This is a genomic window from Brevundimonas sp. Root1423, from assembly GCF_001426805.1.
The window spans coordinates 59,334-115,157 of record NZ_LMFL01000013.1; the positions used below are offsets into that span (position 1 = coordinate 59,334).

Sequence of the window (55,824 nt, forward strand, 5' to 3'; positions counted from 1 at the left end):
CTGACCTGGGAGGTCTATCGCGACACCCTGATCGAACAGGCCGAACAGGGCGTCGACTATTTCCCTGACCTGGGAGGTCTATCGCGACACCCTGATCGAACAGGCCGAACAGGGCGTCGACTATTTCACCATCCACGCCGGCGTCCGCCTGCCCTTCGTGCCSMTGACSGCCARACGCGTCACCGGCATCGTCTCACGCGGCGGCTCCATCATGGCGAAATGGTGCCTGTCGCATCACCGCGAGAGCTTCCTCTACGAGCATTTCGAGGACATCTGCGACATCATGCGGGCCTATGACGTCTCGTTCAGCCTCGGCGACGGCCTGCGCCCCGGCTCCATCGCCGACGCCAATGACGAGGCCCAGTTCGCCGAGCTGCGCACCCTCGGCGAACTGACCAAGATCGCCTGGGCCAGGGGCTGCCAGGTCATGATCGAGGGCCCCGGCCATGTGCCGATGCACAAGATCAAGGCCAATATGGATGAGCAGCTGAAGCACTGCCACGAGGCGCCCTTCTACACGCTCGGGCCCCTGACCACCGACATCGCCCCCGGCTACGACCACATCACCAGCGCCAGGCCCAAGGAGCACCTCGGCCTGCCCGACCGTCAGGACGTCAAGGACGGCGTCATCACCTACAAGATCGCCGCCCACGCCGCCGACCTGGCCAAGGGCCACCCGGCCGCGAGGCTGCACGACGACGCCCTCAGCCGCGCCCGGTTCGAGTTCCGCTGGGAAGACCAGTTCAACCTCGGCCTCGACCCCGAGACGGCCCGCAAATACCACGACGCCACCCTCCCGAAAGAGGCCCACAAGACCGCCCATTTCTGCAGCATGTGCGGCCCGAAATTCTGCTCGATGAAGATCAGCCAGGACATCCGGCGGGATGCGGCGGCGCAGAACGACGCGGGCGGCTCGCTGGCCGAGGCGGAGGCCGGGATGGCGGAGATGAGCGCGAAATTCAGGGCCGGCGGCGGGGTGGTGGAGGTGAAGGTGTGAGGCCCGCCTTACTCTGTGGTTTTGTGATCCAAAAGGGTGCCGGCAACGTGGTCCTCATTTCTGGCCGCAGCCAAATGTCTTCCCAACCTTCAGTTATTCGGTTGAGATGAAGCAGACCGCCGCCCCTTGGACGTTGGGCTTTGAAGGTTGCGGACCGAGGAGCGGTAATGAACGGCGATAAGCTAAACCAGATCGCGAAAACCCTTAAAGGCAAGGGTGAGGCTCCGGTCGTTTCCACCCGCCAATTTCTCTGGTGGTTCGGTGCTCAGCGTCGAGGATATGTCGTCGTTTGGAAGATTCGGAAGGCGTTGAAAGATGCGGGATTGGTTACGGTCCCGGATTTTGAGTCAGCCTATATAGATGCGCTCATCTCCTTCGAACTACACGATTACAATAAGAAGAAGCCCATCGATGCCGCCGCCACCGAGCTTCCGCCAGCCGAGCCTTCGGGGGCGGTTTCAGCAGAGAACGAACTGGTCCGCCAAGACCCGACCTATCGCGTCAGCAAGCTCGCTGCGGCTAACCAAGGGGTTATAAGCGTCAAGCCAGACTCGACTATTGAGCAAGTCGTGACCGTTATGCTCGAACGTGATTTCTCCCAAATCCCGGTTATGACTAGCGAACGCGAAGTTAAGGGTATAATTTCGTGGGGCTCGATAGGTGCCAAAATTGCTTTATCTACCAAAGCGCCGTTTGCTCGCGACTACATGGAGAAGGCCTACGAGGTTCGGCACTCTGATTCCATGTTTGATGTTATACAGACTATAGTTGCTCGAGACTGCGTGCTTGTCCGCTCTGAAGAGAACCGTATTTCTGGCATCATCACAGCTAGTGATTTAAGCGTTCAGTTTCGGCAACTATCGGAACCATTTCTACTGCTTAGTGAGATCGAGAATCTCCTACGTATAATGATCGATCGCCGTTTTGACGTTGAAGAGCTCCGCGGATGTGTCGATGAAGAGGACGCAGAGCGACAAGTGATCGGTGTCGCGGATCTAACCTTCGGAGAATATATTCGCCTCTTAGAGAACCCAGAGCGGTGGGCGAAATTTGGAATTGCAATCGACAGAACGATATTCTGCAAGGGCCTTGATGACGTCCGCCGGATAAGAAACGACGTTATGCATTTCGACCCTGACGGGGTGCCACCGTCTGATTTGGAGCGCCTTCGCGACTACACAAGATTTCTTAGCCGGCTCCAGCTTCTAGTCGGGTAAGTACGCCTCAACCTCGACCACATCATAGCCTTCGCCTATGAGCCAGACGGTGGGCGGCACCAACTAGGTGCCGCCCACCCGCTCCTTATTCCCTATCGGGGAATAAGAATCGGCCACGCCCTAAGACCGAAGTCCTTGGCGTAGAGCACGTCCCCAGTCGACCGGCACTTCCGCGAAGCGCGGAAGATGTACCGGTAACCGGGGGGCGCCGGAGGGAGCTTGCGCGCCATCCTGTGCCCTCCCGGGGCGCTGTGAACCTTGAATTTACCGCCGTCGTGGCATAAGAAGAACTTGCGACAGACCTTCTTTGGTGCATCCAAGGCTTCCTTACCGGCGAGCCCCGTTGTGCCCGATAAGGAAATGGATCAGCCCGGGTGTCCGCCCGGGCTTTTCTAATTCTACGGCATGGCCATGGCCCTCACGATGGCGGCGATCTTCTCGGCCTCGGCGGTCGTAAGGTCGAACGGCATGCCGTGGATGCGGACAACCACATCGGGACGGATGGGGATCGGGAATACGTTCGTCGGAGAGACGTGGGTCGTGTCGAAACGCGGCACCGGGTCCTGAACCTTGGTCTGAACATGCGCCTTCGGCGGAGAAGGCTTCTTGCCTCCCTCTGATTTCGGCTTCTTGCTGGAACCACCAGGCTTGAAGGCGGCCGGATTGTCCAGATAGGCCACAAAGTCATTAATCGAGGCATTCACCCGGCTCCGATAAACGGTCAGGCTATCCGGCGTGTAGTTCTTGCCCTCAAGGTTCACGAACCGCGTCATGACCTGGTCGAGGTTCAGGGCGGTCACGTCCCCGGTCTCTTCCGGATCAAGGACACCAAGCATCTTCGACACCGCAGCGCGGCGCCCCCCGACCGTGTTCCGGGGCATCAGGCCTTTAGAGCCGAGGTATTCCAAGAAACTCAGCAGGGCGGAAAGAGAGCGATCAGACATGGGAATTCTCCGTCATGCTCACATTATGCATGAACGAGATCGTCTTGTCAATCCAATAAACATAAACAGGCTTCGCCGTATGGGGCGGAATCACCACTCCCCCGCCATCCCCCTCAACGCCTCCTCGAACACCCCCGCCGGCTGCCCGCCCGAGATCAGTCCCTTCCCCTCCACCACCACGGCGGGCACCCCGTTGATCCCGCGCGAGACCCACAGCGCCTCCGCCGCCCGCACCTCACCGGTCCCTTGTCATCCCGGAAGCCGCGCAGCGGCTATCCGGGACGGCACAGCATCCACCCCCCGCCCGCCCGGAAGGCGCACCGCGCCTGTCCGGGCGACAGGTCAGGGCCGCGCCGCATGGCTCCCGGCTCAGCCCTGACGGGCTGTCCGGGAGGGCGGACGGGGAAACCCCCGTCGTCCCGGCTCTGCGCCGCTGCGCGGCTGGGCCGGGATGACAAGGCAGGCGCTGGCCCGCCCCCGTCCAAATCTGACGTACCCCGGGTCTATCCTCCCTCCTGATCACAAGGGAGGACCCCATGCCCGACGGCGCCCCCGCCACATCCACCAACGGCCATCGCAGCGCGCCCGATGAGGTCTGGGCCCAGGTGCGCCAGGACTATCTGGCCGGGATTTCCGCCCCCGAATGCTGCCGGCGTCACGGAGTCGGGCTGACCGCGTTGCGCAAGCGGGCGGCCGGCGAGGGCTGGCGGCGGGCCGACCAGCCGTGGACGCCGCCGGTCCGGCTGGACCCGTGGGACGAGGGCGTGCTGCTGGAGGACCGGGTCGCCGGCGACCTCGACAAGGTCGAACTGCACGAACTCGAATGGATCGCCGACCGGCGGATGATGCGGGCCGTCCTGCGCGGCGACGCCGTCGAGGCCCTGCGCTGGCGCCGGGTACGCGCCGTGATCGAGTCCGACGCCCGGGAGCTGGCGCGGCGGATCCACGCCGACGAGGTCCTGCGCTGCGCCTTCGAGGAGAGCGGCCCCCCGCGCGAGGCGCACGATGTGAACGATGTGAACGGTGTGAACGATGTTTCCGGACCCGGCGCGTGAGCGCCGACTCAGCCCCCGGCGGCCATCTGTCTGAGGGCCTCCTCGAACACCCCCGCCGGCTGCCCGCCCGAGATCAGCCACTTCCCCTCCACCACCACGGCGGGCACGCCGGTGATCCCGCGCGAGACCCACAGCGCCTCCGCCGCCCGCACCTCGGCCGCATAGAGGTCGTCGGCCAGCACCTCGACCGCCTTGTCCCGGTCCAGCCCCGCCGCCGCCGCCGCTTCGGCGAGCACCACCGCGTCCGTCATCGTCCGGCCCTCGGTGAAATGGGCCGTGAACAGCGCCGCCTTCAGCGCCCTCTGTTCCGCCATCCCCACCGTCCCCGCCCAGTGCAGCAGCCGGTGGGCGTCGAAGGTGTTCCAGATGCGCCCAGCCGGCCCCATCCGCATCTCGAACCCCGGCCAGGCTTCCGCCGCCCGCTGGGTGATCATGGCCCGGTTGGCCGCCGACTGTTCGGGGGTCGAGCCGTATTTGCGGCCGATGTGGTCGACGATGTTCTCGCCCTCGGGCGGCATCTGCGGGTTCAGCTCGAACGGCTGGAAATGCACCTCCGCCTCGATCCCCTCGGCCTTCAGCGTCGCCAGCGCCGTCTCCAGCCCGCCCAGCCCCACCACGCACCAGGGGCAGACGATGTCGGAGACGAAGTCGATGTGGAGGGTCTTGGGCATGGGGCGGTCTCCGTGTCCGCCGCATATGGCCCTTCCCCCATTTCGGGGGAAGGTGGCAGGCGAAGCCTGACGGATGGGGGCTGTCGGCGGCGAACGCTGCTCGCTGACGGCGAACCGGACAGAACCGGACAGAGCCCCCATCCGAGCCGCTGCGCGGCCCACCTTCCCCCGAAATGGGGGAAGGACGACGACCTCCAATCCGCAAATCCGGCCTCATGACCGACCCTGTCCCGCCTTGCTCAAATACCGCTGATCGCCTACCCATTGAGGACCATCCCGGGGAGGATCCCATGTTCAAACGCGTCCTGGCTATCGCAACGCTCGCCCTGGCGCTCGCGGGCTGTGTGCCGGCCGGCGGCATTCCCGGCGCCGGCTTCCTCGGCACCTTCGGCCAGCCGGCGGGCGATCACCCCTCGCAGGTCGACGCCGTCATCACCCGGGTCGAGGCCGGCGCCGGCGCGGCCCAGGCCGCCGGCTGCAGCGCCGCCCCGACCGGCGTCTGCGGCGGCTGCACCGCCGTCTGCCCCGCCGGACAACCGGCCCGGTGCGCCACCGGCGTGACCCGCTACGCCGCCCCGGGGTCCGGCCGCGCCTCGACCTGCGTCCGGGAGGCCGTCTGCGCCTGCGGCTAGGCCACGTCGGCTCCACCCTCGCCGAACTCCGCGCCGCCTGCCCCGCGCCGCCTGCCCCCGGAGGCCTGTCCGCCCGCGCTTCGTGAACGCACGCCCGCCGCCGTTCGCGAACGGCCGCCTGCAAATCCCGCAATCCTGAGGACGGGGGCCCCGGCCCCGCCCCAGGGTCGGTCCATCGAAACGGCCCGGTCGTCGGGCCCCGTTCAAGGACCGCCCCATGCTCTTCCTCGCCGCCGCCCTGCTGCTCCTGACCACCCAGGCCGCCCCCGCCGACTCCAGCGTCGTCGTCACCTTCGAGACCGGGGCCCGCACCGGCTCGGTCATGGTCGCCCTCTATGACTCCGAGGCCGCGTACAACGGCGGCCCCGCCGTCGCCCGCCTGGCCGTCCCCGCCGACGGCCCCGTCGTCGCCCGCTTCGACCACCTGCCCGCCGGCGACTACGCCGTGAAGGCGTTCCACGACGTCAACGGCGACGGCCGGATGAACGCCAACCCCTTCGGCATCCCGATCGAGCCCTACGCCTTCTCCAACAACGCCGTGGGCAATATGGGCCCCGCCCGCTGGGCCGCCGCCCGCTTCCCCGTCTCGGGCCAAACCGCCCAGACGATCAGCATCCGCTAGGGGCCCCCTGATGCAAGCCTCCCGCCGGAACTTCCTCATGGGCGCCGCCGCCCTCTCCGCCGCCGTGGTGACGCCGGAAACGGTCCGCGCCATGGCCGCCATGCAGGCCTCGGCCGACTGGGCCCTGGCCACCGCCGACCTCGAGGCCGACGTCGCGCCGCGGGTCCTGCGCCTCGTCCACGGCCGCGCCCCGGCGGGCCTGACGGGGACGCTGTTCCGCAACGGCCCGGGCAAGTTCCGCCGCCCCGGCGGCTCGGCCACCCACTGGTTCGACGGCGACGGCCTGATGCGGGCCTTCCGCATCAACGACGGCCAGGTGACCCTCGACGCCCGCTTCGCCGACACCCCCAAGCGGCGCTGGGAGAGCGAGATCGGGGCCGTGGTCTCGCCCGGCTTCGGCACCGCCGGCGACGCCCGCGCCCGGGTCGGCTCCAACGACGACGTCAACGCCGCCAACACCGCCGTCATGCTGGCCGGCGACGAGGTCTGGGCCCTATGGGAAGGCGGCTCGCCCCTGGCCATGTCCGCCGCTGACCTGTCGACCCGGCGCTTCGTCAGCCTGCGCGACGACCTCAAGGGCATGCCCTTCCAGGCCCACCCGCGCTACGACCCCGACGGCACGATCTGGAACATCGGCCTGAACGGCGACAAGGCCATCGTCTGGCGCCTCAACGCCGACCGCAGCCTTAACACGGCCCAGCTGATCGACCTGCCGCGCGCCAGCTTCATGCATGACTTCACCGCCACGGCCCGCCACCTGATCCTGGTGCTCCAGCCCTGGGTCTTCGACCACCGCGGCATGCCCTACGCCAGCCAGTTCGCCTGGAAGCCCGAGCTGGGCACCCAGATCCTCGTCGTCGACAAGGCCGACCTGTCGCGCCGCCGCCTCTTCGACCTGCCCGCCTTCAGCTATTTCCATCTCGGCGACGCCTGGGAGGATAGGTCCGGCACGATCCGCTTCGACGTCGCCGCCGGCAAGGACGTCGCCTTCGCCATCGACGGCGCCCGCGTCCTGGTCGAGCAGCGCGGCTCGGTCCCCGGCGAGCATGCGGTGCTCAAGCTGGTCACCCTCCACGCCGACGGCCGCGCCGAACTGGCTTCCTCGGGCGTCACCGCCGAGTTCCCGAAGAACGACCCGCGCCGCGCCGGCCTGCCCCGCCGCCTGACCGTCCACGTCGCCGGCGAGCGCCCCGACCGCCCCCTGCCCACCGGTCTGGCGACCTGGAACTGGGACAGCGGCGTATCCGACTACTTCAACTTCGGGGTCACCCAGATCGTCGAGGAGGCCGTCTTCGTCCCCCGCGGCCCGGACGAAACCGACGCCTGGCTGATCGCCCCGTCGATCAATCTGCGCGAGGGGGTCACCGAGCTGCACGCCTTCGACGCCGCCTGCGTCGCCGACGGCCCGGTCGCCACCTGGCGCGCCGACGTCGCCCTGCCGGCCGGCTTCCATGGCGTCTGGGCGGGGTAGGAAATGGCCTCAGGCAGCGCGAGGCGCGGCAGGCCAGGGAAGGAGCTCAGTACCAGCCGGCCTCGCGCAGGGCCCTGGCGTAGCGGCGGCTCACCGGCGCCTCGAGCCCGCCCTCGAGCGTCAGGGTGGCCCGGCCGTCGCGCCGGCTCACCCCGCGCACCGCGTCCTTCGCCACCCACCAGCTGCGGTGCGTCTGGGCGCCCTCCAGCCCCTCCAGCTCGGCCAGGGCGTCGGACAGCCGCATCAGGATCAGGTCCGAACCGCGGTCGGTATGGAGGCGCAGATAATGGTCCTCGGACTGGACCGCCCGGATGACCGCGCCCCTCAGCCTGAACGGCACCCGGTCGAGGAACCGCGCCGGCTTCGCCCCCGCCGCCGCCGCATGCGTCTGGACCGGCGTCCGCCCCAGAAAGACGTTCAGGGCGCTCAGCGTCCCGGTCACCACCAGCACCGGCCCGAGGAAGTCCGGCAGCCGCGCCAGCGTCACCGACCGGTCGTCGTCGAAGAACCAGCCCGTGACGGCCCAGACCATCACCGCCAGCGGCCCGGAGATGACCACCGTCAGGGCCGCCACCGCCAGCCATGGCCGCGCGTCGATGTCCACGCGCCGCTCGACCAGCCGCGAGCACAGATGCCCCCACAGGGCCCCCATCAGCATCACCGGCAGCCAGTATGTCAGCCGGAACCCCAGCGACACGTCGTGCATGCCGAAGGCCCCGGTCAGGGCCAGCAGCACGCCGCCGGCCAGGGCCACGGCGATCCCGCGCAACAGCCGCCTGTCGATGGCGATGCGCACGACATCCGGCCCGGTCTCGCTCGCGCTCATGCTGGACGGCCTCCTCCAGGCGTGGTCTGTGGATCCGCCCTTGAGACCACGAAACGGACCCGGAATGAAGCGCGCATCGCTGTTCGCCGCCGCCCTTGTGCTGGCCGCCGCCCCGGCCGCGGCGGCCGAGCTGACGCTGGCCCTGTCGACCCGCGCGTCCGGGGGGCGGATCGCCATCGCGGTCTACCGCGACGCCGACGCAATGCGCCGCGGCGAGGGCGCCGTGCGCACCGCCCTGATCCCCCGCACCGGCCGGGTGACGACGACCACGCTCGCCGGCCTGACGCCCGGCCGTTACGCCGTCGCCGCCTTCCATGACACCGACGGAAACGGCCGCCTCAGCACCTGGCCGATCGGCCTGCCGAAGGAGGCCTACGGCTTTTCCCGCAACGCCCGCGGCCGCTTCGGTCCGCCGGCCTTCGACGCCGCCGCCTTCGACCTGCCCGCCGCCGGCGCCCGCCAGGAGATCAGTCTTCGCTAGGCAGGCACACCGCCCGGAACCCCGCCGCCGCGAACCGCACCATATAGTCGCAGGCGCTCTCCAGATCGCCCGAGCGGCACAGGCCGCCCGACAGCCGGTCCAGCCTCCCCGTCTCGCCCAGGGTCAGGGTGAGGGCCCCGGACAGGTTGTGATAGGCCCAGTACAGATCGACCTCCCGCGCCTCGGGCATGATCTGTTTGATCAGCTCGATCAGCCGCCGGATCGCCGGATCGAAATAGCGGGCCATGGTCTCGCCGCCGAAGGTCGGGTTGGCGTTGGTCTGGGCCACCAGGGCGGAATAGTGCTTCCACCCGGGGCCGCCCTTCAGCGACCACTGGAACGGCGGGCGCAGGAAGGCCTCCAGCAGCCCCTCCAGCGTCATCCCGCCCGGCCCGGCCTCGCGGGCATAGCGGTTGACCGCATCGACCCGCTCGTTGTTCCAGACCTCGGCCCGGCGCAGGAAGACGGCGTCGAACAGCCCCCGCTTGGCCCCGAAATAATAGTGCACCAGCGCCGTATCGACCCCGGCCTCGCGCGCTACCTCCCGGATCGTGACCCCATAGAAGCCGTGCTTCGAGAACAGGTCCTCCGCCGCGTCCAGGATCAGGTCGCGAGTGTCGGCCGAACCGGCCGCCTTGGCTTTCGGGGGACGTCCGCGTCTGGCGGCCGGCGCATCGAGCTTGGTCATGAGCCAAGCTAGGCTGCATTCCCCCGGCTGTGCAACGGCGCCACAGGTCGGGACGCTGCTGACTTCGGGGAAGCTGCGCTGTTTGACAGGCGGCCGAAAACGATTACGTTCCGCGAAAATCATTGAACGCTGAATAAAAGCGTCTCGGGCTGGAAATCATTGGATTGGGGCTACACATGAATCGCTACGTAAAGACCGCCTTGCTTGCGGGGGCCGCCTGGAGCGCGCTCTCGACCTTCGCCGTGGCCCAGAATGTCGGACCGCAGGACCAGGCGTCCGCGCTGGACGACGTGGTCGTCACCGCCCGCCGCCGCGACGAACTGCTGAAGGACGTGCCGATTTCGGTTTCGGCCCTCGGCGAGGAGCGGCTGGAGCAGACCGGCGCTTCCGACATCACCGCCCTGCAGCAGCAGACGCCGAACGCGACCGTACAGGTCGCCCGCGGCTCCAACTCCACCCTGATCTCCTTCATCCGCGGCGTCGGCCAGCAGGATCCCCTGTGGGGCTTCGAGCCCGGCGTGGGCCTCTACGTCGACGACGTCTACGTCGCCCGCCCGCAGGGCGCCGTGCTGGACATCTACGACGTCCAGCGCATAGAGGTGCTGCGCGGTCCGCAAGGCTCACTCTACGGGCGCAACACGGTCGGCGGCGCGATCAAATACGTCACCAACCGCCTGTCGCATGACCCCGAACTGACGCTGCGCGGCGCCTACGGCAGCTATAACCAGGTCGACCTGATGGCCTCGGGCAGCCTGCCGCTGGCCGACACTTTCCGCGTCGGCGCCGCCATCGCCAGCTATCAGCGCGACGGCTACGGCGAGAACATCAACACCGGCGCCGAGCACTATAACAAGGACGTTCTGGCCGGCCGCCTGAGCGCCGAATGGGAACCCCGCGAGGAGATGTCGATCCGCCTGGCCTATGACCGGGTCCAGGACGACTCCAACCCCCGCCACGGCCACCGTCTGGTCGCCGGCGCCACCCCGGCCGGCGCGGTTCTGCCCAGCGTCTATGACACCAACGCCGGCCTCGGCGACGACAACTCGGTGATGAGCCAGGGCGCTTCCGCCACCGTCCAGATCGACCTGAACGACCACTGGACCTTCAAGTCGATCACGGCCTGGCGCGAAGGCGAAACCACGACGGTGATCGACTTCGACAACACCCCGGCGGCGACGCTGGACATCCCGGGCTTCTATGCCGACGATCAGCTGACGCAGGAGTTCCAGTTCCTGTTCGACTACGACCGGATCCAGGGCGTGGCCGGCTTCTTCTATCTGGATGGCCATGCGGAGGGCGCTTTCGACACCGTCCTGGGCAATGCGGGCTTCGTTATCGGCACCAACGGCCAGGTGAACACCGAGAGCTGGGCGGGCTTCGCCGACGTCAACCTCGACCTGACCGACCGCCTGCACCTTGGCCTTGGCCTCCGCTATACGCTGGACGACAAGGAGGGAACCGTGTTCCGCGCCAACTACGCCACGGCCACCCGCAGCCCGTTGCTCGGCGGCACGCCGCGCGCGCCGACCCTGCTCCGGACCAGCTACACCCGCTCCAAGGACTTCAGCCAGTTTACACCGCGCATCGCCCTGTCCTTCGATCTGACGGACGACATGACGACCTACGCCTCGTACTCACAGGGCTTCAAGTCGGGCGGTTTCGACATGCGGGGCGACGCGATCCTCACGCCCAACACCGTCAACGGCTATGATCCCGAAACGGTCAACTCCTATGAGATGGGCCTGAAGGGCGCGCTCGACCGCCTGACGTTCGCCGCCTCGATCTTCTACAACGAATACAAGGACCAGCAGGTCACCACCCAGGTTCCGGCTGTCGCCGGCATCGCCAGCTTCGTCGACAACGTCGGGTCCTCGACCTTCTACGGCGCCGAGTTCGAAGGCCAGCTGCGTATCCTCGACAGCCTGTCGGCCAACTTCGCGGTCGGCTATCTGAACTCCGATTTCGAGGAGTTCCTGCGCTACAACCTGACCACCCTGGCGTTCGAGGACATCTCGGATCAGGTCGTGCTGCAGAACGCCCCGGAGTGGACCGGCTACCTCGGCCTGACCTGGATCGGCGACGTGGCCGGCGGCAGCCTGGCGGTCACACCCTCGGTCAGCTACCGCGGCGACTCCAGCATGTTCGAGTTCCCGAACCCGATCCTCGATCAGCAGGCCTACACCCTGGTCGATCTGGCGATCGTCTGGACCGACCCGAGCGACCGCTACACCCTCGGCCTCTACGGCAAGAACCTGACCGACGAGGAGTACCGCGTCGGCGGCTACAACTTCCCGGGCGCGCTCTTCGACAACTCGATCATCGGCTACTACGGCCCGCCGCAGACGGTCACCGCCTCGCTGCAGGTCAAGTTCTGATCACCACGACTCCTGAAACCTGATCCATCTGATCATGGGCGGCGGTTCTCCTGAGCCGCCGCCCTTTTTCTTTGGCGCTGCTGAAAAGCGCCGCTACCGTTCGGCCCAACCAGAAGACCAAATCGAGGGAAACGCCATGACCGCCACGGACGCCGCCGCGCCCGCCGTTCGGCCCGGATATCGCTTCTACGTCCTGGCGATCCTGATCCTCGTCTATATGCTGAACTTCCTGGATCGGCAGATCATCGGCATCCTGGCGGCGCCGCTGAAAGCGGAGTTCGGCCTGTCCGACAGCCAGTTCGGCCTGCTGGGCGGGATCGCCTTCGCCTCGGTCTATTCGACCCTCGCCATTCCCCTGGCCTGGCTGGCCGACCGTTACAGCCGCGTCTGGATCATGACCGGCGCCCTGGCGGTGTGGAGCGGCTTCACCGCCCTGTGCGGCGTGGCCGGATCCTTCACCCAGCTGTTCCTGTTCCGCATGGGCGTTGGCGTCGGCGAGGCGGGGGGCGTGGCCCCGGCCTATTCCCTCGTCGCCGACTATTTCCCGCCGCATCAGCGGGCGCGGGCCCTGGCGGCCTTCGCCTTCGGCATTCCGCTGGGCACGGCGGCAGGGACGCTCGTCGGCGGCCTGCTGGCCGCGACCTACGGCTGGCGCACGGCCTTCATCGCCGTCGGCCTGCTCGGCGTGGTGCTGGCGCCGGTGCTTCTGTTCACGGTGCGCAATCCCACGCGCGGCGGAACCGACACGGCCAAGACCGAGGCCGAGCTGGCGGTCATCGCCGCCGCGCCGGTGGTCGGCTCCGGCCGGGCGGGCGCGATCGCGGCCCTGATCATGCTGGGCATCGGAGCCGGCGCCCTGACCCTCGCGGCCCTGATCCATTTCGCCGGCCTGGCCCTCGGCAATCCGCTGGTGTTCGCCTTCGGCGGGCTGCTGGCCATGGTGATCGGCATCTCCCTGACCATCGCGCGCCGCACCGCCTCGGCGGTCATTCCCAAGCCGAGCTTCTGGCTTCTGGCCCTGGGCGCGGCCTCGTCCTCGGTGTGCGGCTACGGCGTCGCCGGCTGGCTGCCGCTGTTCTTCATGCGCAGCTTCGGCCTGACCCTGTCTCAGACCAGCTGGTACTACGCCGGCATCGCCCTGATCGGCGGGACCCTGGGAATCTGGGCCGGCGGCGCCATCGCCGACAAGCTGTCGAAGCGCGGCAAGGGGGCCTATCCCCTGACCCCCGCCATCGCCTTCCTGATCTCGGCGCCCATGTTCATCCTGGCCATGAACTCGCCGTGGCTGATCGGCCTGGTGATCCCGGGCGGCGGCACCAACGCCCAGCAGCTGATCCTGGCCTTCCTGATCTTCATCATCCCGACCGGATTGAACCTGGCCTGGCTGGGGCCGATCACCGCCTCGATCCAGCACCTGGTTCCGGCGCCGATGCGCTCGACCGCCTCGGCCCTGTTCCTGCTGATCAACAATCTGCTCGGGATCGCCGTCGGCTTCTACTATTTCGGCTGGATGAGCGACCTGCTGGCGCCCCGCTTCGGCGAGGAGAGCCTGCGCTGGGCCATCTACACCGGCATGGGCTTCTATCTGCTGGCGGCGGTGCTGCTGATCGGCGCCTCGCGGACGCTGAAGAGGGACTGGGTCGACTAGAAGGTTCCAGGTTTTAGGTTCCAGGTTCCAGGGATCAGGTTTTGGCGCTGCGACCGCGGCGGAGCTCCGATCCTCCCTGGCCCCTATCCCCTGGAACCTGTTCCCTCGCCTGTTGCGCCTGCGAAGGCGCAGCCCCTATAAGCGCCGCAACTCCTCCCAGCAGTCCGGCGGCGCCTCCCCATGAACATTCACGAATACCAGGCCAAACAGGTCCTGAAGGGCTTCGGCGCACCGGTCGCGGCCGGCGTGGCCATCACCTCGGCCGACCAGGCCGAGGCCGCCGCGCGACAGCTGCCCGGCCCGCTCTATGTGGTGAAGTCGCAGATCCACGCGGGCGGCCGCGGCAAGGGCAGGTTCAAGGAACTGGGGCCCGACGCCAAGGGCGGCGTGCGCCTGGCCTTCTCGATCGAGGACGTGGTCAAGAATGCGAAAGAGATGCTGGGCAATACGCTCGTCACCGCCCAGACCGGCCCGGCCGGGAAACAGGTCAACCGCCTCTATATCGAGGACGGCGCCGACATCGACCGCGAACTGTACTGCTCCCTGCTGGTCGACCGCTCGACCGGGCGGGTGTCCTTCGTGGTCTCGACCGAGGGCGGCATGGACATCGAGGCGGTCGCCCACGACACGCCCGAGAAGATCCTCACCATCGACATCGATCCGGAAGCCGGCGTGACCCCTGCCAATGTCGCCGAGATCAACACCGCCTACGGCCTGACGGGCGCGGCGGCCGAGGACGGCAAGACCCTGTTCCCGATCCTCTACAAGGCCTTCGTCGACAAGGACATGGCCATGCTGGAGGTCAATCCGCTGATCGTCATGAAGGACGGCCGTCTGCGGGTGCTGGACGCCAAGGTCAGCTTTGACGGCAACGCCCTGTTCCGCCACGAGGACATGAAGGCGCTGCGCGACGAGACCGAGGAAGACGCCAAGGAGATCGAGGCCTCGAAGTGGGACCTCGCCTATATCTCGCTGGACGGCAACATCGGCTGCATGGTCAACGGCGCCGGCCTGGCCATGGCGACGATGGACATCATCAAGCTGTACGGGGCCGAGCCCGCCAACTTCTGCGACGTCGGCGGCGGCGCCGGCAAGGAGAAGGTCGCGGCGGCCTTCAAGATCATCACCGCCGACCCGGCCGTGAAGGGCATCCTGGTCAACATCTTCGGCGGCATCATGAAGTGCGACGTCATCGCCGAGGGCGTGGTCGCCGCGGTCAAGGAAGTGGGGCTGAAGGTGCCGCTGGTCGTCCGCCTCGAAGGCACCAACGCCGAGCTGGGCAAGAAAATCCTCAAGGAGTCGGGCCTCGACATCACCCCCGCCGACGACCTCGACGACGCCGCCCAGAAGATCGTCGCGGCGGTCGGCTGAAGCTTCGGCTTCGCCACCGACCGTCCCGCTGACCGAATAATCAGAGAATATCCATGTCCATCCTCGTCGACCGCAACACCAGGATCATCGTCCAGGGCCTGACCGGCAAGACCGGCGGCTTCCACACCGAACAGGCGCTGGCCTATCACGGCACCAGGATGGTCGGCGGCGTGCACCCGACCAAGGGCGGCCAGACCTGGACCGGCTCGGGCGGCGAGACCCTGCCGATCTACGCCTCGGTGGCCGAGGCGCGAGACGCCACCGGCGCCGACGCCTCGGTCATCTATGTCCCGCCGGCGGGCGCCGCCGACGCCATCATCGAGGCCATCGAGGCCGAGATCCCCTTCATCACCTTCACCCCCGCCGGCGGGCGCCGCCGACGCCATCATCGAGGCCATCGAGGCCGAGATCCCCTTCATCACCTGCATCACCGAGGGCATCCCGGTGCTGGACATGGTGCGGGTCAAGGCGCGGCTGGATCGGTCGAAGTCCCGCCTGCTTGGCCCCAACTGCCCCGGCATCCTGACCCCGGACGAGTGCAAGATCGGCATCATGCCGGGCTCGATCTTCAAGAAGGGCAACGTCGGCATCGTCTCGCGCTCGGGCACCCTGACCTATGAGGCGGTGTTCCAGACCACCAACGAGGGCCTCGGCCAGACCACGGCCGTCGGCATCGGCGGGGACCCGGTCAAGGGCACCGAATTCATCGACGTGCTGGAGCTGTTCCTGGCCGACGACGAGACGCAATCCATCGTCATGATCGGCGAGATCGGCGGCGGGGCCGAGGAGGACGCGGCCCAGTTCCTGATCGACGAGGCGAAGAAGGGCCGCAAGAAGCCGATGGTCGGCTTCATCGCCGGCCGCACCGCGCCCAAGGGCCGCACCATGGGCCACGCCGGGGCCGTCGTCTCGGGCGGCAAGGGCGACGCGGAGTCCAAGATCGCGGCCATGGAGGCGGCAGGCATCCGCGTCTCGCCGTCGCCCGCGCGTCTCGGCACGACGCTGGTGGAAGTCCTCAAGGGCTAGGCGCACCGCCTCCCTTCCCGACCGTGATCCTCGGGCTTGACCCGAGGATCACGGTCTGAGAGTGCAGCCCGACTTGTCCCGGCGCCGGGACAAGAGACGTACGAATTTCACCCGAATTAGGCGAATTTCGACCCTTTGGCCCCCATTCGGTCATGACCGATAAGGAAACAGCGCCTATATCAGCGGCGCCGGTTGTACGCAGGCGTGCGCGCACCGATCCAAGGGACGTGACGATACGATGGCGGACGATGCCGGTCGGCTGAACCAGGTCTTTGCCGAGACCAGCTTCCTGTATGGCTCGAACGCCTCGTTCATCGAGGACCTGCACGGGAAATGGGCCGCCGATCCGGCCTCGGTCTCGGCCGAGTGGCGCGCCTTCTTCGACCAGCTGCGCGACACCGCCGACACCGTGCGCGCCTCGGGCGCCGCGGGCGCGTGGGGCCGTTCGGCCGCTGATGAGCCGACCGAAGCCGCCGCTGTGTTCGACGGCCGCTGGCCCGCTCCGAAACCTGACCCGAAGAAGCCCGCCGCCGCCGCTGCTGCGCCCGCGGCGACGCCGGCCGTTTCCGCCGAGGCCGTCCGCGCCGCCGCCCATGACTCGATCCGCGCCCTGATGCTGATCCGCAGCTACCGCGTGCGCGGCCACCTGCAGGCGACGCTGGACCCGCTGGGCATAGAACAGGCCACCCACAACCCTGAACTGACCCCCGAATTCTACGGCTTCACCGAGGCCGACCTCGACCGACCCATCTATCTGGACGGCGTGCTGGGGCTGCAGACCGGCAGCATCCGCGAGGTGCTGGCCATCCTCAAGCGCACCTACTGCGGCCATATCGGCATCCAGTTCATGCACATCGCCGAGCCGGAGGAGAAATCCTGGCTGCAGGCGCGCTTCGAAGGCCCGGACAAGTTCGAGCAGAACGCCTTCACCAGGGAAGGCAAGCTGGCCATCCTCAACAAGCTGATCGAGGCCGAGGGCTTCGAACGCTTCCTGCACAAACGCTTCCCCGGCACCAAGCGGTTCGGTCTGGACGGCGGCGAGGCCATGGTCCCTTGCGGCCGCCTGAACACCCTGGCCGCCGTGATGGGCAAGCCCTATCGCGCCATCTTCCACGAGTTCCAGGGCGGCTCGACCGTGCCTTCGGACATCGAGGGCTCCGGCGACGTCAAATATCACATGGGCGCATCGTCGGACCGCGAGTTCGACGGCAACACCGTCCACCTGTCCCTGACCGCCAATCCGTCGCACCTCGAGATCGTCAATCCCGTGGTGCTGGGCAAGGCGCGGGCGAAACAGGCGTTCGACATCCGCGAGGCCAATGCCGCGCGGTCTGGGGACCCCGACGAGCAACTCGCGCTGGACCGCTCCAGGGTCATGCCCCTGCTGATCCACGGCGACGCGGCCTTCGCCGGCCAGGGCGTGGTGGCCGAATGCTTCGCCCTGATGGGGCTGAAGGGCTACCGCACCGGCGGGACGATGCATTTCGTCGTCAACAACCAGATCGGCTTCACGACGAGCCCGCGCAACTCGCGCAGTTCGCCCTATCCGTCCGACGTGGCCCTGATGGTCCAGGCGCCGATCTTCCACGTCAACGGCGACGATCCGGAAGCCGTGGTCTTCGCCGCCAAGGTGGCGACCGAGTTCCGGCAGAAATTCCACAAGGACGTGGTGGTGGACATGTTCTGCTACCGCCGCTTCGGCCACAACGAGGGCGACGATCCGACCTTCACCCAGCCGCTGATGTATTCGAAGATCCGCGCCCTGCCCTCGACGCGCGAGATCTACGCCGAGCGCCTGATCAAGGAAGGCGTCATCAGCCAGGCCGATGTCGACGCCGAGGTCGCTCGCTTCGAGGCCTTCCTCGACGCCGAGTTCGAGGCCGGCAAGGCGTTCGAGGCCAAGAAGGCCGACTGGATGGACGGCCAGTGGCAGGGCATCGGCCTGCCCGAGGGCGACGAGCGCCGCGGCGAGACCTCGGTCCCGGCGGCGAAACTGGCCGATCTCGGACACCGGCTGACGGCCATCCCCAACGACGTCGACATGCACAAGACGCTGAAACGCGTCATGGACGGCCGGCGCGAGATGATCACCTCGGGCCAGAACATCGACTGGGCCACGGCCGAGAGCCTGGCCTTCGGCTCGCTGCTGGACGAGGGCTTCCCCGTCCGCCTGTCGGGCCAGGATTCGGTGCGCGGCACCTTCTCCCAGCGCCACTCGGGCATCGTGGACCAGACCACCGAGGCCCGCTACGTTCCGCTCAACAACCTGCGCGAGGGCCAGGCCGAGTTCGAGGTCATCGATTCGGCCCTGTCGGAGGAAGCCGTCCTCGGCTTCGAATACGGCTACGCCCTGACCGACCCGAACACCCTCGTCATGTGGGAAGCCCAGTTCGGCGACTTCGTGAACGGGGCCCAGGTGGTGATCGACCAGTTCATCACCTCGGGCGAACGCAAATGGCTGCGCATGTGCGGCCTGACGATGCTGCTGCCGCACGGCTACGAGGGCCAGGGGCCCGAGCACTCCTCGGCCCGTCTCGAACGCTTCCTGCAGCAGTGCGCCGAGGACAATATCCAGGTCGCCAACTGCTCGACCCCGGCCAACTATTTCCACATCCTGCGCCGCCAGATGCACCGGCCCTTCCGCAAGCCGCTGATCATCATGACGCCCAAGAGCCTGCTGCGGCACAAGAAGGCGGTCTCGACCCTCGCCGACATGGCCGAGGGATCAAGCTTCCATCGCGTGCTGCACGACGACGCCCAGACGCGGCCCGAGGTCGCGGGGATCAAAATCAAGGCCGACAAGGACATCCGTCGCGTCGTCCTGTGCTCGGGCAAGGTCTATTACGACCTGCTGGAGCGGCGCGAACGCGACCAGATCGACGACGTCTATCTGATGCGGCTGGAGCAATTCTATCCGTGGCCGATGAAGTCCCTGCTGACCGAACTGGGCCGCTTCCCCAACGCCGAGCTGGTCTGGTGCCAGGAAGAGCCCAAGAACATGGGCGGCTGGACCTTCGTCGATCCATGGATCGAACTGACGCTGGAGAAGCTGTCCGTGAAGTCGAAGCGCGCGCGCTATGTGGGCCGCCCGGCCTCGGCCTCGACCGCCGCCGGATTGATGAGCCGGCACCTGAAAGAACTCGACGCCTTCCTGACCGACGCCTTCGCCTGATCCCGTCCCGGACAACGGCTGGGCCGTTTCCGGGATGACAAACGAACGAACCTGAGAGAGCCCGTCCCATGGCCGACATCCTGACCCCCGCCCTCGGCGAATCCGTCACCGAAGCCACSATCGGCAAGTGGACGAAGAAGGCCGGCGACGCCGTGAAGAAGGACGAGGTCCTGGTCGAGCTGGAAACCGACAAGGTCTCGCTGGAAGTCGTCTCGCCCGCCGACGGCGTTCTGTCCGAGATCAAGGCCCCCGACGGCGACGGGCCGACATCCTGACCCCCGCCCTCGGCGAATCCGTCACCGAAGCCACCATCGGCAAGTGGACGAAGAAGGCCGGCGACGCCGTGAAGAAGGACGAGGTCCTGGTCGAGCTGGAAACCGACAAGGTGTCGCTGGAAGTCGTSTCGCCCGCCGACGGCGTYCTGTCCGAGATCAAGGCSCCCGACGGCGAGACCGTGACCCCCGGCGCCGTCCTSGGCGTSGTSACCGARGGCGCCGCCGCCGCGCCGTCCGCCGAAGCSCCSAAGGCCGAGGCGAAAGCTGCTCCGGCGCCGAAGGCTGAGGCCGCTCCGGCCCCCGCCGCCGCGGCACCTGCCCCCGCGCCCGCCGCCGCCTCGGGCGGCTCGGTCGCCATCATGACCCCGACCATGGGCGAGAGCGTCGCCGAGGGCACGATGGGAACCTGGCTGAAGAAGGCCGGCGATGTCGTCGCCAAGGACGAAATGCTGGTCGAGATCGAGACCGACAAGGTCGCGGTCGAGGTGTCGGCTCCCGCCGCCGGGGTCCTGACCATCGCCGCCGAGGCCGGTTCGACGGTCACGCCCGGCCAGCAGATCGGTTCGATCGCCGCCTCCGGTGAAGGCGCGGCGCCCGCCGCAGCCGCGCCGGCTCCGGCCGCCGCCAGCCCGGCCAGGGCCGCAGGCGGGGACGCCCCGCACCTGTCGCCCGCCGTCCAGCGCGTGGTCACCGAGAACAACCTTGATCCGAAGGCGCTGGCCGCCACCGGGCCCAAGGGCAACATCACCAAGGCGGACGCCATCGCGGCCATTGGCGCCGCCGCTCCGGCTCCGGCCGCCGCGGCTCCAGCAGCCCCCGCCGCGCCGCGCGCCGACCAGCCGCGCGAGGAGCGGGTCAAGATGACCCGGCTGCGCCAGACCATCGCGCGCCGCCTCAAGGAATCGCAGAACACCGCCGCCCAGCTGACCACCTTCAACGAGGTGGACATGACCAACGTCATGGCCCTGCGGACGCAGTACAAGGAGGTGTTCGAGAAGCGCCACGGCGTGAAGCTGGGCTTCATGTCCTTCTTCACCAAGGCAGTGGTCGCCGCCCTGAAGGAGATTCCGGCGGTCAACGCCGAGATCGACGGCACGGACATCATCTACAAGAACCACTATGACATCGGCGTCGCCGTCGGCACCGAGAAGGGGCTGGTCGTGCCGGTCCTGCGCGACGCGGATGCGCTGTCGCTGGCGGGCATCGAGAAGGGCATCGCGGCCCTCGGCAAGGCGGCCCGCGACGGCGCCCTGACCCTCGATCAACTGCAGGGCGGCACCTTCACCATCACCAACGGCGGCACCTACGGCTCGCTGATGTCGACGCCGATCCTGAACGCGCCGCAGTCGGGCATCCTGGGCATGCACAACATCGTCCAGCGCCCCATGGCGGTGAACGGCGAGGTAGTGATCCGGCCGATGATGTACCTGGCCCTGAGCTACGATCACCGCATCGTCGACGGCAAGGAGGCCGTGACCTTCCTCGTCCGGGTCAAGGAACTGCTGGAAGACCCGGCCCGGGCGCTGCTGGACCTGTGATGGGCGGCTGGGGGGCGCCGCTTCGGCCGGGCGTCGGCGCGGCCCCGCCGCCCTTTGCTCGGTGGTTGGTGATCCTGTGGCTCGCGGCGAGCGTCCTTGGCCTGTTGTTCCTTGGCGGCAGCCTTGTCTGGCTCGGCTGGTTCGACCGGCCGGTCTCGCAGCCTCCATTCGATCTGCCGCTCCCGTGGCTGCCGATCCTTGATGTCCCCATACTCGTTGCGATCGGCGGATACGGAGTGGCCGCGGTCGCTTGCTGGCGCCGCCGCCCGGCGCTTCAGCCCTGGCTGATCGGCGCTGCGGGCCATTTCGTCTTCTTGCTCGCCGGCGCCCTGGTCTCGGGCGGGATCGACCCGGCGGCGATGATCTCGTTTGACGTCCTAGTCGACTGGGTCCGGTTTTTCCTGCCGGGCATGCTCATCCTGACCCTGGACCGGGCGCTGCTTGAGGCCCTGCCACAGCCGTTCCGCTCGGCCTGAAGTCCCGCAGGGGCAGTCGGGCGAGCAATCGTCCGGTTCGTGACTACCTGAGACGCATGACGATGATCGAGATCGCCCGGTTCGCCGACGTCTACGAAGCCGAGATCGCTGCGTCGCGCCTGCGGGCCGACGGCTATGACGCCGTGCTGGGCGGAGCCGAGCATGTGAAGGTCAATCCGCTGGTCCTCCAGGCCCTGGGCGGCGTGAACCTGTCGGTGCCGAATGCTCAGGCGATCGCCGCGCGGACGCTGCTTGAAAGCCTTCGGGGCGGCGCCGAGCGGCTTGAGGACGCGGACCCCGTCACCGCCGATCCCGTGCGCAAGGCAGGTCCGCTGGCGCTCCTCGCGGCGATCGGACCTGGATTTCTGGTCGGCTCGTGAACGGCTACGTCCAGATTTGACGCATGCGCATGCTGTGATGGCTGAAAACCCCGCAGGGTCTGGTCTTTGACAACTGAGTTCGGCGTGGTCGCGCGAGACCCCGGGTGGACGGAGTGGACTCTTCGGACGCTTCGGACGGTGTTTTTCAGGGGACGGATGAGACTCATGAGACTCATGAGACTCATGAGACTGCGTTTTCCGCCCGTCTCGAGAGGGGTCGGCTTCAGGTCCCGAGGCTGCCCAGCACCTCTTGCGTATCCGCGCCCAGCGCGGGCGGCGCCCGGTCATAGGCGACCGGCGTCAGCGACATCCGGATCGGCGAGGCCACCGTCCGCACCGTCCCCGACAGGTCCGCCCGCGACTGCGTCACCTCCAGCCCACGGTGCTTCGCCTGCGGCTCGGCGAAGACCTGGTCGATCGTGTTGACCGGCCCGCAGGGCACGCCCGCCGCCTCCAGCGCCGCCATCAGCCCGTGCATGGTCTGCCACGCCGTCAGGGCCGACAGCTCGGCCGTCAGGACCGCGCGGTGCTCGATGCGCAGGGCGTTGGTCAGGAAGCGCGGATCGGCGCCCATCCCCTCCGCCCCCAGCGCCCCGCACAGGGCCCGGAACTGGCCGTCATTACCCACGGCGATCACTACCATGCCGTCGGTGCAGGGGAAGGGCTGGTAGGGGGCCAGATTGGGATGCGCATTGCCCATCCGCGTCGGCGCCTTGCCCGAGACGAAGAAGTTCGTCGCCTGATTGGCCAGCATGGCCGCCTGGACGTCGAACAGGGCGATATCGACATGCTGCCCCTGCCCTGTCGCCCGCGCATGCATCAGGGCCGCCAGGATGGCGTTCGAGGCGTAGAGGCCGGTGAACAGGTCCACGACCGCCACCCCGACCTTCATCGGCTCGGCCCCGGCTGAGCCGTCGGGCTGGCCGGTGATCGACATCAGCCCACCCATGGCCTGGATCATGTAGTCGTAGCCGGCGCGGTGGGCGTCCGGCCCGTCCTGGCCGAAGCCGGTGATCGAGCAATAGACCAGTTTCGGATTGATCGCCGACAGGGCCACGTGGTCGAGGCCGTACTTCTTCAGCCCGCCGGTCTTGAAATTCTCGACCACGACATCGCAGGTCTTCGCCAGCTCGCGGATGACCGCCGCCCCCTCGGGCGTGGCGAGGTCCAGCTCGACCGACTTCTTGCCCCGGTTGGCGCACAGGAAATAGGCGGCGTCGCCCTTCGACCCGTCCGTCTTCATCGTAAAGGGCGGACCCCAGTGTCGGGTGTCGTCGCCGACGCCGGGCCGCTCGATCTTGATCACCTCGGCCCCGAGGTCGGCCAGCATCTGCGTCGCCCACGGCCCCGCCAGCACGCGGCTGAGGTCGAGGACGCGAACGCCGGAGAGCGGGCCTTTCGGAGTGACTGTCAGAGCCCCGGATCCCACACGCCGGCGTCGCGCATACGGCATTCGCGGGCCTCGCGCGCCCGGCCGTCCATCTCCTCGGCCATGCAGCAGACGGCCCTGGACACCGTGGCCTTGTGAACCCCGGGCACCAGGGCGTGGGTGAAGGCGCAGGCCGCCAGCTTGAGCAGGCGCAGGCCGAACCGTGACGAGGCGGCCATATGTTCGAAATAGCCCTCTTCGACCTGGCGCGGGTGTTCGACGAAGAGTCGATGGAAGGTGCGGATCATGGCGACAGCCTAGCCTGCGTCGGGCCGTCCCTCTACCCGACCGATGTATTTTGGCCTAAACCGCGCGCCAGAACAGGGGGAGGCCGGATCGCGGGACGATTCCGCCGCGCGCCCCCGACACGCTCAGGAAAGACCCCCATGGCCGACGGCGCCCCCGCTTCCCACAAGACCTTCCGCTGGGACGACCCGCTGGACCTGTCGGGCCGGCTGACCGACGACGAGCGGATGATCCAGGACGCGGCCCGGTCCTACGCCCGCGAGAAGCTGCTGCCCCGCGTGGTCGAGGCCTTCCGCGACGAGACCTTCGACCGCGCCATCATGACCGAACTGGGCGAGATGGGCTTCCTCGGCGCCATGCTGCCGGAACAGTACGGCGGCTCCTCGGTCAGCCACGTCGCCTATGGCCTGATCGCGCGCGAGATCGAGGCCGTCGCCGACGTCCGTCCGCCTGGGCGGCGTAGGCGTCGTTCTCGACGGAGTTGGCAGCGGCCAGAAGCTGCTGCCCCGCGTGGTCGAGGCCTTCCGCGACGAGACCTTCGACCGCGCCATCATGACCGAACTGGGCGAGATGGGCTTCCTCGGCGCCATGCTGCCGGAACAGTACGGCGGCTCCTCGGTCAGCCACGTCGCCTACGGCCTTATCGCGCGCGAGATCGAGGCGGTCGACAGCGGCTATCGCTCGGCCATGTCGGTCCAGTCGTCCCTGGCCATGTACCCCATCTACGCCTTCGGCTCCGAAGAGCAGAAGATGCGCTTCCTGCCGCGCATGGCCGCCGGCGAACTGGTCGGCTGCTTCGGCCTGACCGAGGCCGACGGCGGCTCCGACCCGGCCTCCATGAAGACCAAGGCCGTCGCCGTCGACGGCGGCTACAGGCTCAACGGCGCCAAATACTGGATCACCAATTCGCCGATCAGCGACCTGGCCGTCGTCTGGGCCAAGCTGGACGACGTGATCCGCGGCTTCATCGTCGAGCGCGGCATGGACGGCTTCACCACCGACAAGATCGGCGACAAGCTGTCCCTGCGGGCCTCCATCACCGGCGACATCGGCCTCAACGACGTGTTCGTGCCGGAAGAGAACCTGCTGCCCGGCGTCAAGGGCCTGCGCGGTCCCTTCTCCTGCCTCAACAAGGCCCGCTACGGCATCGCCTGGGGGGCCATGGGCGCCGCCGAGGCCTGTTTCCACCTGACCCGCGACTATGTCGGCGAGCGCATGCTGTTCGGCCAGGCCTGTTTCCACCTGACCCGCGACTATGTCCGGCATCGCCTGGGGGGCCATGGGCGCCGCCGAGGCCTGTTTCCACCTGACCCGCGACTATGTCGGCGAGCGCATGCTGTTCGGCCGCCCCCTGTCCTCGCGCCAGCTGGTGCAGAAGAAGCTGGCCGACATGCAGACCGAGATCTTCCTCGGCTTCGAGGGTGCCCTGGCGCTGGGCCGGCTGCTGGATCAGGGGGCCTGGGTCCCCGAGGCCATCTCGATGATGAAGCGCAACAACTGCGGCAAGGCCCTGGCCATCGCCCGCGAGGCCCGCGACATGCACGGCGGCGCCGGCATCACCGGCGAGATGCACGTCATGCGCCACGCCATGAACCTCGAGACGGTCAACACCTATGAGGGCGCCCACGACGTCCACGCCCTGATCCTGGGCCGGGCCATCACCGGGGAAAGCGCCTTCTAGGCCTCGCTTCATCACCCTGTCGTCATCGCCGCTTTCCCGCGCTAGGGTCAGCGTGATCACGGGGGGACCAGCGATGCGGCGTTTCAATCTTCGGGCCGGCGGCCTTTCCCTGCTGGCGCTCGCTGCGGCGGTTCCGCTGCTGGCGGCCGGGCCTGTCGCGGCCCAGCAGTCGCCGGTGCCGTTCGACGCCCAGCGCGGAGTGTTCACCTTCGCCACCGGACTGGAGCGTGCCCTGCCGGCCGTCGTCCAGGTCACGACCCTGGGCCAGTCCGAGGGTCCCAGCTCCGGCGAGAACGAGCCGCGCCCGATCTCCAGCGGCTCGGGCGCCATTATCGACGCCCGCGAGGGCATCGTCGTGACCAACAACCACGTGGTTGAGGGGGGGCGGAAATTCACCGTCGACCTGACCGACGGCCGTATCTTCGACGCCGTCCTGATCGGCACCGACAAGGCCACGGACCTGGCCGTGCTGAAAATCGAGGCGGCCTCCTCGACGGGTCTCGGCCTGTCGCAGATCGAGGTCGTCAATTCCGATTCCCTGCGGACCGGCGACCTTGCCTTCGCCGTCGGTTATCCGCTGGGACTGGACCAGACCCTGACCATGGGCGTGATCTCGGGCCTGGGCCGGTCCGGCATGGGCGACCGGATCGAGGACTATATCCAGACCGACGCGGCCGTGAACTCGGGCAATTCAGGCGGCCCGCTGCTGGACAGCCGCGGTCGGCTGATCGGGGTCAACACCTCCATCCTGTCCGGCGGCGGCGGCGGCAATGACGGCATCGCCTTCGCCGTGCCCAGCCGGATCATGATGTATGTCGTGGCCCAGCTGCGCGAGACCGGCCAGGTCAAGCGCGGGACGACGGGCGTCATCCTAGGATCGCTGAACGCCGAGCGGTCCCGCACCTTCGGCCTCGGCATCGTTCGCGGCGCGGTGGTCGAGGACGTGGCGCCGGGCTCCTCGGCCGAGGCGGGCGGCCTGCGCCGGGGCGACGTCATCACCCGAATCCAGAACCGCCCGGTGTCGAACGCCGGCACGGTCGCCGCGACCGTCGGCATCGCCGCGCCGGGAACCGAGGTCGCCGTGGTCTATCTGCGCGAGGGACACGAGGCCCGCACCACCCTGACCGTGGAGGCGCCGAGCGACCGCCCGGTCATCTCCGGGGCGGACGCGGTGATCGCGCGCGGGGCGGCGGTGCGTCTGGCCAGCGACGGCCTGCAGGTCTTCGCTGTCGAAGGCGGATCACCCGCCGCCGCCGCCGGACTGCAGGCCGGCGACATGATTCGCTCGGTCGATGGTCAGGCGACGGTGGACCTCGCGGGCCTCACGCGGGCGCTGGACAAGACCGGGGAGGCGGCGCTGTCGGTTACGCGAGGCGAAGCGACGGTGGATATCCGCCTGCCCTGACCCCTGTCGACGCCAGACAGCAAAACGCCCGCTCTGCCGGAGGGGGGAGGGTGGCGGAGCGGGCGTCTCGCTTTGGAGGAAGCATCGGCCCGTCGGAGCCCTTGGTGGAGAAATCCAGGAGGGGCTGGGGGGGCTGTTCAGATCCGGAACTGCTCCGAACTCCAGCGGGCCGATACCGAGACTTCACCCCGTAACGCGGCGGGCGATGGGCCGAAGCGAGGCGATTTCATGTTCGGCGCGATTTTCGCGGGGAGCTGTTCTTGCCGACACAGTGTTCGGTGGAGACGCTCCTGGAGACGGCGCGGGAGCGCTGGCGTTTCGCGAATGTCGGCGTAACCTGATGCTGATGAGCGACGCCGCCGATCTGCAGTCACAGCCCGGTCCGGTCTTTTTCGACCGCAAGGAGCTGGACCTGATTCTCAGGGTCTACGGACGGATGGTCGCCGCCGCCGAATGGCGCGACTACGCCATGGTCGGGCACAGGGACGTCGCCGAATTCGCCGTCTTCCGCCGTTCGGGCGACGCGCCCCTGTACCGGATCGAGAAACGCCCCGCCCTGCGCCTGAAGCAGGGCCAGTGGGCCGTCATCGGCGAAGGCGGCCATGTGCTGCGCCGGGGCCGCGAACTGGCCCAGGTGCTGCGGGTGTTCGACAGCCGCCGGTTCTCCATTGTCGAATAAAAAGCCCCGGCGTTTCCGCCGGGGCCTTTCCGATCTTGAGTTGCCGGCCCGCCTAGTCCCGGCTGCCGCCCATGAACATCAGCAGGAACTGGAACAGGTTCACGAAATTGATGAACAGCGACAGAGCGCCGAAACCGGTCGCCACGCCCATGGCCGCCTTGTCGCCGCCCAGGGCGTAATAGGTCATCTTCAGCCGCTGGGTGTCGAAGGCGATCAGGCCCGAGAAGATCAGCACGCCGAGGCCGCTGATGATCAGGGCCAGCATGCCGGACTGCAGGAACATGTTGACCACCATGGCGATGATCAGGCCGATCACGCCCATGATCAGGAAGCTGCCCATCGCGGTCAGGTCCTTCTTGGTCGTATAGCCGAACAGGCTGAGCCCCCCGAACGCGGCGGCCGTGACGAAGAAGGTCGAGGCGACCGATTCGCCCGTGTAGCGCAGGAACACGATGCCCAGCCCGGCGCCGATGGTCGCGACCACGGCCCAGTAGAGGAGGTTCACGCCGCCCGCCGTCGGGTTCTTCATAAAGAACATGGAGCCGAACAGCATCACCAGCGGCGAGAACTGGACGATCATGCCGAGCATGGTCAGGCCGATGCGGCCGTCCGGTCCCACCGCAAACAGCAGCTGCTGCACGGCGGGGACGTTGCCGGTCAGGTAGGCCAGGGCGCCGGCGACCACCAGGCCCAGGGCCAGCTTGTTGTAGACGCCCAGCATGAAGCTGCGCAGGCCCGCGTCCGTCGACATATCGGCCGTCGCAGGCGCGGTGTTGTAGCCGTTTCTGAAATCGCTCATGGCGAGATCGGTCCTCCATTGGGCCGGCAGTCCCGGCCTTTGCACAAATATCGGGCCGCTTGGCCCCTTCCGCAAGGAAAACCGGACTTGGGCCCGCCGTTCCCAACCGCTACCAAGGGTCGCATGGTCCGGCTCTTCACCGCCCTGTCCGTTCCCGACGACGTGGCCGAAACGCTGGCGCGCCGCCAGACCGGCCTGCCCGGCGCGAAATGGCGCAACCGGGACCAGTTGCACATCACCCTGACCTTCTATGGCGAGGTCGACGGACGCCGCGCCGACGATCTGGCCGTTGAACTGGAGCGGGCGGCGGCGGGCGGGCCATTCGAGGTCGCCCTGACGGGCGTCGGTTCGTTCGGCGACGACCACCAATCGCGGACCCTGTGGGCCGGGGTCGAGCCGAGCGAGCGGCTGTCGGTCCTGGCCGGCCGCTGTCGCAGCGCCGCCGATCGGGCCGGGATTGCGGTAGAACGCCGCGACTACCGCCCGCACCTGACGCTGGCCTATCTCAAGCCGCACGCCAATCCGGATCGGATCGGCGCCTGGATCGCCGGCCACAACCTGCTGCATTCGCCGCCGATACGGATTGACCGCTTCGGCCTCTTTTCCAGCGTCCTGACCCACGACGGCAGCCATTACGAACTCGAGCGGGAGTATCTGCTTTGACCGGACCGGTCCTTCAAACCGAACGCCTGATCCTTCGCCCCATCGCGATCGAGGACTTCCCCCGCTGGGCGGAGATGATGGGCGATCCCGAGGCGGCGAAATTCCTTGGCGGCGCCCAGCCGGCGGCGGTGGCCTGGCGCGGCTTCATGACCATGGCCGGGGCCTGGAGCCTGACCGGGATTTCCATGTTCTCGCTGATCGAGCGCGAGACCGGCCAGTGGCTGGGCCGGATCGGGCCATGGCGGCCCGAGGGCTGGCCGGGAACCGAGGTCGGCTGGGGCCTGCACCCCGACGCCCAGGGCAGGGGCTACGGCGTCGAGGCCGCCACCGCGGCGATCGACTACGCATTCGACACCCTGGGCTGGACCGAGGTCATCCACTGCATCGATCCGGACAATGTCCCGTCGCAGCGGCTGGCCGAGCGGATCGGCTCACGCAATCTGGGACCGACCCGCCTTCCCCCGCCGTTCCACGAGCTCACGATTGACCGCTGGGGTCAGAGCCGGGACGAGTGGCGGGCGCGCAGGCCGGGCTGAGCCCGACCGGTCGTTTCGCGCGTTACAAGGTCAAGCTTTGACCCCGCGTCGCCATCCGGTACGCAAGGTCGGCGCAAATCACGAAGGATGGTCGGATGCGGGTTCTTGTTCTGGGCGGCGACGGTTTCTGCGGCTGGCCGACAGCCCTGCATCTGTCGGCGCGGGGCTGGGACGTCTGCGTCGTCGACAATCTGAGCCGCCGCAACATCGACAATGAGCTGGAGGTCCAGTCCCTGACCCCGATCCGGACCATGGGCGAGCGCATCGCCGCCTGGAAGGACGTCAGCGGCCGGACCATCGACTTCGTCAACATGACGGTCGGCAAGGAGTTCGACCGGCTGGTCGCCCTGATCCGCGAGTGGAAGCCCGACAGTGTCGTGCATTTCGCCGAGCAGCGGGCCGCGCCCTATTCGATGAAGTCGGCGCGGCACAAATTGTACACGGTCGACAACAACCTTAATGCGACGAACCACCTGCTGGCGGCCATCGTCGAGAGCGGGCTGGACGTACACCTGGCGCACCTGGGCACCATGGGTGTCTATGGCTACACCACGGCGGGCCTGCGCATCCCGGAAGGCTATCTGAAGGTCACGGTCGACACCGACTTCGGCCCGGCCGAGCAGGAGATCCTGTTCCCGCCGAACCCCGGCTCGATCTATCACATGACCAAGACGCAGGACGCCCTGCTGTTCCAGTTCTACGCCCGCAACGACGGCCTGCGGATCACCGACCTGCACCAGGGCATCGTCTGGGGCACCCAGACCGAAGAAACGCGCCGGGACGAGCGGCTGATCAACCGCTTCGACTACGACGGCGACTACGGCACGGTGCTGAACCGGTTTCTGATGCAGGCGGCGGTGGGCTATCCGCTCACGGTGCACGGCACGGGCGGCCAGACGCGCGCCTTCATCCACATTCAGGACACGGTGCGCTGTGTCGAACTGGCGCTCGCCAATCCGCCGAAGTCCGGCGAGCGGGTCAAGATCCTGAACCAGATGACCGAGAGCCGCCGGGTCCGCGATCTGGCCGCCATGATCTCCGACATGACGGGCGCCGAAGTGCACAATGTGCCGAACCCCCGCCAGGAAGCCGACGAGAACGAACTGATCGTGGCCAATGACCAGTTCCGCGACCTGGGCCTGAAGCCGATCACCCTGGCCCAGGGCCTGCTGGACGAGGTCACCGACATCGCCCGCCATTACGCCGGCCGGGCCGATCTGTCGAAGGTGCCTTGCGTCTCGACCTGGAACAGCAAGCGGGCGCTGGCGGTGCAGACCGAGCCCACATTGACCGCGCCGCCGAAGACTCCGGTCCACGCGCGATCGGCCTGAGACACCTGCGTGCCGGACGCTCCCGCATCCCTGCTGGTCTTCGGCGGCGGCTGGCTGGGCCGTGCCGCCGCCCGAGAGGCGATTCGGCGCGGCGGCCGGGCCGTCCTGACCAGTCGTGACGCCGGACGGCGCGCCGCCCTGGCCGCGGACGGTTTCGTCGCCGTCGATCCAGCGGACCCGGCAGCGCTGGCGGCTGCGGTCGCCGACGCCTCCGCCATCCTGATCACCGCGCCCCCGGAGGCGACCGGCTGTCCCGGCGTGAAGGCGTTGCTGCCCGCGATCACGGCGTCGGGATCCTGGCCCGACTGGATCGGCTACGTCTCGTCCACGGCCGTCTATGGCGACCGCGCCGGCGGCTGGGCGCTCGAGGACAGCGAGCTGAACGCCGCCAGCCTCGAGGGGGCGCGGCGCGTCAGGGCGGAACGCGACTGGCTGGACGCGGGACAGGGCATGGGACTGACCGTGCAGCTGTTCCGGCTTCCCGCCCTCTACGGTCCCGGCCGCTCGCCTCTGGACCGTCTGCGCGACGGCACGGCGCGGCTGGTCAGGAAGCCGGGCCAGGTTTTCAATCGCGTCCACGTCGACGACGCGGTGTCGGGCCTTTTCGCCTCCATGGCGCGGCCGCGGCCCGGCGCGGCCTACATCCTGTGCGACGACGAGCCCGCGCCCGCCGATGTGGTGATGGAAGGCGCGGCCCGGCGGCTGGGCCTGCCCCTGCCGCCCGAAGTCGACTGGCGCGACCCCTCGGTCAGCGAGGCGATGCGGCGCTTCTATCTCGACTCCAAACGCCTCTCGAACGCCCGCGCCAAGGCCGAGCTCGGCTGGCGGCCGACCTATCCGACCTGGCGCGACGGGCTGGAGGCGATGGTCCGGGACACCGCGACATAGGCCACATCGGTACAGGACAATCGGGCGACGACATCCGCGACATCGCGGGCGCGACATCATCGATATCCGGCACAAGGACGACAACCACCTCGCCGCCATCATACCCGGGACGAGTCCGGGATGACGGATGGAAGGTGAAGCCGTTCTAGAACGGCAGCAGGTTGCGCTGACGGCTGTAGGCCATGGTGCCGACGTTGGCGCCCAACCGCAGGCCGACGCCGGTGCGGATCGGGGCCAGGACGATGCCGTCGGCGCGCTGGTAGTTCACGCCCAGACCGCCGACCAGATAGGCCGAGCCCTCCACGCCGGGGTAGCGGCGGTAGATCATGTCGGGGTGGAACAGGCCGTAGACCAGGGTGAAGACCCGGCTGGCGTTGCCGCCGACGTCCCAGCCGATGGAAATGCCCTGCCAGAACACCTCCTGCGAGGCGGACAGGTCCTTCATGTGCAGCGCGCCGCGGCCGTAGCGCAGGCCGATGCCGGCCGCGCCCGAGCCCTCCTCGCCGGCGATGTAGGCCGTCGGGCGGTCTCCCTGTTCAGCGAAGATGCGCTCGATGGCGCCGCCGATGGCCTCGGCGGCGATGCCCAGCTCGCGCGAGCCGGCGGCGACCAGTTCGTCGGCCGTATAGGCCTGGGCCTGCTGATCGGAGGCGATCGGATAGTTGGGATCGCCGGCCTGGCCGTTGGTCGCGCAGGCGGACAGGCCCGCGGCGCCGGCGGTGGCGGCGAGACCGGACAGGATCAGTTGGCGACGGTGCATGGCGAATCTCTCAGCGCGGACGGGACAAGGCAAGGTCGCCGTCTTTTGCGTCAGCCTTGCGGCGGCAAGGTTAACGGAACCTTGCCGAAAAGGCCGTTCAGCCCCGCAGGGCCGCGCCCAGCTTGCCCGCCGCGGCGACGATTTTCGCCGACAACGTCTCGATCTCCGCCTCGGTCAGGGTCGCCTCGACGGGCTGGATCACGACCTCCAGCGCCACCGACTTCATGCCCTCGGCCACGCCCGCGCCGCGATAGACGTCGAACACCCGCACGTCGGCGATCAGGGCCTTGTCGGCCCCGGCCACAGCGCGCGTCAGGTCACCGACCGCCTTGCCGTCCTCGACCACGAAGGCGAAGTCCCGGGTCAACGGCATGAGATTGGCCAGATTGGCCGCGCCCCGCGCCTTGGATTTTGCCCCGCGTGGCTCGGGAACCGCGTCCAGCACGATTTCGAACCCGAGCATCGGCCCGTCTGCGTCCAGCGCCCTGAGCACCCGGGGGTGCAAGGATCCGAACTCGACCATGACGGTCTTCGGACCCAGCTGCAGGCGGGCCGAGCGGCCCGGATGCCACCAGTCCCGGTTCTGGCCCTGGACCAGTTGCAGCGAACCCACGGGCGCGCCCAGTTCCTCCAGCAGCGCCATCAGGTCGCCCTTGAGGCCGAACAGGGCGTCCTCGGCCGCTCCGCCCCAGTGCCGCGCCGAGCGCGGCGCGATCAGGCCGGCGACGACGGTGCGCTGGCCGGTCGGGCTGTCGTCCAGATAGATGGGCCCGATCTCGAACAGGGCGGCGTCGGCGTGACCGCGCGCGGCGTTGCGGGCGGCGGCCTGGATCAGGTTCGGCAGGACCGAGGGCCGCATGCAGTCCAGATCGACCGCGATGGGGTTCTCGACCAGCAGACGTTCGTCGCCGCCGCCAAAGAGCGCCGCGGTCGACTGCCTGGTGAAGGACCAGGTGACGGCCTCGGCATAGCCCATGGCCGCCAGAGCCCGGCGCGCGCGGCGGACGCGAGCCTGACGCGGGTTCAGCACGCCGCGCGACGGCGCGCCCTGGTCGGGCAACGGGGTCGACGGCAGGGCGGCGTAGCCCTCGATGCGAGCGACCTCTTCCACCAGATCGGCGGGCCCCTCAACGTCGCGGCGCCAGGATGGCGGCGTCACCGTCCATGGCGCGCCCCGGGCGACCTCGAAACCGAGGCGGGTCAGGATTTCGGCGATCCTGTCGTCGTCCAGAGACAGGCCCGTCAGCTGACCGACGCGGGCCGGATCGAAGGCGAAGGGCGCGGGATCGGCCAGGGCCTGCCCCGCCAGGACGACCTCGGACGGCTCGCCGCCGCACAGGTCGAGGATCAGACGTGTCGCCAGCTCAAGACCCGGCGCCATGAAGGCCGGATCGACGCCGCGCGCGAACCGGTACTGGGCGTCGGAACTGATCCCCAGCGCCCGGCCCGTCTGGGCCGTCACCAGGGGGTCGAACCAGGCGCTCTCGAGAAAGACGTCCACGGTCTCGTCCGAACAGCCGGTCGACTCGCCCCCCATCACCCCGCCGAGGCCGATGGGACGCTCGCCGGCGGCGTCGGATATGACGCAGATGCTCGGGTCGACGGCGTAGGTCTTGCCGTCCAGGGCGATGAGGTGCTCGGGCTGGCCGCCCTCGTGGCCCGGCGTGGCGGAAGCGATCTGCCCGCCACGTACGACGATCTCGGTCCCGACCAGCTTGGCCGCGTCATAGACGTGCAGGGGGCGGCAGCGGTCATAGGCGACCAGATTGGTCACATCGACCAGCCGGTTGATCGGGCGCAGGCCGATGGCGATCAGCCGGTGCTGCAGCCAGTCCGGCGACGGACCATTGCTGACCCCCCGGATAAGGCGACCGGCGAACGCCGCACACATCTCCGGCGCCTCGATCCGTACCGTGATGGGCGACGCAAAGGCGCCCGCCACCGGCTCCACGGACGGGGTCGTCAACTGGCCGAGACCCGCCGCCGCGAGGTCGCGCGCGACGCCCGCCACGCCCAGCCAGTCGGGCCGGTTCGGAGTGACCTCGAAATCGATCACCGGCTCGGCCCCGAACACGCCCGCCGCCGGGGTCCCGACCGTCAGGTCGTCGGGCAGGTCGAGGATGCCGTCGCTTTCGCCGGCGAGCTGCAGTTCCGCCGCCGAGCACAGCATGCCGTGCGAGACCACGCCGCGCACCGGCTTCTCGACCAGGGTGACGTCCAGTCCGGGCACATAGGCGCCGATCGGCGCATAGATGGTGGTCAGCCCCGCGCGGGCGTTGGGCGCGCCGCAGACGATCTCCTTGCGGCCATCGACGGTGTCGACCTGGCAGACCTGCAGCCGGTCGGCGTTGGGATGGCGTTCGGCCGAGACGATCCGGGCCACCGTGAACGGCGCGAGCGCCGCGATCGGGTCGTGGACATCCTCGACCTCCAGCCCCGCCATCGTCATGGCGTCGGCCACGGCCGCCGCTTCGGCGTCCGTGTCGAGATGTTCCTTCAGCCAGGAGAGGGTGAATTTCACGCGAGGGTTCCGGAAGGTGTCGCGACGTCGGACATGGATTTGACGCCGCCCCGAAGCTGTTCCAGCAGATCGTCCGATCCGGTGAAGCCCACCTGCGCGAACCGGCAGCGGACAAAACGGCAGTTCGACATGCCGACGACCCCGGCCAGCTTGGTGGTGCTGAGGGGCCGGTACAGAAGATTGCGGACATCCGACGTCGTGCCCATGGCGCAGTTGTCGAACGTCGTCCCGTTCATGACGGCCACCACCGCCGGCCCCTCGATCACGCAGTCGGTGAAGGTCTTGCCGTCGATCGCCATCTGGCCGGCGTTCCAGTGCTGAACGGCCAGGGACGGAAGCCAGACGGCCTCCTTCTCGAAACTGGTGCGCGCCACCAGGGCGCGGCCGGCGGCCTCTTCCGGGGACAGGGTCGGGATCTGGTCGGTCATGCCTGGGGTCTCTCGATTTCGGTTCTGGCCATCAGCCGACGGGGACCTGTTCGATCAGCATCTTGAGCAGGGTTTCGTTGCCGGTGATCCCAAGGGTCTGGAACTGACACCGCGTGAAGGTGCAGTTGTGCACCGGAATGGCGCCGATCCCCATACTGCCCATAGGCTGGAACAGCATGTTGCGCAGGTCGCCGCTGGTCGGGCCGAAATGGGTGCTCTCGAAGTGGACGCCGTCGAGGACCAGCATCAGCGCCGGCCCCTCGATGACGCAATCCGTGAAGCTCCGGCCCTCGATCATCACCCCGCCGCCCGCCTGGACGCTGGCGCGGTAGAGGTCGAACAGGCAGAAGCTCGCGCCGGTGAACTCCCTGGCGAGCGGGTCCAGGGTGCGGGACGGCGCCGTGGGGGAGAAGGGCTGGTCGGTCATCAGGACAGTCCGCTTGCGGGATTGGGGGCGGCGAAGGGCGAGAAGCCGTAGTGGGCCAGCCATCGGGTGTCGGCCTCGAACATCGGGCGCAGGTCGGGAATGCCGTACTTCAGCATCGCCAGCCGATCCACGCCCATGCCGAAGGCGAAGCCCTGGTATTCATCCGGGTCGATGCCGCAGTTTCGCAGCACATTGGGATGCACCATCCCGCAGCCCAGAATCTCCATCCAGCTGTCGCCGGTGTTGAGCTTCAGCTCGCCGCCGGAGCGGTCGCAGCGGATGTCCATCTCGGCCGACGGCTCGGTGAAGGGGAAATGGTGCGGGCGGAAGCGGGCGTCGACGCCGTCCACCTCGAAGAAGCGGGCACGGATGTCCATCTCGGCCGACGGCTCGGTGAAGGGGAAATGGTGCGGGCGGAAGCGGGCGTCGACGCCGTCCACCTCGAAGAAGCGGGCGACGAAGGTCTCCAGGGTCCACTTCAGGTGGCCCATGTGGATGCCGCGGTCGATGACCAGCCCCTCGACCTGATGGAACATCGGCGTGTGGGTGGCGTCGCTGTCCTTACGGAAGGTCCGGCCGGGCGCGATGATCCGGATCGGCGGCTTCTGCGTCATCATGGTGCGCACCTGCACCGGGCTGGTGTGGGTGCGCAGGACCTTGCGGTCGCCGGTTTCGGGGTCAGGCCTGAGGAAGAAGGTGTCGTGCATCTCCCGCGCCGGATGTTTCGGCGGAAAGTTCAGGGCCGTGAAATTGTGGAAGTCGTCCTCGATGTCGGGGCCTTCGGCGACCGCGAAGCCCATGTCGGCGAACAGGGCGATCATCTCATCCATCACCTGCATGGTGGGATGGACCGAACCCTTGCGGCGCGGGCGCGCCGGCAGGGTCAGATCGACATGTTCGGCCCGCAGCCGCGCGTCGAGCTCGGCGCCCTCCAGCTCGGCCTTGCGGGTCGCCAGGGCGGACGACACCCGGTCGCGCAGGCCGTTGATCATCGGCCCCTGTTCGCGGCGCTCGTCCGGCGACAGGGCGCCCATGCCCTTGAGCAGGCCGGAGATCGAGCCGGACTTGCCGAGGGCGGCGACGCGCAGCGCCTCGACCGCCGCGGCGGTCTCCGCCGCGCCGATGGCGTTGATCAGGTCGAGTTCGAGTTGGGCGAGATCGGTCATTGCGACCGTCGTCTAGCGGGCGCGGACGGTTTCGTCACCCCGCCCGCCGGACGGAAGCGCGGCGGGTCAGTCCTCGAGGACGAAGGAGACCTTCATATTGACGCGGTATTCGACGATCTCGCCGCCCTTGACCACGACCTTCTGCTCCTGGACCCAGGCGCCCGCGACATTGTTGAGGGTCTTGTCGGCCCGGGCGATGCCGCGTTTCAGCGCGTCCTCGAAGCTGACGGTGGACGAGGCGGTGACTTCGGTGACCTTGGCGATGGACATGGGATTCCCCGGGATTGAAGGCGCGCCGGATCGTGCGGCGCTGTCGTCTCAACGGGACGGGGCGGCGGGGGTTGCGTGGGAGCCCCTCACGACGACGCCCGCCCCGGAGACCGGAGCGGGCGTTCATCAGTCCTGCGGTTCAGCCTAGGCCTTCAGCGCGTCGCGGACCTTGTCGGCCACGGCCTTGAAGGCGGCCTCGTCGGCGGCCATCGCGGCCAGGACCTTGCGGTCCAGCTCGATGCCGGCCTCGCCGAGGCCGTGCATGAACTGCGAATAGGTGAAGCCTTCCAGACGCGCGGCGGCGTTGATGCGCTGGATCCACAGGGCGCGGAACGAGCGCTTCTTGTTGCGGCGGTCGCGGTAGGCGTATTGCCCGGCGCGGTCGACCGCGGCCTTGGCGGTGCGGATGGTGTTCTTGCGGCGGCCGTAGAAACCCTTGGCCTGCTTGAGAACCTTCTTGTGTCTGGCGTGGGAAACTACGCCGCGTTTGACGCGAGCCATGTCGCTATCCTTTCAAATTCTGTGTGGAGATCAGGTCGGGATGTCGCGCGCCGATCAGGCGTACGGCATGTAGGACTTGATCTTCTTGGCGTCGGCGTCGGCCATGACCGAGGTGCCGCGGTTCTGGCGGATGTATTTGCTGTTGTGGCTGATCAAGCGGTGCCGCTTGCCTGCCACGCCGGCTTTCACCTTGCCCGTCGCCGTGAATTTGAAGCGCTTCTTGGCGCCAGACTTCGTCTTCAGTTTCGGCATTTTCACTCTCTCTAAGTGGGCCTGCGCCGCCCGGACCAAAGTCCGGACGAGAGGCCTGATGAAAACCGCCCAGGCATGCCTGTTAGCCCGGCGGTTCGTACGCGAAGGCGCGGCTTCTAGTCCACGCGGCGCATAAAGGCAAGGTGCAGGCTCAACGCGGCGGGTTGTGTTGCTCCAGGAACCGGACGGTTTCGGCAAGCATCCACTGCCGGGTGGCGGCGCGGGACAGCCAGTGGTCCTCGCTGGGCAGCTCGACCAGTTCGAACGGCTTGCCCGCCCGGCGAAGGGCCTCGGCGAGAATCCGGCTCTGTTCGAACGGCACCACCGTGTCGTCGCGGCCATGCAGCATCAGGATGGGCGCGTCGGCGCGCGCGGCCTGGGCCGCCGGCGATATCTGGTCCAGGTCGCGGTCGCCCAGCCGGTCGGCGCCCATGAAGCGGTTCCAGTAGCGCACCACCGGCGAGTCGCGCCGTCCGCCCTGGTCCGCCTCCCACAGCACCATCTGCCGCGGGTCCGAGACGCCGGAGACGGCAACGGCGCAGCGGTAGACGCCGGGATCGAGCGTCGGCCCGGCCATCGCCGCATAGCCGCCATAGCTGGCGCCGACGATGCACACCCGGGCCGGATCGATGAGTCCCTCCGACGCCAGCCAGCGCACGCCGTCCGAGAGATCGGTCTGCATCTTGCGGCCCCACTCGCCATAGCCGGCCTCCAGATGCGCCGTGCCGAGGCCGTCGGAGCCACGGAAATTCGGTTGCAGCACCGCATATCCGCGCGAGGCCATCGCCTGGGCCCACCAGTCAAACGTCTTGTAGTCCCGGGCGGCCGGCCCTCCGTGCGGGAACACCACCAGCGGCAGACCCTTCGGATCGGTGACGCCGGGCGGCAGCGTCAGATAGCCCGGGATGCGCATCCCGTCGGCGGCCAGGTAGCTGATCGACCGCACCTCGCCGACGCGGGCGCCGGTGATGGTCGGGTAGGCCTCGCCCACGATCTCGGCCAGGCCGCGGTCCAGATCCACCAGTTGATAGGTGCCGGCGTCGCCCGTCCCCTGGGTGAAGACGATGATCTGGCGCATATCCTCCGACCAGGAGGTCAGGCTCACCTGCTTGCCCCGGAACGCCGCCTGCACCGACCGCCAGGCCCGGTCGGCGTCGGGATCGAGGAACCGCCACCTCACCTGGTCGTCTTCGCCGACGGTCCGCGCGCCGATCAGCAGCCTGGTCTTCGGATGGTGGATCAGACTGGTGGGCCGGCCTTCGAACGGCAGATCGGAAATGGCTCCGGTTGCGAGATCGAGGGCGTAGAATCCCTCATCACGGCCATCGATCCGACCGTGCAGGACGACGCTGTCTGTGGTCTGTCCGAATCCGGCCAGCCCGGGCGTGTCGATCTTCGCGTCCGTCTGCCACATCGTGCGCCAGAAGCCCCCGCGCCGGGCCTGGACCTCCCAGGTCTCGCCGTCATAGGTGACCCGCGCGACGGGCTCGCCATTGACGTCCAGCAGGGACGGCGGGCCTTTCCGGTCCGGCTCGACATGCTCCTCGCCCCTGCCGGTCGAAAGGTCGATGCGAAACAGGCCCCCGCCCTCGCGTCCCTGGCCGACCACGATCAGCGAAGGCTCGCCGTCGATCGTGCGCACGATCGGCGAACCGAACACCTTGGCGAAGACGCCGGGCGTGTGATTCAGCGCCAGCGCCACCCGTCGCGTGGGGATTTCGTAGATCGACGCATCGGCCAGCTCGGATCGCCTCAGGCCGATGGAGGCTCCGACCTGGGTGGCGGTGCTGTAGACATAGACGTGGTCTTCACCCACCCAGCCGATGTCACGAACCTTGACCGGCCCGGCGCGGACGCCGCCGATCAGGCTCATGTCGTTCAGGTCGTGGATGACCAGCGCGCGCTCCTCGCCAACGACCGTGACATAGGCGAGGCGGTCGCCGCTCGGCGAGACCTCGACCAGTTCATGCGCGGGCAGGGCGCCATAGGCGTCGAGCGGCGCGACGTCCTGGGCCCGGACTGCACCGGCCGTCAGGATCACGCCCGCTGCGGCAAGCGCAGACGCTGTGTATCGGATAGTCATACGCGGCCCCCGCCCCTTTGTGTCCGCGACCATAAGAGCGGGGGCGACGCGGCTGCAAGCGACGCCTTATTCAGCCGGCGCGGCGACCACCCCGGCCTGCCGTTTGCGAAACGCGCGTCCGGCATTGATGGCCATGACAGCCGCCGGAACGGTCAGGGCGGCGCCGATCAGGAAGGGCCAGTCATGGCCGAGGCCCGAGAACAGGGCGCCGGCCGCGATCGGGCCGAAGATGCGGGCGCTGGAGCTGGCTGCCATGTTCAGTCCCAGCATCGCGCCCTGGCGGTCCGGATCGACCGAGCGCGAGATCAGGGCCGAGATGTTGGGCATGGTCATCGCCATGCCGAAGGCTCCTGCGGCCATGATCACCGGGACCAGGGCCTCGGCGTCCGGCAGGAGGCGGCTGGCGGCCACCTGCCCCACCAGGCCGGCTCCGAAGATGAGACAGCCGACCGCCAGAACCCGCGCCTCGCCGAAGCGCCGGGCCAAGCGCCCGGCGATCAGGCCCTGGCAGATGGTCGAGACGATGCCGACCGCCATGAAGCTGAGCCCCACTTCGCGCGCGCCCCAGCCGTAGCGGGCCTCGGTCCAGAAGCCGAAGGTCGACTCCATGCCGGAGAAGCCCGCCATGTAGATCAGGGTGACCAGCAACACCCGGGACACCACCGGATTGGCGACGGCGTCGTGCACCCCGCTGAGGAACGGCGCACGCGGGGCGGCGGGATCGACCCTGGCTCGACTCTCCTTCAGCAGCACCGCAATGCCCACTGCGGCCAGCACGCACAGGCCGGCGGCGACGAAGATCGGCAGTTGATATCCGAGTGTCCCCATATCCGGGCGGGTCAGAAGGCCGCCCAGCCCCGGACCGACGATGAAGCCGAGACCGAAGGCCGCGCCGATCAGGCCCATGCGGCCGGCTCTCCGCTCCGGGGGCGTGACGTCGGCGACATAGCCCTGGACGGTCGAGATATTGCCGGCTCCCAAGCCGGTGAACAGCCGAATGCCGATGGCCAGCCAGATGTTGGGGGCGAAAGCCAGCATCAGATAGCCAAGGGCGTTGGCGATCACGGTGATCAGCAGCACGGGCTTGCGCCCGATCCGGTCCGACAGCCGGCCCCAGAATGGCTCGGCGAAGAACTGGCCAAGCGAATAGGCCGAGAACATCAGCGCCACCTGCCACGGCGGCGCGTCCAGCGTCTGGCCGTAGAAGGGCAACAGCGGCACGACGATGCCGAAGCCGACCAGATTGATGAAGACCACGCCGAAGAGGACGAACAGGGCGGAGCGGGAGGCGGCGGGGGCCGGGCCGGGTGCTGTCATGGCCCGACCATATCCCGCGCCTCGCGGCCGACAAACGAAAACGCCCCGGCCGTTTCCGGCCGGGGCGTTCTGCATCCTGAAAACCCTTCGGCCTATTTCGGCGCGAGGATCATGATCATCTGACGGCCTTCCATACGCGGCGCGTATTCGACCTTGGCGATCTCGTCGAAATCGGCCTGGACCTTGTTCAGCAGCTTCATGCCGAGCTCGGGGTGGGCCATCTCGCGGCCGCGGAAGCGCAGGGTCACCTTGACCTTGTCGCCCTCGTCGAAGAAGCGGTGCATGGCCTTGGCCTTCACCTCGTAGTCGTGGACGTCGATGTTGGGGCGGAGCTTGATCTCTTTCAGCTCGACGACCTTCTGGCGCTTGCGCGCCTCGGCCTTCTTCTTCTGCTCCTGGAAGCGGAATTTGCCGCCTTGACGGGCGGCTGGTTCATCGGCGCGCGGCGCGCGGATATCCTGGTTCATGGGGGGCCCGTCCTTGACGGGCGGCTGGTTCATCGGACGGCGAATGAGCGTCGGTTCCTTGCGTGGAAGAAGAAGTAGAGTTCTGACAGGCCGGAGCGCGCGACGGTTCGCCGCGTTCCCCTCCAGCGGCCTATATGACCGCGAACGCCCGTCTCTTCAAGGTTTGGCGGGGCCGCCCCCGCCGATGAACGCAGTATGCAGGTCGATCACGGCGTCGAAGACACGCTCCGTGGTCAGCGCCTCGATGGGGGCGAACGCGCCGCGGGTCTCGTTGGAAGCCGCAGTGCGGGTCTTTGGCCCCCAGGGCCCGTACAGCCACCATTCGGTCGGACCGAACAGTCCCAGCGTCGGCCGGCCCGCGGCGGCCGCCACGTGCATCAGCCCGGAATCATTGCCGACGAACAGGGCGGCGCGGTCGATCGCGGCCGCGGAGGCCAGGATGTCGCCCTTGCCGACAAAGTCGATCCCCCGAAGGCCCGCCGCCGCCAGGGCCGGCGCCGCCGGAGGATGGTCGCCCGGGCCGCCGACCAGCATGAAACGCCAGCCGTCGAACCGGGCATCGGCCTTCAGTCTCTCGACAAGCCCGCCCCAGCGATCCGCCGGCCAGCTCTTGCCGGGCTGGTGCGCGATGGGGGCAAGGGCGATGATCGGCCCCGGAGCGGTCGCCAGCTGGGGGTCGATGACGGCGGCGGCTTCGGTCCGCGCCTGATCGTCGAGAAAGATTTCCGGGTCCAGCGGCGCCGCGGCGCCCATCAGGCGCGACACCATCTCCACCTTGCGGACTCCGGTCTCCCACGACCGGTTGTAGACCACGCGCCGTTTCGCCGGGACCAGATAGCTGAGGGCCGAACCCCGGATGTCGATCACGAGGTCCCAGCGGACGCCGACCGCCTGCTTCCACAGGTCGACCCAGTGTCCGGCGAACTTCTTCTTGTCGAGGATGACGACCCGCTCGACGCCGGGCGCCGCGCGGAACAGCGGCGCGGGCGGGCGGCCGCTGGCGACGGTGATCCGCGCGCCCGGAAGCTGACGCCCGATCTCGCGGATCACGCCCGACGAGATGACGCAGTCGCCGATGCGGTTGGAGGTGACGAACAGAACCTTCGGGGCGGTCTGGGGATCGGGCACGCGCTTTGGCCTTCGCTTCATTACGCGGGGTTCGCTATCAGTCCGCGACGGTTTTCGCGAGAGGCGGCTCATGAGCGACGGCATTCAGCGGCTGCGGCGGCCGGACGGCGAGACCCTCGCCTTCCGGCGGATCGAGGGCGACGGTCCGACCGTCGTCTGGATCGGCGGTTTCCGCTCCGACATGGAAGGGACAAAGGCCCTGGTGCTGGACGCGGCGGCCCGCGAGCGGGGCTGGAACTATGTCCGCTACGATCATTTCGCCCACGGCCAGTCGACCGGGGACTGGCGCCAGGCCACCGTCGGCCGCTGGCGCGAGGACGCCATCGGCCTGATCGACAGTCTGGACGGGCCGGTCATTCCGGTCGGGTCGTCGATGGGGGGATGGGTGGCCCTGTTGCTGGCGCTGGCGCGGCCGGACCGAATGGCGGGGCTCGCGCTGGTCAATCCCGCCCACGACTTCACCGAGCGGCTGATGTGGCCCGGCCTTGCCGATCACGAGCGGCAGGCCATCCTGCGCGATGGAGAGACGCTGATCACCGAGGAAGGGCTCGGCGAATATGTCCTGACCCTCGCCATGTTCGAAGAGGCCCGTGACTGGTTGATGCTGGACGCGGCCATTCCGGTCGCCGCGCCCGTGCATATCCTGCAGGGGCGGGCCGACGACGTGGTGCCCTGGGGCCATGCGGTCCGTCTGGTCGAGCGCCTGACCGGAGGCGACATCCGGCTGGACCTGATCGAGGGCGGCGACCATCGCCTGTCCAGCCCGGCGGACCTGGAGCGCCTGATCGAGGCGATTGAACGGATGCGTCGTTGAGCGCTTAAATACAGACCGCATCGCAAGGAGATTCCCTCATGCGCGTCCTGACTTTCGCCCCCGCCCTGCTTCTGCTGGCCGCCGCCGGCTGCGCCCCGACCGCCGGCGTCGACCGCTACGCCTCCGAGCTTCAGCGTCTGTCTGACGACTGCGCCGCCCGGGGCGGCATTCTGTCCCCGACCGGCCAGCAATCGGGCCGACCCCAGACCGACAACGTCTGCAGGATCACCGGCGGCGCCTCGCGGCTGACCAGCGGCGGTTGAGCCTCGTCAGAGCAGGGCGGTGATCGCCGCCCTTGCCGCCTCGCCCAGGTCGGGACGTTTCAGCGCCAGGGCCACATTCGCCCTCAGCAGCCCGATCTTGTCGCCGCAGTCGTGGGTGACGCCCTCATACTCGACGGCCGTGAAGGTCTGTTCCTTCATCAGCCGGGCCATGCCGTCGGTCAGCTGGATCTCGCCGCCCGCGCCGCGCGGCTGATTTTGCAGAATGTCGAAGACTTCCGGCTGCAGGATATAGCGTCCCGAGATCGACAGGTTCGACGGCGCCTCGCCCCGGGGCGGCTTTTCGATCATCCCCTTCATGCGGATGTGGCGGCCGTCCCGATTCTCTGGATCGACGATGCCGTATTTGTGGGTTTCGCTCTCGGGCACAGCCTCCACGCCGATGACGTTGCCGCCGACCTGGGCGTAGACATCGGCCAGCTGTTTCAGCGCACCCGGCTGGGAGTCCACGATGACGTCGGGTAGCAGGACGGCGAACGGTTCATTGCCGATGATATCGCGGGCGCACCAGACGGCGTGGCCGAGGCCCAGCGGCTGCATCTGCCGTGTGAAACTCATTTCGCCGGCCGTCGCCAGTTCGGCGATCATGGCGTCGAGGATGTCGGTCTTGCCCTTGGCCAGAAGCTGGGCCTCGAGTTCGATCTGGTGATCGAAATAGTCCTCGATCGCGCCCTTTGACCGACCGGTGACGAAGACGATGTGCTCGATCCCGGCCTCGCGCGCCTCTTCCACGATGTAGCTGAGGATCGGCCGGTCGACGACGTTCAGCAGTTCCTTGGGCGTGGTCTTGGTGCCGGGCAGAACCCGCGTGCCGAGGCCGGCGACGGGCAGGACGGCCTTGCGAAGGCGGCGGCTGTGAGCGGTCATGCGGAATCCTGAACGGCGGGGTCGGACAGCCTAAACGCATCCGCGCCCGGATGCGATCACTCGACGGTGACGGACTTGGCCAGATTGCGGGGCTGGTCGACGTCCGTGCCCTTCTGGACGGCGGTGTAATAGGCCAGCAGCTGCACCGGGATGGCGTAGACCAGCGGCGCGATCAGCGAGTGGCACGCGGGCGCGTCGACGCGGCGGATGCCGGCGCCGTGCGGATCAGGCGCGGATTTCGGCGCGATCATGATCACCGGCCCGCCGCGCGCGGCCACCTCCTGCAGGTTGGAGGCGGTCTTCTCGAACACTTCGTCCAGCGGGGCGAGGGCGATGATCGGGGTGAATTCGTCGACCAGGGCGATGGGGCCGTGTTTCAACTCGCCGGCGGCATATCCCTCGGCGTGGATATAGCTGATCTCCTTCAGCTTCAGCGCGCCCTCCATGGCCAGGGGGAACATCGCCCCACGACCGAGGAACAGGACGTCTGTGGCCTTGGCGATGTCTTGGGCGACGGCCTTCAGGTCGTCCTCCATCGCCATGGCCTCGGCGATCAGGCGCGGCGCCTCGAACAGGGCCTTGACCAGTGCGACCTCGCGCAAGGGGTCGATATGGCCGCGCTGGACGCCGGCCGCGACGGCGAGCGCCAGCAGGGCGGCGACCTGGGCCGTGAAGGCCTTGGTCGAGGCGACGCCGATCTCGGGGCCCGCGTGGGTGGGCCACAGGTGGCCCGCCTCACGCGCCATCGAGGACGAGTGGACATTGACCAGGGCGGCGGTCTTCAGCCCCTTGGCCTTGCACCAGGACAGGCTGGCCAGGGTGTCGGCGGTTTCACCCGACTGGCTGACCGCGACGGCCAGCGTTCCGGGCGTCAGGGCCGGTTGACGATAACGGAATTCCGAGGCGATCTCGACGTCGCAGGGAAGACCCGCCAGCTTCTCGAACGCATAGCGACCGATCTGGCCGGCGTAGAAGGCGGTGCCGCAAGCCACGATCTGGATCCGGTCGATGGCGGCGAAGTCTGCGGAGTCTGTCTTGGCCTTGCCGTTCACGAAATCGAGGTAGTGCGACAGGGTGTGCTGAACGCTGTCGGGCTGCTCATGGATCTCCTTCTCCATGAAATGCCGGTACTCGCCCTTTTCGACCAGGGCCGACGAGGCCGAGACCTGCACGATCGGCCGCTCGACCGCGGCGCCGTCCACGTCGAACATGCGCGCGCCGTTCCGGTCGACGCCGACATAGTCGCCCTCTTCCAGATAGGAGATCTTCTGGGTGAAGGGGCCGACCGCCAGGGCGTCGGAGCCCAGGTACATCTCGCCCTCTCCCCAGCCGACCACCAGCGGACTGCCGCGTCGGGCGCCCATGATCAACCCGTCCTCGCCCTCGACCAGCACCGCCAGGGCATAGGCCCCGGTCAGCCGGTCCAGCACGGTCTTGAAGGCGACCAGCGGATCGTTGTCGGTCCCCAGCGCACGGTCGATCAAATGGGCCACGACCTCGGTGTCGGTCTGGCTTTCGAAGACATGGCCCTCGGCGGCCAGCTCGGCCTTCAGCTCGGCGAAATTCTCGATGATGCCGTTGTGGACCAGCACCACCCGCCCCGCATGGTGGGGGTGGGCGTTGGCCGTGGTCGGGGCGCCGTGCGTGGCCCAACGGGTGTGGCCGATGCCGATGGTGGCGTTCAGGGGTTCGGCGAGCAGGACCGCTTCCAGCTCGCGGATCTTGCCCTTGGCGCGACGGCGTTCGATGCGGCCATCGACCAGGGCCGCGACGCCGGCGGAGTCATAGCCCCGGTATTCCAGCCGCTTCAGACTGTCGATCAAACGGGGAACCGCCGGGCCGACGCCCGTCACGCCAATGATGCCGCACATAGATAAATCCCTCGGAAATCTGCCTTTCCGTGCTTTGCGCACGGACGGGTAACGGTCTAAGCCGAGCCCGGCTGTCTGGCGCCGATGTAGGCGACAGGCGCCCCGGTTTGCACCTAAAAAGCGGTTTCGCAAGGTTTCTGCGACCGCGACGAGAGGAAGACGACGCTTGGGCGAGAGACGCTATTTCGGCACGGACGGCATCCGCGGACGCGCCAATACCCATCCGATGACTCCCGAGGTGGCGCTGCGGGTCGGGCTGGCGGCCGGGCGGCTGTTCATGTCGTCCGACGACCGTCGCCATCTGGTGGTGATCGGCAAGGACACGCGGTTGTCCGGCTACATGATCGAGCCGGCGCTGGTCGCGGGCTTCGCCTCGGCGGGCATGGACGTTCTGACCTTCGGGCCCCTGCCGACCCCCGGCGTGGCGATGATGACCCGCTCGATGCGGGCCGACATCGGGGTGATGATCTCCGCTTCGCACAACGCCTATCTGGACAATGGCATCAAGCTGTTCGGGCCCGACGGCTACAAGCTGTCGGATGAAGTCGAGTTGAAGATCGAGTCCATGATGGACCAGGCCCTCGACGCGGGCCTCGCGCCCCCGGACAAGCTGGGACGGGTCAAGCGCGTCGACGACGCCCAGGCCCGCTATATCGAGATCGCCAAGGCCAGCTTCCCCAAGGGTCGGAGCCTTCAGGGCCTGCGGATCGCCGTCGATTGCGCCAACGGGGCCGGCTACAAGGTCGCGCCCACGACGCTGTACGAACTCGGCGCCGAGGTCTTCCCGATCGGCGTCGATCCCAACGGGCTGAACATCAACGCGAACTGCGGTTCGACCTATCCCCAGGCCCTGGCCGAGGCGGTCAAGGCCCATCGCGCCGACATCGGCATCGCCCTGGACGGGGATGCGGACCGCGTCATCATCTGCGATGAGAAAGGTCAGGTCGTCGACGGCGATCAGATCATGGCCATGGTGGCCCTGGACTGGGCCAGGCGAGGTCTGCTGGTCGGCGGCGGCGTGGTGGCGACCGTCATGTCCAACCTCGGGATGGAGCGCGCGCTGAACGCGGCCGGACTGACGCTGGAGCGGACCCAGGTCGGCGACCGCTATGTCATGGAGCGGATGCGCCAGGGCGGCTTCAACATGGGCGGCGAACAGTCCGGCCACATCATCCTGCACGACTACGCCACCACCGGCGACGGCCTGCTGTCGGCCCTGCAGGTGCTGGCGGTGATGGTCGAAAGCGGCCGCGCCATGAGCGACCTCGCCCGCCAGTTCGAACCGGTGCCGCAACTGCTCGAGAACGTCCGCTTCACGGCGGGCAAGCCGCTGCAGGACGCCGCGGTCAAGGCGGCCATCGCCGCCGCCGAAGCGCGTCTGGCCGGAGTCGGGCGCCTGCTGGTCCGGCCCTCGGGCACCGAGAAACTGATCCGTGTCATGGCCGAGGGCGATGACGCGGCGCTGGTGAAATCGGTCGTGGCCGACGTGGTCGCGGCGGTGAAGGCGGCGGGGTAGCGGCTCCGAACTGAACGGTGGATCACGACGCCTCCCCGGCGCAGTCTCGCATGATGATTCCCGCACGCCTTCGGGGCGCCCTGTCCTTGATACCAGGCGTGATCGCCTGCGCGGCGGTCACCCTGGCGGCCGTTGGCGCCCAGGCGCTTGAGCTGCGGCTCCTCGGCCGGGGATGGATCGAGGCCATTGTGCTGGCCATTCTGATCGGGGCCGCCGTGCGATCCGTGTGGACTCCGCCCGCCGGCCTGCGGCCCGGGATCGAGTTCAGCGCCCGAACCCTGCTGGAGATCGCGGTGGTGCTGCTGGGCGCCTCGATCAGCGCCGCCACGGTCATGGCCATCGGTCCCGGACTGCTGGCGGGGACCGTCCTGATCGTCGTGCTCGCCCTCGCCGTCAGCTATGGGCTCGGGCGGTTGTTGCATCTGCCGCACCGGATGGCGGTGCTGATCGCGTGCGGCAACGCCATCTGCGGCAACTCGGCCATAGCCGCGGTGGCCCCGGTGATCGACGCCGACGCCGAGGACGTATCCGCCGCCATCGCCTTCACCGCCGTCCTCGGAGTCGGCGTGGTGCTCGTCCTCCCGCTGCTCGGCGTGGCGTTGGGGATGACGGACCTGAACTACGGCGTCCTCGCCGGCCTGACCGTCTATGCCGTGCCCCAGGTGCTGGCCGCCACCATGCCCACGGGCGCGGTGGCGACCCAGGCCGGGACGCTGATCAAGCTGGTCCGCGTGCTGATGCTGGGTCCGGTCTGCCTGTTCCTGGCCGTCGCCACCGCCCTCGGCCGCAGGTCCGACCGCGACGTTCCCGTCCAGGGCGATATGGGAGCGGCCCGGCCGCGCCGGATCTCGGTCGGCCAGCTGGTTCCGTGGTTCATCGTCGGCTTCCTGCTGATGATGGCGGCGCGGTCGCTCGACCTGATCCCCGCCCCTGCCCTGCCGGTGATGGCCGAGGTCGCCACCGCCCTGACACTGATCTCGATGGCCGGCCTGGGGCTGAGCACCGACGCCCGCGCCGTCGCCCGCTCGGGCGTCCGCATCGCCGCCGTCGTCACCCTGTCGCTGCTGTCGCTGATCGGCCTGGCCCTCGGCCTGATCGGGTTGCTCGGGGTCTTCTGAGGTTCGGCGCGGTCGCTGGATTCAGAGCCGCGCACCCGCCAGCGTTCCGACCAGGCCTTCGATCCGCTTGCGGATATCAGGCACGGCGACGGTCTCCCAGAAGGCCGCGCGAGCCGGCGGACCCAGGACGAACAGCGAGCGGTCGGGCGCGCCCGTCGCATCGAGGACCCGGCCCTCCGCATCGAGATCCAGCCCGAGTCCCAGGGGGTCCAGCCGGGCCCGGCCCGATCCGATCAGCGGACCCGTCAGGGGCGCGGTCGCGGGATCGTGCCCCGGCCCGGTGCAGTCGATCAGCCAGCGGCCCGTCAGCGGGGCGGGCGACCCGCCCCGCCGCGGCGTCCACGCCAGCGTGATCCCTTCGCCGGTCTGTTCGGCGCGGCGGACGCGACCGGCGAGGATGACCAGCCGGCCGTCGGCTTCCAGCCTCTCCATCGTGCCCGCGACGCTGTCGGCGATGCGGTGCCGGTGAACGTCCCACCAAGGGCGCAGGTGACGGAGGAAGCGGGCGCGGGTCGCGGGGTCGGCGGCGACCCACACGGCGGCTGTGATCGGGCGCAGCCCCTCCATGACGCCGCGCCAGTCGTCCCCGGCCGAAAGCCGCCGGGCCTCGGCCACCCGTCGCGAAAGGGGCCCCGATGTCAGCGCGTCGCCCGGCGAGACCGGAGGGTCGTGGCGCCCTCCGTGGGCGCGGGGCGTCAGCCCGCGTCGCGACAGCGCCGTCGCCCGGCCGCGCCAGCCGCGAGCCTGCAGCCACAGCATGATATCGACCATGGTCAGGCCGGTGCCGAGAATGATCACATCGTCCTCCGGACCGATAATATCCAGGGCGTCGGGCCGCCACGGATCGCCGATCACCTGGTCCGGGCCGTCCGCGCGGAGCGTATCCGCGGTTCCCGGGGCCGGGTTGCCGGTGGCCAGGACCACGGCGTCGGCCTCGATCCGCCGTCCGTCCGAGAGGCGCACGGCCGTTCCCGCAACGGCGACGGCCTCGCCGACGACCCGCGTGATCAGGCCCGGTTGGGCGGCCTCGGCCCGCGCGAGCCGGTCCTCGACATAGAGGCCGTACAGCCGGCGCGGCGTGAAGCCTTCCGGATCGGCGTGGTCGGGATGGTGCGCCTCCAGCCAGCGCACGAAGTCGTCGGGCCGTCCCTCGACCGCGCTCATCCGGTTCGAGCGCACATTCAGCACATGGCCGTCGAACCCGGTCGAATAGGCGACGCCCGGACCGAAGACGCCGGTCCGGTCGATCAGGACCGAGGCGACGCTCCGCTCGGCCAGCCGCGCGGCCAGCATGGCGCCGGAGAAGCCGCCGCCGACGATGGCGACGCGCTGGATGGTTCCAGCCTCGCGCGCCGGGGCGGTCATCGCCGGTTCAGTCCCGCTCGATGCACATGGCCACGCCCATGCCGCCGCCGATGCACAGCGTCGCCAGACCCTTCTTCGCATCGCGCCGCTTCATCTCGTGCAGCAGGGTGGTCAGGATGCGGGCGCCGGAGGCGCCGATGGGGTGGCCGATGGCGATGGCGCCGCCGTTGACGTTGACCTTGTCAGGATCGAGCCCGAGTTCGCGCAGGACGCACAGGCTCTGGGCGGCGAAGGCCTCGTTGGACTCGACCAGGTCGAGATCGGCGACGGTCCAGCCCGCCTTCTCCAGCGCCTTCCTCGAGGCCGGGATCGGGCCCGTGCCCATGACCGCCGGATCGACGCCGGCCGTGGCGGAGGAGACGATCCGGGCGAGGACTTCAAGGCCGCGCGCCTTCGCCTCGTCGGCGCTCATCAGCACCAGGGCGGCGGCGCCGTCGTTGAGGCCCGAGGCGTTGGCGGCGGTGACCGAGCCTTCCTTGGTGAAGGCCGGGCGCAGCTTCTCCATGGCTTCAAGGGTTGCGCCGTGGCGAATGAACTCGTCCTTGTCGACGACCACGTCGCCCTTCCTCGAGGCGATGGTCACGGGGACGATCTCGTCGTCGAAGCGGCCGGCCTTCTGGGCCGCCTCGGCCTTGTGCTGGCTGGCGACGGCGAAGGCGTCCTGGTCGGCGCGGCTGATCCGGAACTGTTCGGCGACGTTCTCGGCCGTCTGGCCCATGTGATAGCCGTTGAAGGCGTCCCACAGCCCGTCCCGGATCATGGTGTCGATCAGCGACAGGTCGCCCATCTTCTGGCCGGTGCGCAGGTGCTGGGCGTGGGGCGCCTGGCTCATGCTCTCCTGGCCGCCGGCGACGACGATCCTGGCGTCGCCGAGGGCGATCTGCTGCGCGCCGATGGCGACGGCGCGCAGGCCCGAGCCGCAGATCTGGTTCAGACTCCAGGCCGCCGTCTCCTTCGGGATGCCCGCGCCCATGGCCGCCTGCCGCGCCGGTCCCTGACCCGCCGCCGCCTGAAGCACGTGGCCGAGGATGACCTCGTCCACGTCGGCCGCATCCACTCCGGCCCGCTCCAGCGCGGCGCGGATGGCGATCTCGCCCAGTTTCGACGCCGGCAGGCTGGACAGGCCGCCGAGGAAGGCGCCGACCGGCGTGCGGGCGGCGGAGACGATGACGACGTCGATGGACATGCAGCAACCTCGGAACGGGGCCGCGGGGCGGGGGAGCGCCGGGCCATGGAAAACGAAACCTCTACGCCCGTCGGGGGCGTTAGGTCGCGGGAAACAAGTCGTGGCGTTTCTGCCGCATCGCAACGCCTTCGTCACGCCTGACAGCGCCGTTCACCGCATGGTCACCGGGTCCGCTCCATGTTCGCGGGAACGAATAGAGCGACAAAGGCTTGATGGTGGCCATGCTCACGCGATTGAAGAATGTGTTCGTCCAGGTCTGCGTGCCGGACGAACTGGATATGGTCGAGCACTACCGCTCGCCCGCCGAAAAGACGGCCGACCTCGTCGTGCACGTCGTCGGCCTGACGCTGGCCGCCGTGGGCGGGATCGTGCTGGCGGTGCTGGCCGCCCTCTACGTCGGCCTCGGCGCCGTCGCCGCCACGGCCATCTATGCGCTGTGCCTGATCGCCATGCTGGCCGCCTCGACCGTCTACAACCAGACGCGTCCCTGCGCCGCGCGGCCGATCCTGCGCCGCATGGACGAGGCGGCGATCTTTCTGATGATCGCCGGCAGCTACACCCCCTTCACCACCCAGCGCTTCGAGGGCGCCTGGTCGATCGGCTTCACCCTGCTGGTCTGGGCCATCGCCATCGCCGGGGTCGGGGCCAAGCTGGTCGCGCCGCGGATTTCCGACGCCTTCTGGGCCGGGGTCTACGCCCTGTTCGGCTGGCTGGCCGTGATCGCCCTGAAGCCCATGATCGACACCGTTCACCCGATCGCGCTCGGCCTGCTGGTGCTGGGGGGGTTGATCTACACCGCCGGCGTGTTCGTCTTCATCAGCCCGAGGGTGAAATTCCGCCGCGCCATCTGGCACGGCTTCGTCGTCACCGGCGCGACCGTCCACTGGGCCGCGGTGCTGGTSGGCGTCGTCCTGGCYCCSGCCGCCGCSGGCGTCGGCTAGACATTCCCGTSCGCAGCGCAGCATAGTGCGGCGTTGCAACAGGAACGAGGATCGCGCGTGGCTGACAGGAAGTCCGGAGCCGGCGAAACCGTCGTCATCAAGAAATACGCCAACCGCCGCAGCGCAGCATAGTGCGGCGTTGCAACAGGAACGAGGATCGCGCGTGGCTGACAGGAAGTCCGGAGCCGGCGAAACCGTCGTCATCAAGAAATACGCCAACCGCCGCCTCTACAAYACGGCGACCTCGGCCTATGTGACGCTGGAAGATCTGGCGAAAATGGTGCGCGAGGGGACGGAATTCGTCGTCTATGACGCCAAGACCAACGACGACCTGACGCGCCAGATCCTKACCCAGATCATCTTCGAGGAAGAGAGCCGGGGCGAGGCCCTGCTGCCGGTSCAGTTCCTSCGCCAGCTGATCGGCTTCTACGGCGGCCAGATGCAGGGCGTCCTGCCCAGCTATCTGGAGATGTCGCTCGACAATTTCAGCCGCCAGCAGGAGCAGATCCGCGGCCAGTTCTCCAAGGCCTTCGGCGCCGCGCCGGGGGCGGGTCTGATCGACGAGGCGGTCAAGCGCAACATGGCCATGTTCAGCGACGCCATGAAGATGTGGCCGGGCTTCGGCGCCCTGACGCCCGGCGCGATGGCGGCGGCCTCGGCCGCGAGATCCGCGGCCAGTTCTCCAAGGCTTTCGGGGCCGCTGGACAATTTCAGTCGCCAGCAGGAGCAGATCCGCGGCCAGTTCTCCAAGGCTTTCGGGGCCGCGCCCGGCGCCGGCCTGATGGACGAGGCGGTCAAGCGCAACATGGCCATGTTCAGCGACGCCATGAAGATGTGGCCSGGCTTCGGCGCCCTGACGCCCGGCGCGATGGCGGCGGCCTCGGCCGCGACCGAGCCCAGGGCCGCGCCGGCCGCCGATCCGCTGGAGGAGATGCGCCGCCAGATGGACGAGATGCGCAGCCAGCTGGACAAACTGGCCAAGCCTCCCGGCAAGGGCGACTGACATGGGCGACGAGATCCGCGCCGTGGGTCCCGTCGAACGCCGCGACGAGCGCCGCTCGGCCGAACGGCGCGCAGCCGAACGCCGGGCCGCGGCCGGGTCGCGCGCCCTGACCGTCGCCGAATTCGTCGCCGAGCCCGCCCCGCCCCCGGCAAGACCTGCCCCGGCCCCGGCGTCCGACGCCTCGGCGGCCGCCTTCGCCGCCCAGATGATCGGACAGACCGGACAACGGCGCGGCCTCAAGGGCGGCCCGCCCGTGCTCGACGCGGCCCGCTCCGCCTACCTCGGGACCGAACACTCCGGCGCCAACGAGCGGCGTCCCCGGCCCGGCAAGGCGGAAGACACCGACATCTGAGCCCGCGGCACGGTCCTTGCTGAACGACGGGTGTTCAAGCCTCGTTCGGGACCGCCGCCATGCTGACCTTCATCGCCCGCACCGTCGACGTCGCCGTCGTCGCCCTGATTTTCGTGGCGTTTTCGTAAGGCCGGATCGGCGAGCTCCAGGAGCTTGATCTTCAAATTCATCGTCCTCGGGCTTGTCCCGAGGACCACCGCGCAGGGTGAAGCGCTCGCCGGCATCGCTGCCGGAAAGTGCGGGGAGGTCGCGGAGCGCGGGCGGCTAGCCCGGAACCGGAGATGGCCCCCTGCTTTCGCTTTGCGGGGACCGGGATGTGTTTTCGGCGTCGCCGCCTTCGCTCCGCGCGACCGGTTCACACAGGCAGGACGCTGAGGGCTTCTGCACGGCCTGCCGGGGGTCTTCAGTCCCCTGCGCTTTTCACCGTTTACTCCCTGGACGTCCCGAGGCCCGCGACGGGCGGAGAGCGGCCAGGCTCCCCGGGCTCCGCGGTTTCGGTTTCCCCCGCAGACAGTCCCGCACCCTCCCGTGGGCCGGAGCCGGAGCCCCCACCTCGATACGGATGCGGTTTCCCGCTCGATCGCACCCCGCCGCACGTTGATGGCCCTGGCGCCAGACGCCCTCCCCCGCGACGGGATGCAGATATTATGGGGTCGCCGGGGGGCGGTGCTGACAATAGAGTTTGGGAAAATCGTAAGGTGTTGAGAAGGCAGGATGTTTTCCCGCCAACCCGACTATATATCCGGCCGGCAGCGTCACGCCTTCGCGCTCCCCATCACCGTGCATCCCCGCCTCGCGGGGGCGCACGGGTCATGTGTCGGGCGGTCACCGCCGGGATGGGCGGATCAAGGGCGCTCAGCCGCCGCTGGCGAAGTCGAGGTCCTTGCGGGCGGAGATGATGGTGACGATGAAGCCGGCGAGGACGTCCAGCATGACCATCGTCACGATCAGGAAGAAGGTCGAGGTGGCGAAGCCCTTGATCAGCAGGAATTCGACCAGGCAGATCACGAACAGGATCATCGACAGGGCGTGATTGACGATCGCGACCTTCTGGCTGGAGGTCGACTTCAGCAGTTCGAAGAACAGCAGGATCAGCGACAGGAACAGGATCATGTCGCCCACGCCGACATTCCAGACCGAGCCTGAGGTCATGGGGATGGAGAACAGAACGTCCCGGAGACTGCCGTCCGCCGCCACGGCGCCGGCGCCGCCGACCGCGCCGGTCAGGACGACGATGTTGTACAGGATCACCGGGATCATCAGCAGCGGGATGGCGATCAGCATGGCGGGCTCCATCATCGGTCAGCGCGCATAACGGCCGCGCTTGTTAACCCTGCATACCCCGGTTCGATCCGTTCAGCCATGCCGGTTCGCCGCGCCCGGAGAGCCGCTCAGAACTCGCTGATCGCGCCGGGCCGCCGCGACCGGGTTTTCAGCCACATGACGCCCATCAGATCCGACAGCGACGCCATCAGCCGCCCCCAGTTGGTGTATTTCGACTGGCCCGTCTCGCGATGGCGGTGATCGACGTCGAGATAGAGGTTCTGATAGCCCTCGCGGATCATCAGGGCCGGCAGGTAGCGGTGGATGTGATCGAAATAGGGCAGGCGCAGGAAGGCGTCGCGCCGGAAGGCCTTGAGCCCGCAGCCGGTGTCGTCGGCGTCGTCG

At 68.5% G+C, this 55,824-nt stretch carries 52 protein-coding genes and 6 pseudogenes (1 of these 58 cut by a window edge); 31 read left to right on the top strand and 27 right to left on the bottom strand.

All coding sequences use genetic code 11. The features are described from left to right. Positions 1–64: 64 nt before the first annotated feature. Both ASD25_RS10620 and ASD25_RS10625 read left to right on the top strand, forming a co-directional pair. Positions 65–997, top strand: a pseudogene (locus tag ASD25_RS10620) (phosphomethylpyrimidine synthase ThiC); the annotation flags it as partial. Positions 998–1,164: 167 nt separating this feature from the next. After that, positions 1,165–2,214, top strand: a complete 1,050-nt coding sequence (locus ASD25_RS10625) for an HPP family protein (protein ID WP_056617238.1) — start codon at positions 1,165–1,167, stop codon at positions 2,212–2,214. Positions 2,215–2,612: 398 nt separating this feature from the next. On the opposite strand, the gene ASD25_RS10630 is transcribed toward ASD25_RS10625, so the two are convergent. Together ASD25_RS10630 and ASD25_RS33145 are read right to left on the bottom strand one after the other, a co-directional pair. Further along, positions 2,613–3,158 (bottom strand): hypothetical protein, encoded by a 546-nt coding sequence (locus ASD25_RS10630; RefSeq protein WP_056617243.1) that lies wholly within the window; start codon positions 3,156–3,158, stop codon positions 2,613–2,615. Positions 3,159–3,248: 90 nt separating this feature from the next. Next, a complete protein-coding gene (locus ASD25_RS33145; protein WP_327019538.1) occupies positions 3,249–3,392 on the bottom strand; it encodes a hypothetical protein in 144 nt (47 codons plus the stop codon). Positions 3,393–3,694: 302 nt separating this feature from the next. Between ASD25_RS33145 and ASD25_RS10635 the strand changes: the two genes are divergently transcribed. After that, on the top strand, positions 3,695–4,213 hold the full coding sequence (locus ASD25_RS10635; RefSeq protein WP_055827530.1) for a hypothetical protein: 519 nt from the start codon (positions 3,695–3,697) through the stop codon (positions 4,211–4,213). A gap of 8 nt (positions 4,214–4,221) precedes the next feature. Here ASD25_RS10635 and ASD25_RS10640 read toward each other — a convergent pair whose 3' ends face one another. After that, the gene (locus ASD25_RS10640) at positions 4,222–4,884 is read right to left on the bottom strand and encodes a DsbA family oxidoreductase (protein WP_055827527.1); all 663 of its coding nucleotides are present in this window, start codon (positions 4,882–4,884) and stop codon (positions 4,222–4,224) included. Positions 4,885–5,174: 290 nt separating this feature from the next. Here ASD25_RS10640 and ASD25_RS10645 point away from each other — a divergent pair, with 290 nt between their 5' ends. The 3 genes from ASD25_RS10645 to ASD25_RS10655 all read left to right on the top strand — a co-directional run bounded on the left by ASD25_RS10645 (position 5,175) and on the right by ASD25_RS10655 (position 7,609). Then, the gene (locus tag ASD25_RS10645) at positions 5,175–5,516 is read left to right on the top strand and encodes a hypothetical protein (RefSeq protein WP_055827524.1); all 342 of its coding nucleotides are present in this window, start codon (positions 5,175–5,177) and stop codon (positions 5,514–5,516) included. 217 nt (positions 5,517–5,733) lie between these two features. Further along, positions 5,734–6,138, top strand: coding sequence for a DUF2141 domain-containing protein (locus ASD25_RS32940; RefSeq protein WP_055827521.1), 405 nt, complete (start codon positions 5,734–5,736; stop codon positions 6,136–6,138). Positions 6,139–6,148: 10 nt separating this feature from the next. After that, positions 6,149–7,609, top strand: coding sequence for a carotenoid oxygenase family protein (locus tag ASD25_RS10655; RefSeq protein WP_055827518.1), 1,461 nt, complete (start codon positions 6,149–6,151; stop codon positions 7,607–7,609). Between the two features lie 46 nt (positions 7,610–7,655). Here ASD25_RS10655 and ASD25_RS10660 read toward each other — a convergent pair whose 3' ends face one another. Continuing rightward, complete coding sequence (locus ASD25_RS10660; protein ID WP_055827514.1) at positions 7,656–8,435, bottom strand: LytTR family DNA-binding domain-containing protein; 780 nt, start codon at positions 8,433–8,435, stop codon at positions 7,656–7,658. A gap of 64 nt (positions 8,436–8,499) precedes the next feature. On the opposite strand from ASD25_RS10660, the gene ASD25_RS10665 reads away from it, so the two are divergent. Continuing rightward, positions 8,500–8,916 (top strand): DUF2141 domain-containing protein, encoded by a 417-nt coding sequence (locus tag ASD25_RS10665; RefSeq protein WP_055827512.1) that lies wholly within the window; start codon positions 8,500–8,502, stop codon positions 8,914–8,916. Here ASD25_RS10665 and ASD25_RS10670 read toward each other — a convergent pair. Then, on the bottom strand, positions 8,903–9,604 hold the full coding sequence (locus ASD25_RS10670) for a TetR/AcrR family transcriptional regulator (RefSeq protein WP_055827509.1): 702 nt from the start codon (positions 9,602–9,604) through the stop codon (positions 8,903–8,905). The genes ASD25_RS10665 and ASD25_RS10670 overlap by 14 nt on opposite strands. A gap of 176 nt (positions 9,605–9,780) precedes the next feature. On the opposite strand from ASD25_RS10670, the gene ASD25_RS10675 reads away from it, so the two are divergent. The 9 genes and pseudogenes from ASD25_RS10675 (at position 9,781) to ASD25_RS10710 (ending at position 21,865) form a co-directional block, all read left to right on the top strand. Next, complete coding sequence (locus ASD25_RS10675) at positions 9,781–11,979, top strand: TonB-dependent receptor (protein WP_055827506.1); 2,199 nt, start codon at positions 9,781–9,783, stop codon at positions 11,977–11,979. 136 nt (positions 11,980–12,115) lie between these two features. After that, the gene (locus ASD25_RS10680; RefSeq protein ID WP_055827503.1) at positions 12,116–13,627 is read left to right on the top strand and encodes an MFS transporter; all 1,512 of its coding nucleotides are present in this window, start codon (positions 12,116–12,118) and stop codon (positions 13,625–13,627) included. Between the two features lie 180 nt (positions 13,628–13,807). After that, positions 13,808–14,998 carry an ADP-forming succinate--CoA ligase subunit beta gene (sucC, locus tag ASD25_RS10685; protein ID WP_055827500.1) on the top strand — a complete coding sequence of 397 codons (1,191 nt, stop codon included), beginning with the start codon at positions 13,808–13,810 and terminating at the stop codon, positions 14,996–14,998. Positions 14,999–15,051: 53 nt separating this feature from the next. Next, positions 15,052–16,024, top strand: a pseudogene (gene sucD / locus ASD25_RS10690) (succinate--CoA ligase subunit alpha). Positions 16,025–16,262: 238 nt separating this feature from the next. Further along, positions 16,263–19,196, top strand: a complete 2,934-nt coding sequence (locus ASD25_RS10695; protein ID WP_056617245.1) for a 2-oxoglutarate dehydrogenase E1 component — start codon at positions 16,263–16,265, stop codon at positions 19,194–19,196. A gap of 68 nt (positions 19,197–19,264) precedes the next feature. Then, positions 19,265–19,443: pseudogene (locus ASD25_RS29325) on the top strand (biotin/lipoyl-containing protein); the annotation flags it as partial. A gap of 63 nt (positions 19,444–19,506) precedes the next feature. After that, positions 19,507–21,009, top strand: coding sequence for a 2-oxoglutarate dehydrogenase complex dihydrolipoyllysine-residue succinyltransferase (gene odhB / locus ASD25_RS10700; RefSeq protein ID WP_235562706.1), 1,503 nt, complete (start codon positions 19,507–19,509; stop codon positions 21,007–21,009). Positions 21,010–21,077: 68 nt separating this feature from the next. Continuing rightward, positions 21,078–21,485 (top strand): hypothetical protein, encoded by a 408-nt coding sequence (locus tag ASD25_RS10705; protein ID WP_156376890.1) that lies wholly within the window; start codon positions 21,078–21,080, stop codon positions 21,483–21,485. 56 nt (positions 21,486–21,541) lie between these two features. Continuing rightward, on the top strand, positions 21,542–21,865 hold the full coding sequence (locus ASD25_RS10710) for a hypothetical protein (RefSeq protein WP_055827485.1): 324 nt from the start codon (positions 21,542–21,544) through the stop codon (positions 21,863–21,865). Positions 21,866–22,088: 223 nt separating this feature from the next. Here ASD25_RS10710 and ASD25_RS10715 read toward each other — a convergent pair whose 3' ends face one another. Then, a complete protein-coding gene (locus ASD25_RS10715) occupies positions 22,089–23,318 on the bottom strand; it encodes a CaiB/BaiF CoA-transferase family protein (protein ID WP_055827482.1) in 1,230 nt (409 codons plus the stop codon). Next, positions 23,276–23,542 (bottom strand): DUF6356 family protein, encoded by a 267-nt coding sequence (locus ASD25_RS10720; protein ID WP_055827478.1) that lies wholly within the window; start codon positions 23,540–23,542, stop codon positions 23,276–23,278. Before ASD25_RS10720 ends, ASD25_RS10715 begins: the two co-directional genes overlap by 43 nt. A 225-nt stretch (positions 23,543–23,767) precedes the next feature. Here ASD25_RS10720 and ASD25_RS31925 point away from each other — a divergent pair. The 4 genes and pseudogenes from ASD25_RS31925 to ASD25_RS10745 all read left to right on the top strand — a co-directional run. After that, positions 23,768–23,914, top strand: a pseudogene (locus tag ASD25_RS31925) (acyl-CoA dehydrogenase family protein); the annotation flags it as partial. Positions 23,915–24,092: 178 nt separating this feature from the next. After that, positions 24,093–25,221 (top strand): annotated as a pseudogene (locus ASD25_RS33150) (acyl-CoA dehydrogenase family protein). A gap of 73 nt (positions 25,222–25,294) precedes the next feature. Continuing rightward, complete coding sequence (locus ASD25_RS10740) at positions 25,295–26,626, top strand: trypsin-like peptidase domain-containing protein (protein ID WP_055827471.1); 1,332 nt, start codon at positions 25,295–25,297, stop codon at positions 26,624–26,626. A 346-nt stretch (positions 26,627–26,972) separates the two neighbouring features. Continuing rightward, complete coding sequence (locus tag ASD25_RS10745; RefSeq protein ID WP_082560070.1) at positions 26,973–27,305, top strand: DUF2794 domain-containing protein; 333 nt, start codon at positions 26,973–26,975, stop codon at positions 27,303–27,305. Between the two features lie 52 nt (positions 27,306–27,357). Here the strand turns inward: ASD25_RS10745 and ASD25_RS10750 are convergent, their stop codons facing one another. After that, entirely contained in the window at positions 27,358–28,104 is a 747-nt protein-coding gene (locus ASD25_RS10750) for a Bax inhibitor-1/YccA family protein (protein WP_055827468.1), read from the bottom strand. A 123-nt stretch (positions 28,105–28,227) separates the two neighbouring features. Here ASD25_RS10750 and thpR point away from each other — a divergent pair, with 123 nt between their 5' ends. The 4 genes from thpR (at position 28,228) to ASD25_RS10770 (ending at position 31,522) form a co-directional block, all read left to right on the top strand. Next, positions 28,228–28,767 carry an RNA 2',3'-cyclic phosphodiesterase gene (gene thpR, locus ASD25_RS10755; protein ID WP_055827466.1) on the top strand — a complete coding sequence of 180 codons (540 nt, stop codon included), beginning with the start codon at positions 28,228–28,230 and terminating at the stop codon, positions 28,765–28,767. Next, on the top strand, positions 28,764–29,303 hold the full coding sequence (locus tag ASD25_RS10760) for a GNAT family N-acetyltransferase (RefSeq protein ID WP_055827464.1): 540 nt from the start codon (positions 28,764–28,766) through the stop codon (positions 29,301–29,303). The genes thpR and ASD25_RS10760 overlap by 4 nt, the downstream gene beginning before the upstream one ends. A 95-nt stretch (positions 29,304–29,398) precedes the next feature. Beyond that, positions 29,399–30,634, top strand: a complete 1,236-nt coding sequence (locus ASD25_RS10765) for an NAD-dependent epimerase/dehydratase family protein (protein WP_055827462.1) — start codon at positions 29,399–29,401, stop codon at positions 30,632–30,634. Positions 30,635–30,643: 9 nt separating this feature from the next. Then, entirely contained in the window at positions 30,644–31,522 is an 879-nt protein-coding gene (locus ASD25_RS10770; RefSeq protein WP_082560011.1) for an NAD-dependent epimerase/dehydratase family protein, read from the top strand. 145 nt (positions 31,523–31,667) lie between these two features. Here ASD25_RS10770 and ASD25_RS10775 read toward each other — a convergent pair whose 3' ends face one another. The 12 genes from ASD25_RS10775 to ASD25_RS10830 all read right to left on the bottom strand — a co-directional run bounded on the left by ASD25_RS10775 (position 31,668) and on the right by ASD25_RS10830 (position 42,863). Continuing rightward, on the bottom strand, positions 31,668–32,282 hold the full coding sequence (locus ASD25_RS10775; protein ID WP_055827460.1) for a DUF1134 domain-containing protein: 615 nt from the start codon (positions 32,280–32,282) through the stop codon (positions 31,668–31,670). Between the two features lie 97 nt (positions 32,283–32,379). Then, positions 32,380–34,803 carry a phenylalanine--tRNA ligase subunit beta gene (gene pheT, locus ASD25_RS10780; RefSeq protein WP_055827458.1) on the bottom strand — a complete coding sequence of 808 codons (2,424 nt, stop codon included), beginning with the start codon at positions 34,801–34,803 and terminating at the stop codon, positions 32,380–32,382. Beyond that, the gene (locus ASD25_RS10785) at positions 34,800–35,231 is read right to left on the bottom strand and encodes a hypothetical protein (RefSeq protein ID WP_055827456.1); all 432 of its coding nucleotides are present in this window, start codon (positions 35,229–35,231) and stop codon (positions 34,800–34,802) included. Before ASD25_RS10785 ends, pheT begins: the two co-directional genes overlap by 4 nt. 31 nt (positions 35,232–35,262) lie before the next feature. After that, on the bottom strand, positions 35,263–35,658 hold the full coding sequence (locus ASD25_RS10790) for a hypothetical protein (RefSeq protein ID WP_055827454.1): 396 nt from the start codon (positions 35,656–35,658) through the stop codon (positions 35,263–35,265). Continuing rightward, positions 35,658–36,824, bottom strand: coding sequence for a phenylalanine--tRNA ligase subunit alpha (locus tag ASD25_RS10795; RefSeq protein ID WP_056617251.1), 1,167 nt, complete (start codon positions 36,822–36,824; stop codon positions 35,658–35,660). Before ASD25_RS10795 ends, ASD25_RS10790 begins: the two co-directional genes overlap by 1 nt. 66 nt (positions 36,825–36,890) lie before the next feature. Beyond that, positions 36,891–37,094, bottom strand: a complete 204-nt coding sequence (locus tag ASD25_RS10800; RefSeq protein WP_055827449.1) for a dodecin family protein — start codon at positions 37,092–37,094, stop codon at positions 36,891–36,893. A 144-nt stretch (positions 37,095–37,238) separates the two neighbouring features. Then, positions 37,239–37,595 carry a 50S ribosomal protein L20 gene (gene rplT, locus ASD25_RS10805; protein ID WP_055827447.1) on the bottom strand — a complete coding sequence of 119 codons (357 nt, stop codon included), beginning with the start codon at positions 37,593–37,595 and terminating at the stop codon, positions 37,239–37,241. A 54-nt stretch (positions 37,596–37,649) separates the two neighbouring features. Beyond that, on the bottom strand, positions 37,650–37,847 hold the full coding sequence (gene rpmI, locus ASD25_RS10810) for a 50S ribosomal protein L35 (protein ID WP_003166435.1): 198 nt from the start codon (positions 37,845–37,847) through the stop codon (positions 37,650–37,652). 151 nt (positions 37,848–37,998) lie between these two features. Next, entirely contained in the window at positions 37,999–39,930 is a 1,932-nt protein-coding gene (locus ASD25_RS10815; RefSeq protein ID WP_082560010.1) for a S9 family peptidase, read from the bottom strand. 66 nt (positions 39,931–39,996) lie between these two features. Beyond that, positions 39,997–41,247: an MFS transporter gene (locus ASD25_RS10820; RefSeq protein ID WP_055827444.1), complete on the bottom strand. Its 1,251-nt coding sequence runs from the start codon at positions 41,245–41,247 to the stop codon at positions 39,997–39,999. 92 nt (positions 41,248–41,339) lie between these two features. After that, the gene (gene infC, locus ASD25_RS10825; protein ID WP_056617253.1) at positions 41,340–41,747 is read right to left on the bottom strand and encodes a translation initiation factor IF-3; all 408 of its coding nucleotides are present in this window, start codon (positions 41,745–41,747) and stop codon (positions 41,340–41,342) included. 123 nt (positions 41,748–41,870) lie between these two features. Continuing rightward, on the bottom strand, positions 41,871–42,863 hold the full coding sequence (locus tag ASD25_RS10830; RefSeq protein WP_055827437.1) for a glycosyltransferase family 9 protein: 993 nt from the start codon (positions 42,861–42,863) through the stop codon (positions 41,871–41,873). 49 nt (positions 42,864–42,912) lie between these two features. Here ASD25_RS10830 and ASD25_RS10835 point away from each other — a divergent pair, with 49 nt between their 5' ends. Further along, positions 42,913–43,656, top strand: a complete 744-nt coding sequence (locus ASD25_RS10835) for an alpha/beta fold hydrolase (protein WP_055827434.1) — start codon at positions 42,913–42,915, stop codon at positions 43,654–43,656. Positions 43,657–43,694: 38 nt separating this feature from the next. Beyond that, positions 43,695–43,919 carry a hypothetical protein gene (locus ASD25_RS10840; RefSeq protein WP_055827431.1) on the top strand — a complete coding sequence of 75 codons (225 nt, stop codon included), beginning with the start codon at positions 43,695–43,697 and terminating at the stop codon, positions 43,917–43,919. Positions 43,920–43,925: 6 nt separating this feature from the next. Here ASD25_RS10840 and galU read toward each other — a convergent pair whose 3' ends face one another. Both galU and glmS read right to left on the bottom strand, forming a co-directional pair. After that, on the bottom strand, positions 43,926–44,804 hold the full coding sequence (gene galU / locus ASD25_RS10845) for a UTP--glucose-1-phosphate uridylyltransferase GalU (protein WP_055827429.1): 879 nt from the start codon (positions 44,802–44,804) through the stop codon (positions 43,926–43,928). 56 nt (positions 44,805–44,860) lie between these two features. After that, positions 44,861–46,675, bottom strand: a complete 1,815-nt coding sequence (gene glmS, locus ASD25_RS10850) for a glutamine--fructose-6-phosphate transaminase (isomerizing) (RefSeq protein ID WP_055827426.1) — start codon at positions 46,673–46,675, stop codon at positions 44,861–44,863. A gap of 166 nt (positions 46,676–46,841) precedes the next feature. On the opposite strand from glmS, the gene glmM reads away from it, so the two are divergent. Next, on the top strand, positions 46,842–48,191 hold the full coding sequence (gene glmM / locus ASD25_RS10855) for a phosphoglucosamine mutase (RefSeq protein ID WP_055827423.1): 1,350 nt from the start codon (positions 46,842–46,844) through the stop codon (positions 48,189–48,191). A gap of 98 nt (positions 48,192–48,289) precedes the next feature. Then, positions 48,290–49,309, top strand: coding sequence for a YeiH family protein (locus ASD25_RS10860; RefSeq protein WP_235562704.1), 1,020 nt, complete (start codon positions 48,290–48,292; stop codon positions 49,307–49,309). A gap of 21 nt (positions 49,310–49,330) precedes the next feature. On the opposite strand, the gene ASD25_RS10865 is transcribed toward ASD25_RS10860, so the two are convergent. The 3 genes from ASD25_RS10865 to ASD25_RS30375 form a co-directional block, all read right to left on the bottom strand. Next, positions 49,331–50,674, bottom strand: coding sequence for an FAD/NAD(P)-binding protein (locus tag ASD25_RS10865; protein ID WP_055827421.1), 1,344 nt, complete (start codon positions 50,672–50,674; stop codon positions 49,331–49,333). Positions 50,675–50,681: 7 nt separating this feature from the next. After that, positions 50,682–51,860, bottom strand: a complete 1,179-nt coding sequence (locus ASD25_RS10870) for an acetyl-CoA C-acetyltransferase (RefSeq protein WP_055827418.1) — start codon at positions 51,858–51,860, stop codon at positions 50,682–50,684. Between the two features lie 79 nt (positions 51,861–51,939). Next, the gene (locus ASD25_RS30375; protein ID WP_156389277.1) at positions 51,940–52,083 is read right to left on the bottom strand and encodes a hypothetical protein; all 144 of its coding nucleotides are present in this window, start codon (positions 52,081–52,083) and stop codon (positions 51,940–51,942) included. Between ASD25_RS30375 and ASD25_RS10875 the strand changes: the two genes are divergently transcribed. From ASD25_RS10875 to ASD25_RS10885, 3 genes and pseudogenes are all read left to right on the top strand, one after another. Further along, positions 52,082–52,801 (top strand): hemolysin III family protein, encoded by a 720-nt coding sequence (locus tag ASD25_RS10875; protein WP_055829613.1) that lies wholly within the window; start codon positions 52,082–52,084, stop codon positions 52,799–52,801. The two genes, ASD25_RS30375 and ASD25_RS10875, sit on opposite strands and share 2 nt — an antisense overlap. A 163-nt stretch (positions 52,802–52,964) precedes the next feature. Continuing rightward, positions 52,965–53,430: pseudogene (gene phaR, locus ASD25_RS30380) on the top strand (polyhydroxyalkanoate synthesis repressor PhaR); the annotation flags it as partial. Positions 53,431–53,805: 375 nt separating this feature from the next. Continuing rightward, complete coding sequence (locus ASD25_RS10885) at positions 53,806–54,156, top strand: hypothetical protein (RefSeq protein ID WP_055827414.1); 351 nt, start codon at positions 53,806–53,808, stop codon at positions 54,154–54,156. 855 nt (positions 54,157–55,011) lie between these two features. On the opposite strand, the gene ASD25_RS10890 is transcribed toward ASD25_RS10885, so the two are convergent. Continuing rightward, positions 55,012–55,440: a hypothetical protein gene (locus ASD25_RS10890; protein ID WP_082560007.1), complete on the bottom strand. Its 429-nt coding sequence runs from the start codon at positions 55,438–55,440 to the stop codon at positions 55,012–55,014. 107 nt (positions 55,441–55,547) lie between these two features. Continuing rightward, on the bottom strand, positions 55,548–55,824 hold the 3' portion of the coding sequence (locus ASD25_RS10895) for a glycosyltransferase family 2 protein (RefSeq protein WP_055827408.1). 452 nt of this gene lie beyond the right edge of the window; the window shows 277 of its 729 coding nt (coding positions 453–729); its start codon lies off the right edge, out of view; its stop codon occupies positions 55,548–55,550.

Excerpts from the sequence above, each read along its gene's own strand:
- ASD25_RS10625 (WP_056617238.1), top strand. The coding sequence starts at position 1,165 with ATGAACGGCGATAAGCTAAACCAGATCGCGAAAACCCTTAAAGGCAAG.
- ASD25_RS10695 (WP_056617245.1), top strand. The coding sequence starts at position 16,263 with ATGGCGGACGATGCCGGTCGGCTGAACCAGGTCTTTGCCGAGACCAGC.
- ASD25_RS10630 (WP_056617243.1), bottom strand. The coding sequence starts at position 3,158 with ATGTCTGATCGCTCTCTTTCCGCCCTGCTGAGTTTCTTGGAATACCTC.
- ASD25_RS10890 (WP_082560007.1), bottom strand. The coding sequence starts at position 55,440 with ATGCTGATCGCCATCCCGCTGCTGATGATCCCGGTGATCCTGTACAAC.
- ASD25_RS10790 (WP_055827454.1), bottom strand. The coding sequence starts at position 35,658 with ATGACCGACCAGCCCTTCTCCCCCACGGCGCCGTCCCGCACCCTGGAC.
- ASD25_RS10765 (WP_055827462.1), top strand. The coding sequence starts at position 29,399 with ATGCGGGTTCTTGTTCTGGGCGGCGACGGTTTCTGCGGCTGGCCGACA.
- rplT (WP_055827447.1), bottom strand. The coding sequence starts at position 37,595 with ATGGCTCGCGTCAAACGCGGCGTAGTTTCCCACGCCAGACACAAGAAG.
- ASD25_RS10885 (WP_055827414.1), top strand. The coding sequence starts at position 53,806 with ATGGGCGACGAGATCCGCGCCGTGGGTCCCGTCGAACGCCGCGACGAG.
- galU (WP_055827429.1), bottom strand. The coding sequence starts at position 44,804 with ATGACCGCTCACAGCCGCCGCCTTCGCAAGGCCGTCCTGCCCGTCGCC.
- ASD25_RS32940 (WP_055827521.1), top strand. The coding sequence starts at position 5,734 with ATGCTCTTCCTCGCCGCCGCCCTGCTGCTCCTGACCACCCAGGCCGCC.
- ASD25_RS10795 (WP_056617251.1), bottom strand. The coding sequence starts at position 36,824 with ATGACCGATCTCGCCCAACTCGAACTCGACCTGATCAACGCCATCGGC.
- ASD25_RS10680 (WP_055827503.1), top strand. The coding sequence starts at position 12,116 with ATGACCGCCACGGACGCCGCCGCGCCCGCCGTTCGGCCCGGATATCGC.
- ASD25_RS10830 (WP_055827437.1), bottom strand. The coding sequence starts at position 42,863 with ATGAAGCGAAGGCCAAAGCGCGTGCCCGATCCCCAGACCGCCCCGAAG.
- ASD25_RS10640 (WP_055827527.1), bottom strand. The coding sequence starts at position 4,884 with ATGCCCAAGACCCTCCACATCGACTTCGTCTCCGACATCGTCTGCCCC.
- ASD25_RS10720 (WP_055827478.1), bottom strand. The coding sequence starts at position 23,542 with ATGATCCGCACCTTCCATCGACTCTTCGTCGAACACCCGCGCCAGGTC.
- ASD25_RS10665 (WP_055827512.1), top strand. The coding sequence starts at position 8,500 with ATGAAGCGCGCATCGCTGTTCGCCGCCGCCCTTGTGCTGGCCGCCGCC.
- thpR (WP_055827466.1), top strand. The coding sequence starts at position 28,228 with ATGGTCCGGCTCTTCACCGCCCTGTCCGTTCCCGACGACGTGGCCGAA.
- ASD25_RS30375 (WP_156389277.1), bottom strand. The coding sequence starts at position 52,083 with ATGGCCACCATCAAGCCTTTGTCGCTCTATTCGTTCCCGCGAACATGG.
- ASD25_RS10815 (WP_082560010.1), bottom strand. The coding sequence starts at position 39,930 with ATGACTATCCGATACACAGCGTCTGCGCTTGCCGCAGCGGGCGTGATC.
- ASD25_RS10840 (WP_055827431.1), top strand. The coding sequence starts at position 43,695 with ATGCGCGTCCTGACTTTCGCCCCCGCCCTGCTTCTGCTGGCCGCCGCC.
- ASD25_RS10865 (WP_055827421.1), bottom strand. The coding sequence starts at position 50,674 with ATGACCGCCCCGGCGCGCGAGGCTGGAACCATCCAGCGCGTCGCCATC.
- sucC (WP_055827500.1), top strand. The coding sequence starts at position 13,808 with ATGAACATTCACGAATACCAGGCCAAACAGGTCCTGAAGGGCTTCGGC.
- ASD25_RS10745 (WP_082560070.1), top strand. The coding sequence starts at position 26,973 with ATGAGCGACGCCGCCGATCTGCAGTCACAGCCCGGTCCGGTCTTTTTC.
- ASD25_RS10635 (WP_055827530.1), top strand. The coding sequence starts at position 3,695 with ATGCCCGACGGCGCCCCCGCCACATCCACCAACGGCCATCGCAGCGCG.
- ASD25_RS10775 (WP_055827460.1), bottom strand. The coding sequence starts at position 32,282 with ATGCACCGTCGCCAACTGATCCTGTCCGGTCTCGCCGCCACCGCCGGC.
- ASD25_RS10645 (WP_055827524.1), top strand. The coding sequence starts at position 5,175 with ATGTTCAAACGCGTCCTGGCTATCGCAACGCTCGCCCTGGCGCTCGCG.
- ASD25_RS10870 (WP_055827418.1), bottom strand. The coding sequence starts at position 51,860 with ATGTCCATCGACGTCGTCATCGTCTCCGCCGCCCGCACGCCGGTCGGC.
- ASD25_RS10675 (WP_055827506.1), top strand. The coding sequence starts at position 9,781 with ATGAATCGCTACGTAAAGACCGCCTTGCTTGCGGGGGCCGCCTGGAGC.
- ASD25_RS10750 (WP_055827468.1), bottom strand. The coding sequence starts at position 28,104 with ATGAGCGATTTCAGAAACGGCTACAACACCGCGCCTGCGACGGCCGAT.
- ASD25_RS10820 (WP_055827444.1), bottom strand. The coding sequence starts at position 41,247 with ATGACAGCACCCGGCCCGGCCCCCGCCGCCTCCCGCTCCGCCCTGTTC.
- ASD25_RS10835 (WP_055827434.1), top strand. The coding sequence starts at position 42,913 with ATGAGCGACGGCATTCAGCGGCTGCGGCGGCCGGACGGCGAGACCCTC.
- ASD25_RS10740 (WP_055827471.1), top strand. The coding sequence starts at position 25,295 with ATGCGGCGTTTCAATCTTCGGGCCGGCGGCCTTTCCCTGCTGGCGCTC.
- ASD25_RS10800 (WP_055827449.1), bottom strand. The coding sequence starts at position 37,094 with ATGTCCATCGCCAAGGTCACCGAAGTCACCGCCTCGTCCACCGTCAGC.
- ASD25_RS10715 (WP_055827482.1), bottom strand. The coding sequence starts at position 23,318 with ATGCCGTATGCGCGACGCCGGCGTGTGGGATCCGGGGCTCTGACAGTC.
- ASD25_RS10670 (WP_055827509.1), bottom strand. The coding sequence starts at position 9,604 with ATGACCAAGCTCGATGCGCCGGCCGCCAGACGCGGACGTCCCCCGAAA.
- glmS (WP_055827426.1), bottom strand. The coding sequence starts at position 46,675 with ATGTGCGGCATCATTGGCGTGACGGGCGTCGGCCCGGCGGTTCCCCGT.
- ASD25_RS10655 (WP_055827518.1), top strand. The coding sequence starts at position 6,149 with ATGCAAGCCTCCCGCCGGAACTTCCTCATGGGCGCCGCCGCCCTCTCC.
- ASD25_RS10710 (WP_055827485.1), top strand. The coding sequence starts at position 21,542 with ATGACGATGATCGAGATCGCCCGGTTCGCCGACGTCTACGAAGCCGAG.
- rpmI (WP_003166435.1), bottom strand. The coding sequence starts at position 37,847 with ATGCCGAAACTGAAGACGAAGTCTGGCGCCAAGAAGCGCTTCAAATTC.
- ASD25_RS10785 (WP_055827456.1), bottom strand. The coding sequence starts at position 35,231 with ATGACCGACCAGATCCCGACCCTGTCCCCGGAAGAGGCCGCCGGCCGC.
- infC (WP_056617253.1), bottom strand. The coding sequence starts at position 41,747 with ATGAACCAGCCGCCCGTCAAGGACGGGCCCCCCATGAACCAGGATATC.
- ASD25_RS10660 (WP_055827514.1), bottom strand. The coding sequence starts at position 8,435 with ATGAGCGCGAGCGAGACCGGGCCGGATGTCGTGCGCATCGCCATCGAC.